The sequence below is a fragment of the Deinococcus phoenicis genome, assembly GCF_000599865.1.
Taxonomy (GTDB): domain Bacteria; phylum Deinococcota; class Deinococci; order Deinococcales; family Deinococcaceae; genus Deinococcus; species Deinococcus phoenicis.
In genome coordinates this window covers 56,070-112,285 of the sequence record NZ_JHAC01000017.1, presented here as the reverse complement: position 1 = coordinate 112,285, position 56,216 = coordinate 56,070, and the positions used below count along the sequence as shown (strand labels likewise).

General features: G+C 70.8%; 48 protein-coding genes and 2 tRNA genes (1 of these 50 only partly in view). 26 read left to right on the top strand and 24 right to left on the bottom strand.

Going from position 1 to position 56,216, the window contains the following annotated elements; genetic code table 11:
- The first annotated feature begins 85 nt into the window (after positions 1–85).
- Complete coding sequence (locus DEIPH_RS05635) at positions 86–9,883, top strand: translocation/assembly module TamB domain-containing protein (RefSeq protein WP_081790800.1); 9,798 nt, start codon at positions 86–88, stop codon at positions 9,881–9,883.
- A 91-nt stretch (positions 9,884–9,974) separates the two neighbouring features.
- On the opposite strand, the gene DEIPH_RS05630 is transcribed toward DEIPH_RS05635, so the two are convergent.
- Positions 9,975–10,433: a hypothetical protein gene (locus tag DEIPH_RS05630; protein WP_034355179.1), complete on the bottom strand. Its 459-nt coding sequence runs from the start codon at positions 10,431–10,433 to the stop codon at positions 9,975–9,977.
- A gap of 74 nt (positions 10,434–10,507) precedes the next feature.
- Positions 10,508–12,583: an ABC-F family ATP-binding cassette domain-containing protein gene (locus DEIPH_RS05625; RefSeq protein WP_034355176.1), complete on the bottom strand. Its 2,076-nt coding sequence runs from the start codon at positions 12,581–12,583 to the stop codon at positions 10,508–10,510.
- Between the two features lie 134 nt (positions 12,584–12,717).
- Here DEIPH_RS05625 and trhO point away from each other — a divergent pair, with 134 nt between their 5' ends.
- Positions 12,718–13,635 (top strand): oxygen-dependent tRNA uridine(34) hydroxylase TrhO, encoded by a 918-nt coding sequence (gene trhO, locus DEIPH_RS05620; protein WP_034355173.1) that lies wholly within the window; start codon positions 12,718–12,720, stop codon positions 13,633–13,635.
- Between the two features lie 68 nt (positions 13,636–13,703).
- On the opposite strand, the gene DEIPH_RS05615 is transcribed toward trhO, so the two are convergent.
- Positions 13,704–14,210 (bottom strand): Hsp20/alpha crystallin family protein, encoded by a 507-nt coding sequence (locus DEIPH_RS05615; protein WP_034355170.1) that lies wholly within the window; start codon positions 14,208–14,210, stop codon positions 13,704–13,706.
- A 359-nt stretch (positions 14,211–14,569) separates the two neighbouring features.
- On the opposite strand from DEIPH_RS05615, the gene pyrR reads away from it, so the two are divergent.
- From pyrR to DEIPH_RS05595, 4 genes are read left to right on the top strand one after another with little or no spacing between them, the layout of a single operon-like run.
- Positions 14,570–15,130: a bifunctional pyr operon transcriptional regulator/uracil phosphoribosyltransferase PyrR gene (gene pyrR, locus DEIPH_RS05610; protein ID WP_034355168.1), complete on the top strand. Its 561-nt coding sequence runs from the start codon at positions 14,570–14,572 to the stop codon at positions 15,128–15,130.
- The gene (locus DEIPH_RS05605) at positions 15,127–16,065 is read left to right on the top strand and encodes an aspartate carbamoyltransferase catalytic subunit (protein WP_034355164.1); all 939 of its coding nucleotides are present in this window, start codon (positions 15,127–15,129) and stop codon (positions 16,063–16,065) included. Before pyrR ends, DEIPH_RS05605 begins: the two co-directional genes overlap by 4 nt.
- A 5-nt stretch (positions 16,066–16,070) precedes the next feature.
- The gene (locus DEIPH_RS19700; RefSeq protein ID WP_152544819.1) at positions 16,071–16,724 is read left to right on the top strand and encodes a hypothetical protein; all 654 of its coding nucleotides are present in this window, start codon (positions 16,071–16,073) and stop codon (positions 16,722–16,724) included.
- Positions 16,725–16,737: 13 nt separating this feature from the next.
- Positions 16,738–17,988 carry a dihydroorotase gene (locus tag DEIPH_RS05595; RefSeq protein ID WP_034355159.1) on the top strand — a complete coding sequence of 417 codons (1,251 nt, stop codon included), beginning with the start codon at positions 16,738–16,740 and terminating at the stop codon, positions 17,986–17,988.
- Between the two features lie 105 nt (positions 17,989–18,093).
- On the opposite strand, the gene DEIPH_RS05590 is transcribed toward DEIPH_RS05595, so the two are convergent.
- Both DEIPH_RS05590 and DEIPH_RS05585 read right to left on the bottom strand, forming a co-directional pair.
- Complete coding sequence (locus tag DEIPH_RS05590) at positions 18,094–19,179, bottom strand: quinone-dependent dihydroorotate dehydrogenase (RefSeq protein WP_034355156.1); 1,086 nt, start codon at positions 19,177–19,179, stop codon at positions 18,094–18,096.
- 84 nt (positions 19,180–19,263) lie between these two features.
- On the bottom strand, positions 19,264–19,725 hold the full coding sequence (locus DEIPH_RS05585; protein WP_034355154.1) for an RrF2 family transcriptional regulator: 462 nt from the start codon (positions 19,723–19,725) through the stop codon (positions 19,264–19,266).
- 115 nt (positions 19,726–19,840) lie between these two features.
- On the opposite strand from DEIPH_RS05585, the gene DEIPH_RS05580 reads away from it, so the two are divergent.
- Complete coding sequence (locus DEIPH_RS05580) at positions 19,841–21,793, top strand: chorismate-binding protein (protein WP_081790799.1); 1,953 nt, start codon at positions 19,841–19,843, stop codon at positions 21,791–21,793.
- Entirely contained in the window at positions 21,790–22,494 is a 705-nt protein-coding gene (locus DEIPH_RS05575; protein ID WP_034355152.1) for an aminotransferase class IV, read from the top strand. The genes DEIPH_RS05580 and DEIPH_RS05575 overlap by 4 nt, the downstream gene beginning before the upstream one ends.
- 59 nt (positions 22,495–22,553) lie before the next feature.
- On the opposite strand, the gene DEIPH_RS05570 is transcribed toward DEIPH_RS05575, so the two are convergent.
- Positions 22,554–23,153 (bottom strand): hypothetical protein, encoded by a 600-nt coding sequence (locus DEIPH_RS05570; RefSeq protein WP_034355149.1) that lies wholly within the window; start codon positions 23,151–23,153, stop codon positions 22,554–22,556.
- Between the two features lie 175 nt (positions 23,154–23,328).
- Between DEIPH_RS05570 and DEIPH_RS05565 the strand changes: the two genes are divergently transcribed.
- The 3 genes from DEIPH_RS05565 to DEIPH_RS05555 all read left to right on the top strand — a co-directional run bounded on the left by DEIPH_RS05565 (position 23,329) and on the right by DEIPH_RS05555 (position 27,309).
- On the top strand, positions 23,329–24,303 hold the full coding sequence (locus DEIPH_RS05565) for a polyprenyl synthetase family protein (protein ID WP_034355146.1): 975 nt from the start codon (positions 23,329–23,331) through the stop codon (positions 24,301–24,303).
- Between the two features lie 321 nt (positions 24,304–24,624).
- Positions 24,625–25,869 (top strand): Glu/Leu/Phe/Val family dehydrogenase, encoded by a 1,245-nt coding sequence (locus tag DEIPH_RS05560; RefSeq protein WP_034355144.1) that lies wholly within the window; start codon positions 24,625–24,627, stop codon positions 25,867–25,869.
- 111 nt (positions 25,870–25,980) lie between these two features.
- A complete protein-coding gene (locus tag DEIPH_RS05555; protein ID WP_034355141.1) occupies positions 25,981–27,309 on the top strand; it encodes a Glu/Leu/Phe/Val family dehydrogenase in 1,329 nt (442 codons plus the stop codon).
- A gap of 109 nt (positions 27,310–27,418) precedes the next feature.
- Here the strand turns inward: DEIPH_RS05555 and DEIPH_RS05550 are convergent, their stop codons facing one another.
- On the bottom strand, positions 27,419–27,637 hold the full coding sequence (locus DEIPH_RS05550) for a hypothetical protein (RefSeq protein WP_034355138.1): 219 nt from the start codon (positions 27,635–27,637) through the stop codon (positions 27,419–27,421).
- Positions 27,638–27,745: 108 nt separating this feature from the next.
- On the opposite strand from DEIPH_RS05550, the gene DEIPH_RS05545 reads away from it, so the two are divergent.
- From DEIPH_RS05545 to DEIPH_RS05530, 4 genes are all read left to right on the top strand, one after another.
- Entirely contained in the window at positions 27,746–28,681 is a 936-nt protein-coding gene (locus DEIPH_RS05545; protein ID WP_034355135.1) for a hypothetical protein, read from the top strand.
- Between the two features lie 171 nt (positions 28,682–28,852).
- Positions 28,853–29,434 (top strand): xanthine phosphoribosyltransferase, encoded by a 582-nt coding sequence (gene xpt, locus DEIPH_RS05540; protein WP_034355131.1) that lies wholly within the window; start codon positions 28,853–28,855, stop codon positions 29,432–29,434.
- Positions 29,435–29,525: 91 nt separating this feature from the next.
- Positions 29,526–30,014, top strand: a complete 489-nt coding sequence (locus DEIPH_RS05535; protein ID WP_081790798.1) for a general stress protein — start codon at positions 29,526–29,528, stop codon at positions 30,012–30,014.
- A 72-nt stretch (positions 30,015–30,086) separates the two neighbouring features.
- A complete protein-coding gene (locus tag DEIPH_RS05530; RefSeq protein WP_034355127.1) occupies positions 30,087–31,649 on the top strand; it encodes an acyl-CoA carboxylase subunit beta in 1,563 nt (520 codons plus the stop codon).
- 76 nt (positions 31,650–31,725) lie between these two features.
- Here DEIPH_RS05530 and DEIPH_RS19175 read toward each other — a convergent pair whose 3' ends face one another.
- The 7 genes from DEIPH_RS19175 to DEIPH_RS05495 all read right to left on the bottom strand — a co-directional run bounded on the left by DEIPH_RS19175 (position 31,726) and on the right by DEIPH_RS05495 (position 35,716).
- Complete coding sequence (locus tag DEIPH_RS19175; RefSeq protein WP_161636037.1) at positions 31,726–32,556, bottom strand: CAP domain-containing protein; 831 nt, start codon at positions 32,554–32,556, stop codon at positions 31,726–31,728.
- Between the two features lie 154 nt (positions 32,557–32,710).
- Positions 32,711–33,391 (bottom strand): hypothetical protein, encoded by a 681-nt coding sequence (locus DEIPH_RS05520; protein WP_034355124.1) that lies wholly within the window; start codon positions 33,389–33,391, stop codon positions 32,711–32,713.
- A gap of 59 nt (positions 33,392–33,450) precedes the next feature.
- Positions 33,451–33,525: transfer RNA gene (locus DEIPH_RS05515), tRNA-Glu, on the bottom strand.
- A 79-nt stretch (positions 33,526–33,604) separates the two neighbouring features.
- A complete protein-coding gene (locus DEIPH_RS05510; RefSeq protein WP_034355121.1) occupies positions 33,605–34,117 on the bottom strand; it encodes an HD domain-containing protein in 513 nt (170 codons plus the stop codon).
- Positions 34,118–34,184: 67 nt separating this feature from the next.
- Positions 34,185–35,162, bottom strand: a complete 978-nt coding sequence (trxB, locus tag DEIPH_RS05505; protein WP_034355118.1) for a thioredoxin-disulfide reductase — start codon at positions 35,160–35,162, stop codon at positions 34,185–34,187.
- A gap of 63 nt (positions 35,163–35,225) precedes the next feature.
- Positions 35,226–35,582: a hypothetical protein gene (locus DEIPH_RS05500; protein ID WP_152544818.1), complete on the bottom strand. Its 357-nt coding sequence runs from the start codon at positions 35,580–35,582 to the stop codon at positions 35,226–35,228.
- A 60-nt stretch (positions 35,583–35,642) separates the two neighbouring features.
- Positions 35,643–35,716, bottom strand: a tRNA-Gln gene (locus DEIPH_RS05495).
- 257 nt (positions 35,717–35,973) lie between these two features.
- Between DEIPH_RS05495 and DEIPH_RS05490 the strand changes: the two genes are divergently transcribed.
- Complete coding sequence (locus DEIPH_RS05490) at positions 35,974–37,764, top strand: 30S ribosomal protein S1 (protein ID WP_034355113.1); 1,791 nt, start codon at positions 35,974–35,976, stop codon at positions 37,762–37,764.
- 80 nt (positions 37,765–37,844) lie between these two features.
- A complete protein-coding gene (locus DEIPH_RS05485) occupies positions 37,845–38,831 on the top strand; it encodes a Gfo/Idh/MocA family protein (protein WP_034355110.1) in 987 nt (328 codons plus the stop codon).
- Positions 38,832–38,836: 5 nt separating this feature from the next.
- On the opposite strand, the gene DEIPH_RS05480 is transcribed toward DEIPH_RS05485, so the two are convergent.
- Both DEIPH_RS05480 and DEIPH_RS05475 read right to left on the bottom strand, forming a co-directional pair.
- Positions 38,837–41,065, bottom strand: a complete 2,229-nt coding sequence (locus DEIPH_RS05480) for a DNA internalization-related competence protein ComEC/Rec2 (protein ID WP_034355107.1) — start codon at positions 41,063–41,065, stop codon at positions 38,837–38,839.
- Positions 41,065–41,442 (bottom strand): ComEA family DNA-binding protein, encoded by a 378-nt coding sequence (locus tag DEIPH_RS05475; protein ID WP_034355105.1) that lies wholly within the window; start codon positions 41,440–41,442, stop codon positions 41,065–41,067. Before DEIPH_RS05475 ends, DEIPH_RS05480 begins: the two co-directional genes overlap by 1 nt.
- A 41-nt stretch (positions 41,443–41,483) precedes the next feature.
- On the opposite strand from DEIPH_RS05475, the gene yedA reads away from it, so the two are divergent.
- On the top strand, positions 41,484–42,446 hold the full coding sequence (gene yedA, locus DEIPH_RS05470; protein WP_051517188.1) for a drug/metabolite exporter YedA: 963 nt from the start codon (positions 41,484–41,486) through the stop codon (positions 42,444–42,446).
- 69 nt (positions 42,447–42,515) lie between these two features.
- Here the strand turns inward: yedA and DEIPH_RS05465 are convergent, their stop codons facing one another.
- Positions 42,516–43,589, bottom strand: coding sequence for a methyltransferase domain-containing protein (locus DEIPH_RS05465; protein WP_034355102.1), 1,074 nt, complete (start codon positions 43,587–43,589; stop codon positions 42,516–42,518).
- 189 nt (positions 43,590–43,778) lie between these two features.
- Here DEIPH_RS05465 and DEIPH_RS05460 point away from each other — a divergent pair, with 189 nt between their 5' ends.
- Genes DEIPH_RS05460 through DEIPH_RS05450 form a run of 3 tightly spaced genes read left to right on the top strand, consistent with a single transcriptional unit; the run spans position 43,779 to position 47,308 of the window.
- A complete protein-coding gene (locus DEIPH_RS05460; RefSeq protein WP_034355099.1) occupies positions 43,779–45,194 on the top strand; it encodes a TrkH family potassium uptake protein in 1,416 nt (471 codons plus the stop codon).
- Positions 45,194–46,588, top strand: a complete 1,395-nt coding sequence (locus DEIPH_RS05455) for a TrkH family potassium uptake protein (RefSeq protein ID WP_034355097.1) — start codon at positions 45,194–45,196, stop codon at positions 46,586–46,588. Before DEIPH_RS05460 ends, DEIPH_RS05455 begins: the two co-directional genes overlap by 1 nt.
- A 9-nt stretch (positions 46,589–46,597) precedes the next feature.
- Positions 46,598–47,308 (top strand): potassium channel family protein, encoded by a 711-nt coding sequence (locus DEIPH_RS05450; protein WP_267134646.1) that lies wholly within the window; start codon positions 46,598–46,600, stop codon positions 47,306–47,308.
- Positions 47,309–47,491: 183 nt separating this feature from the next.
- On the opposite strand, the gene DEIPH_RS05445 is transcribed toward DEIPH_RS05450, so the two are convergent.
- Genes DEIPH_RS05445 through trpC form a run of 3 tightly spaced genes read right to left on the bottom strand, consistent with a single transcriptional unit; the run spans position 47,492 to position 49,620 of the window.
- Positions 47,492–47,956: a hypothetical protein gene (locus DEIPH_RS05445; protein WP_034355091.1), complete on the bottom strand. Its 465-nt coding sequence runs from the start codon at positions 47,954–47,956 to the stop codon at positions 47,492–47,494.
- Positions 47,957–47,989: 33 nt separating this feature from the next.
- On the bottom strand, positions 47,990–48,835 hold the full coding sequence (locus DEIPH_RS05440; RefSeq protein ID WP_235183181.1) for an MBL fold metallo-hydrolase: 846 nt from the start codon (positions 48,833–48,835) through the stop codon (positions 47,990–47,992).
- Complete coding sequence (gene trpC, locus DEIPH_RS05435; RefSeq protein ID WP_034355088.1) at positions 48,832–49,620, bottom strand: indole-3-glycerol phosphate synthase TrpC; 789 nt, start codon at positions 49,618–49,620, stop codon at positions 48,832–48,834. Before trpC ends, DEIPH_RS05440 begins: the two co-directional genes overlap by 4 nt.
- 61 nt (positions 49,621–49,681) lie before the next feature.
- On the opposite strand from trpC, the gene hpt reads away from it, so the two are divergent.
- Together hpt and DEIPH_RS05425 are read left to right on the top strand one after the other, a co-directional pair.
- A complete protein-coding gene (hpt, locus tag DEIPH_RS05430; RefSeq protein ID WP_034355085.1) occupies positions 49,682–50,209 on the top strand; it encodes a hypoxanthine phosphoribosyltransferase in 528 nt (175 codons plus the stop codon).
- Between the two features lie 189 nt (positions 50,210–50,398).
- The gene (locus DEIPH_RS05425) at positions 50,399–50,815 is read left to right on the top strand and encodes a hypothetical protein (protein ID WP_034355082.1); all 417 of its coding nucleotides are present in this window, start codon (positions 50,399–50,401) and stop codon (positions 50,813–50,815) included.
- Positions 50,816–50,834: 19 nt separating this feature from the next.
- On the opposite strand, the gene DEIPH_RS05420 is transcribed toward DEIPH_RS05425, so the two are convergent.
- Positions 50,835–51,068: a VF530 family protein gene (locus tag DEIPH_RS05420; RefSeq protein ID WP_034355079.1), complete on the bottom strand. Its 234-nt coding sequence runs from the start codon at positions 51,066–51,068 to the stop codon at positions 50,835–50,837.
- An 81-nt stretch (positions 51,069–51,149) separates the two neighbouring features.
- Between DEIPH_RS05420 and DEIPH_RS05415 the strand changes: the two genes are divergently transcribed.
- Genes DEIPH_RS05415 through DEIPH_RS05405 form a run of 3 tightly spaced genes read left to right on the top strand, consistent with a single transcriptional unit; the run spans position 51,150 to position 52,607 of the window.
- Positions 51,150–51,521: a hypothetical protein gene (locus DEIPH_RS05415; protein WP_034355076.1), complete on the top strand. Its 372-nt coding sequence runs from the start codon at positions 51,150–51,152 to the stop codon at positions 51,519–51,521.
- A 1-nt stretch (position 51,522) separates the two neighbouring features.
- Positions 51,523–52,245, top strand: a complete 723-nt coding sequence (locus DEIPH_RS05410) for a metallophosphoesterase family protein (RefSeq protein ID WP_034355073.1) — start codon at positions 51,523–51,525, stop codon at positions 52,243–52,245.
- The gene (locus tag DEIPH_RS05405; RefSeq protein ID WP_235183180.1) at positions 52,218–52,607 is read left to right on the top strand and encodes a low molecular weight protein tyrosine phosphatase family protein; all 390 of its coding nucleotides are present in this window, start codon (positions 52,218–52,220) and stop codon (positions 52,605–52,607) included. Before DEIPH_RS05410 ends, DEIPH_RS05405 begins: the two co-directional genes overlap by 28 nt.
- A 51-nt stretch (positions 52,608–52,658) precedes the next feature.
- Here DEIPH_RS05405 and DEIPH_RS18665 read toward each other — a convergent pair whose 3' ends face one another.
- The 3 genes from DEIPH_RS18665 to DEIPH_RS05390 form a co-directional block, all read right to left on the bottom strand.
- On the bottom strand, positions 52,659–54,062 hold the full coding sequence (locus DEIPH_RS18665) for an META and DUF4377 domain-containing protein (protein ID WP_081790796.1): 1,404 nt from the start codon (positions 54,060–54,062) through the stop codon (positions 52,659–52,661).
- A 107-nt stretch (positions 54,063–54,169) separates the two neighbouring features.
- The gene (locus tag DEIPH_RS05395) at positions 54,170–55,867 is read right to left on the bottom strand and encodes a VanW family protein (protein ID WP_034355071.1); all 1,698 of its coding nucleotides are present in this window, start codon (positions 55,865–55,867) and stop codon (positions 54,170–54,172) included.
- Positions 55,868–56,103: 236 nt separating this feature from the next.
- On the bottom strand, positions 56,104–56,216 hold the final stretch of the coding sequence (locus DEIPH_RS05390; protein ID WP_034355069.1) for a phosphohydrolase. Its footprint extends 943 nt past the window's final position; 113 of the gene's 1,056 nt are visible here — the last part of the coding sequence; its start codon lies beyond the right edge, outside the window — the gene reads right to left on this strand; it ends in the stop codon at positions 56,104–56,106.

The window sequence follows — 56,216 nt, the reverse complement described above, 5'->3', positions numbered from 1 at the left end:
GCGCTCACCCGCCGGGCTGTAGAGTGGGGAAGATGCCCGCCCGCCCCGTGTCCAGCGCCCTTTTTCCCCCTCCGCCGGTCCGCGCGTGACGGAGACGCCGCGCCCCGACCCGGCCCCGGCACTGCCCGCCCGCCCCGCGCGGCGGCGCTGGCCGTGGGTGCTGCTGGTGGTTGCCGTGCTGCTGGGGCTGGCCGCTTGGTTCGCCCCCGCGCTGCTGGGCCAGTGGGCCTTGAAACAGGTGAGCGGCGGGAACATCCAGGTCACGGCGCAGGGCGTCGGCGGGCCGCTGTGGTCCCCCAGTCTGCAAGGCGCGGAAGTGAAGCTGCCGGGTGTGGACGCCGTGGCGGGTCAGGCGAGCGTGAGCGTGGCGGGCGTGGACCTGCGGAACAAGACCGTGCGCCTGAACGTGGCCGCCCGCGACGCGACCGTGAACCTGAGGCTGAGGGAACTGCTGGCGGGTGAGAAAGGCCAGGGCGGCAAGGCGGGCGGAGGCTGGAAGGTCGTGCTGGGCGGGGTGGACGTGCAGCGCAGCCGGGTCAACGTGGACGGCTCGGGCGTGAACATCCCGGATGGCCGCTTCCGCGTGACGCGGGGTCAGAACGGGGCGCTGGCGGTGCGCGGCCAGACCCCCGACGGCGACCTGAACGCCGACGTGACCGTGAAACCGGGAAATGTCTTCGTGCTGGACCTGAACGCCGACGCACGGGTGCTGAACCACTACTGGCACGGCGTGACGGGCGGGCGCATCACGGGCCGTTACGTGCTGGGGGGCGGCGAGCCGGTGCGCGGCGACCTGAAGGTGACGGGCGCCAGCATCCGCGTGCCCGAAGCCCGCTTCGTGACGGTCCGCGACATTTCCGGCACGGCCCTGCACCGGGGCAACGACATCACCCTCAACCTCGCCGGGCGCGGCTGGGACGGCCCGCTGACCGCAAAGGGCGGCGTGGACCTGAAGGCGAAGCACTGGACGGTCACGGCGGACGCCGCGCCAACGGTTCGCGGCTTGGCACACGCCCTGGGCACCACCGGGGAAGGTGACCTCAGCCTGCGCGTCACGGCGGGCGGCTGGAGCACCGTGCGCGTGAAGGCCTACGGGAAGGGGGCGGGCCGCCTGGCGGGGGTGCCCTTCCGCGACCTGAACGCCGAATACACGTACCTCAACCGCGACGGGGCGGGCGGCTCGGCAGGGCAGACGAACGACCTGGCCTTCAGCGCGAAGACGGCGCTGGCAGGGCAGCAGACCCTGAGCGGGCGCTGGGCCTTTGGCCGCGCGGGCGAGGCGACCTGGGCCGGAACCTTCGCCGGGAAGCCGCTGGACGTGACGGCGGACATCGACGCCCACAACGAGCTGACGCTGGCGGGACAGGGACTAGGCGGGCCGCTGGCCGGCACCCTGAGCCTCAAGACCCAGAACCTGAGCGCCACCCTTCACCCCACCTACGGGGCGGCGCGGGCACAGGTGGCCCTCAGCGGCCAGCCGGGCGACCTGCGCGCCGTGGTGACGGACGGCGCGGCCGGCCCCTTCGCGCTGGGCGGCACCGCGCGGCTGAACAGGGAGGGCCTGAAGGCCGACCTGGGCAGCGTCACGCTGGACCTGGACCGCAACTTCCGGGGGGGCTGGACCGCGCGGAACCTGACCGGCGCGGGCGTCACGCTGAGCGGGCAGGGCCGCCTGGACCTGACGGGTGGGGACGTGGCCGGCACCCTCACGGCGAACGTGCCGGGCGTACCGGGGACACTGAGCGGGCCGCTGAACGTGAACTACCTGGAGCAGCGCGGCACCTTCACGCCGGGGGACCAGCGCCTGACCTGGCGCGGAGACGCCTTCACGCTGGAGGCGCGAAATCTCATGGTGGCGGGCGGCGTGCGCGTGAATGGCACGGCGACGGTGACCAACCGGCTGCGCGCCACGGGCACCCTGACCGCTGCCGGCAACGGCTTCAACCTCACCGCGACCGGGCTGGGCGAGACGGCGCGGCTGCGGGGCACGGCGGGCGGCGTGACCGTGCTGGCCGACACCCGGCTCGCGCAGGGCTTCCGAACGACCGCCCGCGTCCAGGGCGCGGACATCCAGGGCACGCTGAGCATGGAGGACGGCGTGCGCTTCACGCTGACCACGGCGGCCAGCACTGGACAGAGCCGCACGGCGCGCGGCGTCCTGAACGGCCAGGACTGGGACGTGACCGGACGGGTGAACCTCGCCGCGCTGCGTCCGCTGGTCGGCGTGAAGGACCTGGGCGGCACGCTGGACCTCGCGCTGGCCGGGCGAGGGGGGACCGCCCGCGTGGACGGAACAGCCGCAGGGGCGAAGGTGCGCGGCACCCTGACGCGGACAGGCGGGGCCGTCCAGGCCAACCTGAACGCGGCCTTTGCGGACGCCACGGCCCACCTCAGCGGGCAGGTGTATCCGAACGTACAGGCCAGCGGGACCGCCTCCTGGCAGGGGCAGACGCTGAACGCGGCCCTGAGCGGCGAATACGGCAACCTGAGGGCACGGCTGACGGGCCGCACCGGCGAACTCTCCTTCGCGGGCGTGACGATTCCGGGGCAGGCCGTGAACCTCTCGGGTACCCTCACCCCCGCCCTCACCGCCAGCGGCACCTGGGGCGACCTGCGCGCCACCTACGAGGCCCGGACCGGGCTGCTGGCCGTCTCGGGACAGCAGACGCTGACCGCCTTCGGACAGGTGGGGCGGGTGCGGGGGCAGGCAACCTGGGGGCCAGGCCCCAACAAACAGAACTTCCGGGGCACGGTCGACGCCAGTGGCGTGCTGGACCAGTACACCGTCGCCCTGCGCGGCCCCTGGCAGAACCTGAACGTGCTGCTGACCGACGGCGAGGGCCTGCGCGCGACGGGCACGGCGGCGCTTCCGGCGGGCCGCTACGACCTGAACGTGCGCGGCCCGGTCGCGGGCCTGTACGTGGACGGCCACGTCTCCGGGACGGGCACGGAACCGCGCGGCACGGTGGACGTCTTTGACGGCTCGGGCGGCAGCGCCCGCGTGACCCTGCGCGGCTTTTCGGACTTCGACGTGCGCTCGCGGGGCCTGACGCTGGCCGGGCAACGCGTGGGCGGCGACCTGACGGCCCGGAATGGCGTGCTGACGGGCAACCTGACCGCCGGACCGCTGCGCCTCACCGCTGGCAGCGGGCGCGTGAACGCGGCGGGCGAGATCGCGGGCCATACCGTGACCGCCACCGGGCGGCTGACCCTCCCCGCCACCCTGGAAGACCTGCGCGTGAATGTGACCGGCCCGTATGTCACGGCGCAGGCGACCGGCGGCGTGGCGAACCTGCGCGGCACCCTGCGGGTCAATCCCCAGACCTTCGGGGAGGGGGCCACGCGCGTCACCCTGCCCACGCAGACCCTCCCGCTGACCGCCTCGCTGACGGGGGGCCGGGCGACGGTCGGCGGCCTGACCTACCTGGCGGGCAACTGGAGTGGGGCGGCGGACCTCCGCTACGCGCTGGCCGGGCAGCCGGGCACCGTGCGGCTGCTGGGAGAAGGAACGCGGCTGACCGCCGTGCCCTCCGGTCCGGTCGCGGGCCGCGTGACGCTGCTGCCCGCGCTGGGCGGCACGCTGACGGCGAGCCTCTCCCCCCTCCTGCCGCTGCTGCCCACCGAGCTGCGGGCAGAGGTGGTGCCGGGGCAACTGGTGGCGACGCTGGACCGGCAAGGCGCGGCACTCACCACACGGGGCACGCGCTACCTGGGCGACCCGCTGGATCTCACGGCGCGGGTGGGCTGGGCGCGCGGGCTGACCGCCTCGGGCACGCTGACGCACCCCGGCAGCCGCATTCCGGTGCGCTACGACGGGCGGACCCTCAGCGTGAATGGCGCGGTGCTGGATGCGCGCGCCCTGCGCCCCTGGCTGGAGGCGACCGGCAGCGTCACGGCAAACCTGACCATCCCCAGCCTGGCCGCTCCCAGCCTGAACTTTGCGCGGGCCAGCGGGCGGGCGCGCGTGAATCTCGCGGCGGCGGGGCAGCGGGCCATCGGCAGCGTCACGCTGGCGCGGGGGCAACTCGCGGCCGACCTGACCAGCGACCTCGCGGGCCTGAGCGTGCGGGTGCGCGGTCCCCTCTATCCCCGCGCGAACGCCGTGCTGAACGTAGGCGATGTGCGCGGCACGTTGAGCGGGAACGCGGCAGATACGCTCACCCTGCGGGCTGCCGGGACGTATCAGGGCCGCGCCCTCGACCTCACCGCCACCGGGCAGGCCCTCACCGGGCCGGACGCCGCCGCCACGCTGAACGCGGTCGTCGCGGGCGCGAGCGTGAATCTGAAGCTGAACCGGGCGGATACCGACTGGCGGGTGGCGGGCAACTTTGACGCCCCGGACCTCCAGGCACTCGCGGGGACGGCGGGGCACGTCAGCGGCACCGTCACCGGCACGCTGCGCGACCTGCGCGTGAACGCCGACGGAACTGCGGCGGGTGCGGCCTTCCATGCCCCGGCCACCTACGCGGGCGGCGTGCTGCGGGTGCAGGGGGCGACGGCGACGCTGCCCTTCGGCACGCTGCGCGCGAGCGGCCCGGTTTTTCCCACCCTGAACCTCAGCGCGAAGGCGACCCTGACGGACTATATGCCCGGAACGTACACCGTGCAGGCGCGCGGCCCCCTGGGCAAACCCGACGTGCGGGCACAGGGAACCCTGACCGGCGCGGCGGGCGGCCTCCAGGCGAGCGGCACCGGGCTGACGGCGCGGCTGCTGGGCAAAGACTGGAAGGCGACCTTCAGCGGTGAGGCGCTGGCCGGGTTCGCCCGTGGGCAACTGGGGTCGGGGGCGCTGGGGGGCTTGCAGGACAGCCGCCTGAACGTCCACGCACCCTTCGTGAGCGGAGACACGCGCGTGCGGCTGGACGGCGTGACCGGCTGGAACGCCCGCAGTGGGTGGCTGGGGTCGTTGCGGGCCATCGGCAACGTGCCGGGCGGGGCGCTGGACGCGACCTTGAAAGGTGCGGGCACCCTCGCGCTGACCGGCAGCATCGGCCCGGCGAGCGTGGCCGGCACCTTCCCCGCCGACCTCCCGCTGAAGCCGGGGGGCACCGTGGACCTCACTGCGCTGGACGTGGGGGCGCTGTGGGGCCGCGCAGAGCAACTGCGCGCCACGGGCCGCGCGACCCTGGCGGGCGCGAGCTGGAACAGGTTCGAAGCCAGCTTCGCGGGCCGCCTGGCCGACGCGGGCGGCGACCTGACCGGCGACCTGGGCGCGACGTACCGCGCCGGGGACGTGACGGTACGCCTCGCGGGCGAGCGGCTGGCCGGCGGCGCGACCCTGAGCGGGGGGCGCTACGAGGCCACCCTCAAGGCCGAACCCGTCCGCCTCGCCCGGCTGTTGCCACCCGCCTGGGATGTGGATGCGCTGACTTTTGCCGGAACGGTCCACGCCTCGGGCACCCTGGCGGGCGGACCTTCACTGGTGCAGGCCCAGAACCTCGCCTTGCGCGGCGAGCAGGGCACGGCGGGGCCGTTCAGCCTGTATGGCCGCGCGAACTATCTGCGCCGGGCCGGGCAACCCGACGTGCTGGAGGCCGCGCTGGACGGCAGCCTGCGCGGCGGCGTGCTGAAGGCGGCGGGGGCGCTTCCCGCAGGCGTGCGCGTGACGGCGCGGAACGTGAACGCGAACGCCTGGGGCGCGGGCCTGGTCAACGCCGACCTGACCCTCAGCGGCCCACTGGAGGACCTGCTGGTGGCCGGAAATGCCTCCTCCGTCACCCCCAACTTCGACGCGCGGGTCGCCCTCTCCGGCCCGCTGCGGGACGCCCGTGCCAACGCCCGCGTGACCCTCAAGGGCAAAGGACAGGCAGGCATCCTGTACGCCGACGCCACTGACCTTGACCTCGCGGCGGGCACCGTGCAGGCGCGGGTGTACGGCACGGCGCGCCAGGGCGAGAACACCGTGCGGCTGGACCTGAACGGCCAGTGGCCCCGGCTGACGGGCACGGCGACCGCGACGCTGCCCGGTCTGCCCAGTCCCCTCACGTTGACCGGAGACGGCCAGGGCGGCTACGCGCTGAACGCCGGAACGCTCGGCACGGGCCGCCTCACCCTGACGCCCGGCCAGGGCTTCATTCCCGCGCTGGCCGGACAACTCAGCCTCACGCCGCTGGCGCTGGTGAACGGCACGGGCACGGCGGCGGCGGACGTGACGCTGACGGGCACGCTGGTCGCCCCACGCCTCGCCGGAACGCTGACCACGCGCGGGGCGGCCATGTCCGGCGTGCAGCTCGCCGACACCAGTGGGGCCTTCACCGGCACGCTGGACGGACTGCGCGGCACGTTGACGCAGGCCGGGACCACCGTCGCCACGCTGGAGGGGCAGACGCTCACGCTGAACGGGCTGACGGCGAATGCGGCGGGCAGCACCCTGCGGGCCAGCGGGACGGCGCGGCTGAACGGCACCGCCGACCTCACCCTGACCGCGAGCGGCGTGCTGGACGGCAACGTGCACGCCACCTATCAGGCCCGCGCCCTGAGCGTGGACGGCACCCTGGGCGGGCAGGGGCTGCGGGCCGCGCTGGACGTGAACGCCGACCCCTTCACCGGCTGGCACGGCACCGCGCGCGTGACCGGCGGCCCGGACGGGGTGCTGACCGACGCCGCAAACCTGAAGTTCTCCGGCCCCCTGGGTCATCCCCTGGTCACGGGCGAGGCCGGCGTGCTGGGCGCGGGTGCCCGGCTGGTGGCGAATGCCGACGGTGTGCAACTGCGGCTGGTGGACGGTTCGGGGGCCACCGCAAGCGGCGTGCTGGAGGTGCGCCCGGACGCAGGCGGCCAGTGGCGCTGGCGGGGCACGGCGGCCCTGACCCGACCGGAACTCAGCCTGAGCGTCACGCCGACCGGACCGCTGGCCGACCCGCAACTCACGCTGAGCGTGCGGCGGGGCGAGTGGCGCGCGGCGGGCACGGCCAGCCTGAAGGCGGCGGACCTGGACGTGACGGACGGCCTCACCTCGGGGCGCGTGACCTGGAACGGGGAGACGCTGCGGGCGGACCTGCCGGGCCTGGACCTCGCCCGCCTGGAGGTGCCGCGCGTGACTGGCAGGCTCACGGCGAACGGCGCGGTGGGCACCGCCACGCGGGACGGGCGCGTGGACCTGCGCGTCACCAACGTCACGACGGGCTATGAGGTGCCCTACCTGGGCCTCCCGCTGACCGGAGACCTGGCTGCCAGCGTGACCCTGACTGGCGGCCAACCGCGCGTGCAGGCGAGCGCCACCCTCCCCTCCGGCGTGGTGACGGTGAACGCCACCCAGGGCGAGGGAGGCTGGACGGGCAACCTGACGGGAACGCTGGGGCGGGAGAACGGCACCCTCACGGCGAACGTCACCTCCGGCCCGGCAGGGCTGACCGGTGCGGTCACGGCGGCGCAGTATCCCCTCAGCGCGCTGGGGCAGGACGTGCGGCTGGCGGGAACGGTGACGCTGGGCGGACAGACCTTCCAGGCCAACCTGACGGCGGGGAACGACATGGGCGAGGCGGAGCTGACCGGGAACGGCGGTCTGGCGGACCTGCTCCCGGCCCTGAGCGGCCTGACCACCGTGCGCCCCACCGGCGGGGGCTACCGTCTGCGCGCCCTCCTGAACGACGTGGAAGTCGGCAAGCTGAACATCGCGCCGGGCCTCGCGGGCCGCGTGAACGGCGAGGCGAACATTCAGGACGGCGGCGGCACGGTCGTGCTGAGCAGCCCCGCGCTGCAAATCGGGCAAAAGCAGCTCGGCGCGCGCGTGGAAGGCACGCTGGTCGGCGGCGACTGGCGCATTCGCGGCTTCCTGGGCGAGACGGACTTTTTCGCCAGTCTGACCGGCGGCACGCTGAACGGGCGCGCGACCCTACAGGCGCTCCCGCTGGGCGCGGTGGTCGCGGCCTTCACCGGTACCACGGTCGGTGAGGGAGTGGTGACGGGCGTGGCCCGCTTCTCGGTGCCGCTGGCCGACCCGCTCGCGGGCAACGCCACGGTCGTCGCGGAGCGCATCCGGGTCACGGCCACCAGCGGCACGGGCGCGGACGCCGTGACCGAGACGCTGACCGGCACCGGCACACTGGACTATGCGGCGCGCGAACTGCGGAACGTGAACATCCAGCTCGCGGGCGCGGGCACCTGGGACGTGCGCGGCGGGTACACGCGGTCTCGGGTGGACCTCAGCGCGCAGTTCACCGACACCACCTTCACGCCCGTGCTGCGGCTGATTCCGGGGCTGGCCGAACTCACGCCCAGCCTCAAGGGCAGCGTGACGCTCACGGCGGCGGGCACCTACGACCGCCCGCGCGGGCTGCTGCGCGCGCAGAACCTCGTCGGCAGCGTGGCCGGCCTGAGTCTCCAGATTCCCAGCTTCGCCGGTGACCTGCCGGATTCCGGGGCGTTCACGGCGGGTGGGCGCGTCCTGACGGGGGGCACGGTCGGCAGCGACGGCCGCGTGGACCTGGGGGGGCAACTCACGCTCGGGAAGCTTTCGGGGACGCGGGCCACCTTCACGGGCCTGCTGGCCCCGCAGGCGCTCGGCGCGCTGCCCAACACGACCGTCACGCTGGCACAGGGCGAGGGAATGCGCTGGACGCTGAACGCCCAGAGCCGCAGCGCCGCCACCGCGACCACCCCGGCCGGCACCCTCCGCGTGACGGGTACGGTCGCGCCCCGCCCCGACCTCACCCTGACGGCCCGCAACTACAACCTCCCGCTGGCTGCCGTCTACGCGCGCGAGAGCGTGCTGAACGCCGACTTGCGGGCAGCGGACGACGGCACGCTGATTCACGTGAGCGGGGCCGCCAACTTCCTGCGGCTCACGCTGGGGCGCACGAACGCTCCGGCGACCATTCCCGCGCCGGGCCAGAGCCAGCTGGGCGGGCCGGCTTCTGCCGGCGGGCGCACCACCGACAACTACCCCAGCCCGCTGCCCGAGGAATACACGACCTTCCCGAAGCCGCCCACGGACACCCCCGGGGCGCGGCCCGCGCGGCCCTTCCTGGAACGCATCGTCTTCGAGGACATCCCGGTTCAGGCTCCTAACGGCATCCGGGTGGACGAGGCGCTGGCCCGCGCCGAGTTCAGCGGGAACCTGGTGCTGTCGGGCACGGGCGCGCGGCCCCTGCTGCGGGGCGACATCCTGGCGCAGCGCGGCACCCTGTTCCTGCGCGAGAACGAGTTCACGCTCCGCAGTGGGCGGGTGGCCTTTTCCGGCGAGGGGATCTTGCCGACCTTCGCGGTCCTGGCCAGCGGCAGCGTGACCGACAGCAGCAGCGGGCAGCGGGTGCCCGTCACGCTGGACGTGCAGGGCGAGTTCAGGCCCGCGACCAACGGCCAGGACGTGCTGAACCTGCGGACCACCCTGAGCTGCGCGGCCACGGCGGGCACCGCCTGCACCGACCCGGCCACCGGCAATGCCTACACCGAAGCCCAGCTCTATGCGCTGGTCGCCACCGGTGTCCCGAACCTGGAGGCCCTGCCCCAGAACCTGGCCGCGCTCGGCACCAGCGCCCTGCAAACGGCCCTGAACGTGTTCGTGCTGGGCGAGCTGGAGCGCAACGTGGCCCGCGCCCTGGGTCTGGACGTGTTCCGCCTGACGCCCAATCTCGCCACAGCGGACGGCTCGCTGGGCGCAACCCTGACGCTCGGCTCGTACCTGACGCGCGACCTCTACTTGCAATATCAGGTGGACCTCAACGGCGAGGGCCTGCTGGACGCGACCTACAGCACGCCGGACGGCCGCGTGACCTTCAAGGTCAGCACGCCCCTGAGCGGCCTGAACCTCCAGTCGGTCCGCCCCAGTTTCAGTGCCGCCTACAACATCAACCGCCGCGCCAGCATCAGCCTGGGCGTGCAGAACGACGAGGACAGCACCAAGGTGCGCTTCGGGGTGACGTACCGGCTGTTGACCCGGTAGCGGCCCGCTTCCCGCCGCCAGCCAAGAAGAAGGCCCCGGCAAAAGCTGGGGCCTTCTCTTTTTGAACGTCGTAGCGGGAAGCGGGCCGCTCTTAGCGGCTGACGCTGGCGCTCGCGCGGGGTTCCAGGGCGTAGAAGGCGACCACGGCGACCAGCGCGCCGACCCAGCCGGGGGCCGTGCCCAGGGAGAGTTCGAAGGGGCGGCCCAGCACGGTGCTGCCGAGCTGGCCCTGGAGCTGCTCGCCCTGCTGCTGCGCGACGACGTTCCAGCCCACGATGGGTTCGCCCAGGAACCCGGTCACACGGTCCACCCCGCGCAGCACCAGTTTCTGGTTGCCCACGTTGCCGCGCAGCTCGCCCTCTTCCAGTTCCACCCGGACGCTCTCCGTGCCGACGGTGCCCTGCACGCCGCGCTCGGTGATTTCCAGTTCGATGTCCTTGCCGTGCAGCTTGCCGCCCGCGCGGCCCGAGATGCGGTCGCCGTCGATGGCGCAGCGGACGTTGTAACCGTCCGCGCCGCCGAGACGGCCCTTGATCAGGTCTTCACTCATGACGGGGAGTATAGCGGGGCGCCAGGGGTTGGAGGTTGTGGGGTATGGGTTGTGGGAAAGGCTCTTCCCACACCCTACAGCCTGTTCACCACCCCGGCCCGCTCGAAGTACGTCCGCCGCCGCAGCACCGGGCCGCCCTCGCCCAGCCGCACCCGGCCCACGTTCCAGCGTTCAAACAGGATGCGGAGTGCCCCGCCCAGCAAGGCCGCGCCGTACCAGCCGGGCGGCGGGGCGGAAAAGCGCAACGTCTCGCCGTCCCAGGCGAGGTGGGGGCAGGCCTCGTCGCGGGCGGCCCAGAACATGCCTCCCGCCTCCCCGAGTTTTTGCGCGCGGACCGTCAGGGGTGGCTCACGCACCTCGGCGTCGAACTGGGGGGCGGCAAATGCCTGCGCATACAGGTCGTAGAGGTGGGCCTGAAGCTGGTGCGCCTGCGCCCGCAACCGGGCTTCCTCGCGGCCGGTCAGGGTGCCGGGGGGGGCATCGAGTTCACGGCGCAAGTCCGCGAGTTGCGTCTCGACCGGACCGAGGCGCTGGCGGGGCGTGGGCGGCGGCGGCGGTGGAGGCGGGTCGCCCGTGAGGGTCCGGGCCGGGTCGGTAAAGGTGCGCGACCCCCACCCGGCCACCTCGCGCAGCGCTCCGTCCTCGATCACCCACAGGCGGTTGGCGACCTCGCGGGCAAAGCGGCGGTCGTGGGTAACGATCACGACCGCGCCGCCGTAGGCGTGGACGGCCCCTTCCAGCGCCAGCAGCGCTTCCACGTCGAGGTGGTTGGTGGGTTCGTCGAGCAGCAGCAGGTCGGCGCGCAGGGCGCTCACCAGCGCCAGGCCCGCCCGCGCACGCTCACCACCGGACAGGATGTCGGGCGTCTTGGCCCAGTCGGCTTCCACGAATCCGGCACGGCCCAGCAGGGCGTTCGCCCGCCCGCCGAACCTCCGCTCGAACTGCGCTTTCAGCCCCTCGCCGGGCGTCAGGCCGTGCCAGGTCTGGTCCAGGCTGGCGACGGTGACGCCGTTCGCCACACGCAAGACGGGTTCGGGTGGGCCGGGATCGGGGTGCAGTTCTCCGGCCAGCAGGCGCATCAGCGTGGTCTTGCCGGTGCCGTTCGCGCCCATCAGCGCCACGCGGTCGCCCTGCCGCAGCTTGAAGGCCACGCCCCGCAGCACCTCACGCCCCCCATAGGTTTTGGAAAGGTGTTCCCCCCAGGCCACCAGCCGCGCCCGCGCCGTCCCCGCCAGGAGCCGCATCCGGATCTGCCGCTCGGGGAGGGGCGCCTCGGTGACGGGCAGGCGGCCCGCACGGGTTTTGAGCGCTCGCGAGCGGCGGCCCCAGCGGTCCAGTTGCTCGGCACTTCCGGCGAGCCGGGCCACCTCGCGTTCGCCCAGGTGAGCGGCGCGCTCCCGCGTGCGGCGTTCGAGGTCCCGTTGCGCCCGCGCACGCGAATAGCCCCCGGGGTAGTCCGCCGCCTCGCCCGCCTCCAGCCACACGCTGCGGGTCGCCACGGCGTCCAGAAAATCGCGGTCGTGGCTGGTCAGCAGCACGCCCCCCCGGAAGTCCCGCAAATGGTCCTCCAGCCACTCGCGCATGCGGATGTCGAGGTGGTTGGTCGGCTCGTCCAGCAGCAGCAGGCCAGGTTCACGGGCCAGCGCCAGGGCCAGGGCCAGCCGGGTGCGCTCGCCACCGCTGAGGGTGGTGGCCTCGCGGTCCAGAAACCGTGTGAGGTCCAACATCCCCAGCACCCGCGCGGCGCGGGCGGGCCAGGTGTAGGCTTCCGCGTCTTCCAGGCGGGTATGCAGCGCGGTCCACGCCGCCAGCGTCTCCGGATCACCCAGGTTCGCCTCCAGCGTGAGCAGTTCGGTTTCCAGTTCGCGGTAGGGATGGGCGGCGTCCACCAGCTCGCGCACCGTCCGGCCCGGGGGATGGGCATGCTGCTGCGCCAGCACGGCCACCCGCAGCCCCGGCCTCTGCCAGACCGTCCCCTCTTCGGGCCGCAGTTCGCCGGTCAGCACACGCAGCAGGGTGGTCTTCCCCGCCCCGTTGCGCCCCAGCAGGGCGAGGCGCTCACCCGCCGCCACCGACAGCGACACCTCCCGCAATACGGGCCGCTCCCCGAAGGTCACGGAGAGGGACTCGGCGGCAAGGAGGGTCGGCATCAGGGGCGAGGGTAGCAGGCGGGGGCCGGGAGAAAGGAGAGGGGGTGTTTCATTCGCCCAGGCCCGGGGCCGCCGGCTATACTTCAGCCGCAACGGGGCCACCGCCCCTCCCCCTCCACCGGACCTCCCGCCCCATGCCTGAAGACGCCCTGCATCCCGCCGCTCCTGTACCCTCCGCCGAAGCCTGGGTCGTCGCCGCCCTCTATCAGTTTCGCCCGCTGGACGACCCGGCCCGTCTCCGCGAGGACCTGCGGACCCTGGGCCGGCGCCTCGGCCTGAGCGGCACGCTGATCGTCGCGCCGGAAGGCCTCAACGGCACGGTGGCCGGGTCACGGGAAGCGGTCCGCGAGCTGCACGACTTCCTGCGGGCGGCGGGCTTCGACCGGCTGGAATACAAGGAGTCGTTCAGCCGCGAGAACCCCTTCAAGCGCCTCAAGGTGCGCCTGAAACAGGAAATCGTGACGCTGGGCGTGCCGGTCGAACCGCTCGCGCAGGTGGGGCACTACCTGAATCCCCAGGAATGGAACGCCCTGCTCTCGGACCCCGACGTGCTGGTGATCGACACCCGCAACCGCTACGAGGTCAAGGCGGGCACCTTCGAGAACGCCCTCGATCCGCAACTGGACAGCTTCCGCGACTTTCCGGCCTGGGTGGAGCAGCATCTGGCAGACAGCCGGGGGCGCAAAATTGCCATGTTCTGCACGGGCGGCATCCGCTGTGAGAAGTCCACCAGCCTGCTGCTGGGGCTGGGCTTCCAGGACGTGTATCACCTGCGCGGCGGCATCCTGAAGTATCTGGAGAGCGTCCCCGCCGACCAGAGCCGCTGGAACGGCGAGTGCTTCGTGTTCGACGGGCGCGTGACGGTCGGACACGGCGTGCAACCGGGCACCTGCGAGATGTGCCACAGCTGCGGCTGGCCCCTGACGCCGGAGGAAACGCGGCACCCGCACTTCGAGCGCGGCGTGAGCTGCGAACATTGTTTCGCCCACACCACCGAGCGGCAGAAAGTGCAGTTCCGCGAGCGCCAGCGGCTGTACGAGGCGGCGGAATAACGCGGGACGCCCCGGCGTGCGTGTCCGGGGCGTCGTGGCGGAGGAAAGAGGAAAGGAGAGGGCGCGGCTCAGCCCGGCTGGTCCTGCGAACCGATCTGCGGCTGAGGCTCGCCCGGTTGGCCCTGCCCGGCGTCCACCGTCTTCGGCGCGTTCAGTTGCCCGCCGCTGCGGACATTCACGGTGCGCTTCTGGGCCGCCTCACTGCGGGGCACGCGGATGGTCAGGGTGCCATGGTCGAAATCGGCCTCGACCTTGGTGAGGTCGTACTTGGCGGGCACGCTGAAGGTGCGGCTGAAGGTCCCATAGGCCCGCTCGACGCGGTGGGCGGTGCGGCCCTCCTGGCGGTTGTACCGGCGCTGCGCCTGCACGGTCAGCGTCTGGTTCTCGGCCTCGATCTGGATGTCGTCCGGCTGCACGCCGGGCAGGTCGAGGGTCAGTTCCAGCCCCTGCTCATCCTCGTGAACGTCGACCGGGGGCGCGAGACGGGCCGTCTGGCTGTTCACCGCGCCGCCAAAGGCCCGGTCCATTCGCTGGGTCAGTTCTTCAATCTCACGGAAGGGATCAAATCGCATCATCTGGAAACCTCCTGAACGTGGAAGCGCCGCGCACCGAATCTGAGTGCCTCGCGCTCAACTGTCAGAAGTTTAAGACCTGCGTGTGGTCATGTCAAGTTTAGTGCGCGTTAAGGCAGCGGTTTCGGAGACGTGGCCGGCACGTGGGTGTCGGTCGGTCTCTTTCCCTCCGGACCCGGCCGGTGTACACTCCCCCAGGCGCCGGGCAAGCTGCCCCGCCCAAATCCGAGACACCCTCTCTCGGCGGTCCCGTGAGGCCGCGCCCGCCCCGTGAGGCAGGAGAAGGAGCAAACGATGCAACGGAACTTGACGAGCCGACAGCCTGTGCTGGACGGCGTTTTTTTTGGACCGCAGGTGCGTGCATGACGCCCAAGGCCACCATTCTCACCGCCGACGAGGTCCGCCGCGCCCTGACCCGCATCGCGCACGAGATCATCGAGCGCAACAAGGGCGCCGAGCAGCTCGCCCTGATCGGGATTCACACGCGCGGTATTCCGCTGGCGCGGCGGCTGGCCGAGAAACTCAGCGAGCTGGAAGGCGTGACGGTCCCCACCGGGATGCTCGACATCACCCTCTACCGCGACGACCTGTCGGAAGTCGCGCACCAGCCGATCATCCGCGAAACCCACGTGCCCTTTGACCTGGCCCGCCGCCGTGTGGTGCTGGTGGACGACGTGCTGTTCACGGGCCGCACGGTCCGCGCCGCGCTGGACGCCCTGATCGATCTCGGGCGGCCCGACAGCATCCAGCTCGCGGTGCTGGTGGACCGGGGGCACCGCGAGCTGCCCATCCGTGCGGACTATGTCGGCAAGAACCTGCCCACCGCCCGCAGCGAGATGGTGAAAGTGAAGCTCGCGGAGACGGACGGCGTGGACCTGGTGGAACTGCATGACCTGCCGGCCAGTGGGGAGGCGGTGAAATGACGGTCCCCACCCCGCCCCGCCCGCGCACCCTGCTGGACTTTCAGGGTTGGACGCAAGAGCGCCTGACCGCCCTGCTGGACAATGCCGACACCATGAATCAGGTGCTGGACCGCCCGGTGAAGAAGGTTCCGGCGCTGCAAGGGCTGACGGTCTGCACGGCCTTTTTCGAGAACAGCACCCGCACCCGCATCTCCTTCGAGCTGGCCGCCCGGCGCATGAGTGCCGACGTGGTTTCTTTCGCGGCGGGCGCGAGCAGCCTCAGCAAGGGCGAGAGCCTGCGCGACACGGTCGAAGTCCTGACCGCCTATAAGGTGGACGCCTACATCGTGCGGCACCCGGCCAGCGGCGCGGCCCACCTCGTCGCGCGCTACAGCGGCAAACCCGTCATCAACGCGGGCGATGGCCGGCGGGCGCACCCGACGCAGGCCCTGCTCGACGCCTACACCATCCGGCAGGAGTACGGCTCGCTGGAGGGCAAGAAAGTCGCCATCATCGGGGATATCCGCCACTCGCGCGTGGCGCGCAGCAACGCGGAACTCCTGCCGAAACTCGGCGCGCAGGTCGTGCTGTGCGGCCCGGCGACCCTGCTGCCCGCAGGCCTGGCGGGGCAGCCCGGCGTGACCGTCACGAGCGACCCGCGCGAGGCGGTGCGGGGTGCCCACGCCGTCATGGCGCTGCGGCTCCAGCAGGAGCGGATGAACGGCGGCTACCTCGCCAGCCTTCAGGAATACGCCGGGCGGTATCAGGTGAATGAGGCGCTGCTGCGGGAGGCCGAGAGCGGCGCGATCGTCCTGCATCCCGGCCCGATGAACCGCGACCTCGAAATCAGCAGCGAGGTGGCCGACGGCCCGCGCAGCCGCATCCTGAAGCAGGTGGAGAACGGGCAGGCGGTGCGGATGAGCGTGCTGTACCACCTGCTGGTGGGGCGGGCGTAGGCGAAATGCGGCGGGTGCTGCTGCTGGGGCTGCTGGGGCTAAATGCCTGGGCAGGGGCGTGCGACCCGGTCCCCGCTTCCCCGGCCTTCCTCCAGGCAGCGGGCCGACTCGGGCAGGCCACCCACGCAAATCAGGAAGCCTGTCAGGGGAAGCCGAAGCTAGGCTGCACGGCCTATGCTCTTCCCCCGGAGCAGGTCGCCCGACTCATCCTCAAGACGGCTCAGGAGTCGGGCACGTCTGGTGCGGTGGTCGGGGAGAAGGCCAGTATCCGCCTCACGCGCTCGGGCGGGGGCTGGAACGTCACCCAGTCCGTTCAGTTTGGGCGCACGACCCGTATCCGGGCCATTTCAGGCGGAAGCGTGGCCGAAACGGCGGACCTGGAAACCGCCTACGAGCAGCTCTCGGCCCGCCTGAACCGCGCCTCACGCTGGGCAGCCCTCTGGTGGAACTGCACCCTGGCCGGGCTGCGGGGGCCTTCCGCCTTTGCGGTCAAGAACTGCCGCTGGGTTCCGGCCACGGGGAAATGGCCGCGCACCTTCGACTTCACCGTGACCCGCGCGAACGATCGTAGCCTCCCACCCGGCCCCTACTCCTGGTACCCACCCGATGGGGGGAGCTGCCTGGGCGGCAGGCCTTTCAGGAAAACCGACCTGTATTGATTGGAGTCACCTTATGCTCACCATCACCAACATCAAACGCCCTGGCCGTGACCAGCTCGAATCCGTCACCACCGAAAACGGCGTCATCAAAGGCTGGAATCTGCCCGCTGAGGGCGAAGTGCTGGACGGCCAGGGCGGCACCGTCGCCCCCGCCTTGATCGAACTGCACGCCCATCTGCGCGAGCCGGGGCAGACGGAAAAGGAAGACCTGGCCTCGGGCCTGGCGGCGGCGGCGGCGGGCGGGTACGGCACCGTCGTCTCGATGCCGAACACGTCGCCGGTGGTGGATGAACCGGCCACCGTGCGCGCCCTGATCGAGCAGGCGGAGGGCCTGGGGCTGGCCCGCCTGCGCCCGGCGGCGGCCCTCACGAGGGGGCAGAAGGGCGAGCAACTGGCCGAACTCGCCTTCCTGAAGGACGCGGGCGCGGCCATGTTCACCGACGACGGACGCACCAACGAGAATGCGCGCGTGCTGCGGCTGGGGCTGGAGTATGCCCGCAGCCTCGGCATGGTCATCAGCGTCCACGCGGAGGACGCGGGCCTGCGGGCGGACGGCGTGATGAACGAGGGACCGGTCTCCGAGGAACTGGGCCTGCCCGGCAACCCCTGGGCGGCAGAGGCGGCCCGCGTGGCCCGCGACCTGGAACTGGTGGCCCTCACCGGCGCGCGGCTGCACGTCCAGCACCTCAGCACGGCCCGCGCCCTCGACCTGGTGCGGGAGGCGAAGGCCCGCGGCCTGCCCGTCACCTGCGAGGTCTGCCCCCACCACCTCACCCTGACCGAGGAGGCGCTGAGGAGCTTCGACGCCCTCTACAAGGTCGCGCCGCCCCTGCGCACCCAGGCCGACGCCGACCACCTGCTCGGGGGGCTGCTCGACGGCACGGTGGACTGCCTCGCCACCGACCACGCGCCGCATACCCGCGCCGAAAAGGAACGCGACCTGCTGGACGCGCCCTTCGGCATCGCCTACATCGAACTGGCCTTTCCGCTGATGTGGACGCGCTTCGGGGAGCGGCTGGGCCTGGAGAAACTGCTCGACCTGATGACGGCGGCCCCCGCCCGCGTAATGGGCTGGCCCGCGCCGTCGCTGGAGGCGGGCGCCCCCGCCGACCTGGTGGTGCTGGACCTCGGCACCGAGCGCGAGGTGAACCCGGCCGAGTTCAAAAGCAAGGCGAAGTTCTCTCCCTGGGCTGGCGAGCGGCTGAAGGGCTGGCCGCTGCTGACGGTGGTGGGCGGGAAGGTGGCCTTCAGGCGCGGGGATTGATACGAACTTAAGGTGAGTCGAAGACGAGGCGCACCCGGAACAGGGCCGGAGGCCGGGGCGGGGAAAGACTTTCCCCATCCTGGCCTCTCTCCTTACGGGCTACCCTCAGGCGTCCGCGCCCACAGCGTCCGTGACGTTGCGGAAGCCGTCCCGTTCCAGCAGCTTGCCCAGATCACGGTTCAACTGCATCGGCAGGCCCGGCCCCTCGTAGATCAGGGCGGTGTAGACCTCGGTGAGGGCGGCCCCGGCGCGAATCTTGGCGTAGGCGTCCTCGGCGCTGAAGATGCCGCCTACCCCCACAATCGGCACCCGACCGCGGGTGAGGCGGTAGGCGTCCCGCACCAGTTCGGTGCTGCGCCTGCGGAGGGGCCGTCCGCTCAGGCCCCCCGCCTCAGCCCGGTTCGCGTGGCCCAGGCCCTCCCGGCTGAGGGTGGTGTTGCTGACGATCAGGCCGTCCGCGCCCGCTTCCAGCACCGCGTTCACGCCCGCCTCGAAGTCGGCGGGGTGCAGGTCGGGGGCCAGCTTCACGAGGACGGGCGGCCGGTTGAGCGTGCGGACGCGGCCTGCCTCCACCTCCGCCAGCACGGCGCGCACCAGGGCCGCGAGGTCGCCGGCGGCTTGCAGGGCGCGCAGGCCGGGTGTGTTCGGGCTGCTCACGTTCACCACGAAGGCGTCGGCCACGTCCTGAAGCACTCGGACACACTTCAGGTAATCCCCCACGGCCTCCTCGTTGGGCGTGGCCTTGTTCTTGCCGATGTTCACCCAGACGGGCGCGGGGCGGGCGGGCTGCGCCGCGAGCCGCGCGTGCAGGGCCTCTGCTCCCGCGTTGTTGAAGCCCATGCGGTTGATCAGCGCCCCGTCGGGCGGGAGGCGAAAGAGGCGGGGACGCTCATTGCCGGGCTGCGCCAGCGGCGTCACCGTCCCGACCTCCACGAAGCCGAAGCCCAGCGCACTGAAGGCGGGCACGGCCTCGGCGTTCTTGTCCAGCCCGGCGGCCAACCCCAGCGGAGAGGCGAAGGGGCGGCCCCACAACGTCTGCGTGAGACGCGGGTCCGCCGGAGCCGTCAGGCGGCGGGCCAGGCTGGGCCAGGCGGGCAGGCGCGAGGCCAGCCCCAGGGCACGCAGGGTGAGGTGGTGGGCCTCCTCCGCGTCCAGGCGGAACAGGGCAGGCTTGAGCAAGCGGCGGTACATCGGGGAACAGGATACGGGGTCGGGGCCAGACAAACGCCGCCCGGGGAGACGGGCGGCGGGAGAGAGACCGGCAAGAGCGCAGGCTCAGGCGCCGGAACTGGGGAAGGCCGGTTCCAACTGCACCAGCCGCGCGTGGTCCTGCCGCTCGCTGTCCACGATCAGGTCGGCCAGGGTCGTGCCGCCCAACACGTCCCGCAGGGCCGCGTCCACCCGGTGCCACAGGTCCAGCGTGCCGCAGACGTTGCCCTTGTCGCACACGTGGTCGTCTTCCACGCAGGAGACGGGCGCGATGCTGCCTTCCATCGCCGTGACCACGTCGTAGGCGTTGATGGCGGCGGCGGGCCGGGCCAGCCGGTAGCCGCCGTGTGCGCCGCGCACGCTCTTGATGAAGCCCGCGCGGCGCAGGTTGCTGGCGATCTGCTCCAGGTAATGCTGGCTGATGCCCTGCCGCTCGGACACGTCCTTGAGCGGAACCGCGTCGCCGCCGCGCCGCCCGATCTCGATCAGGGCGCGCAGGCCGTACTGTGCTTTGGTCGAGACCCACATGCCCCCAGTCTACCCCCCAAACCCGGACGGGAAGTAGGGATTTGGCCGGGATTGAGGAACAGCCAGGCTGGAGGCAAAAGGGACGTGCCCCCGCCCCTCCTCTAGAATCTGGCGCGTGAAGGTTCCCGCCCCCTCTCCCCTGCCGCCCGCGCTGGCCCAGCTTTCTCCAGCGGACGTGCTGCTGCGGCTGCGGGCCGCGAACGCGCCGGGGGTGGTTTTGCTGGAATCGCTGGGGCCGGTCGTGGCCTACGGACGGTACAGCTTCCTGAGTGCGTGGCCGGTACGCGTGCAGGCAGAGGTGCCCGAAAGGCCGGAGGGCCAGGCCCTCTTTCCCGCCTGGCTCGGCGGCCTGAAGTACGAGGCGGCACGGACCCTGGATACCGGAACAGGCGGCCTGGACACGCACGCCCCCGACGGCCCGGCGGGCTGGTGGGGCCTCTATCCCAGCGGCCTGGTCTGGGACCGGGAGGCGGGGACGTTGACTGTCCTGGGCGAGGCCGGACACGTGGACTGGGCCGGGGTGCTGTCCGGCGCTCCGGCTCCCCTGCCCGCGCTGCACGTGGGCGAGTTCAGCACGGACGACGTGGATTACCCGGCGGGCGTCCGCGCCGTGCAGGAGCTGATCCGCGCGGGCGAGGTCTATCAGGTGAACCTCTCGCGCGGCGTGCGGGCGGCGGCGACGGGTGACCCCCTGGCGGCCTACCTGCGGCTGAGGGAGGTCAACCCCAGTCCTTTCATGGCCTTCCTCGATCTGGGGGACGAGGCCGTGGTGTCGTGCAGCCCCGAGCGGCTGGCGCTGTGGGCGGGCGAGACGCTCAGCGCGCGGCCCATCGCGGGCACGCGGCGGCGCGGGGACACGCCCGGGGAGGATGCCGAGCTGGAAGCCGAACTGCGCGCGAGTCCCAAGGAGGTCAGTGAGCACGTCATGCTGGTGGACCTGGTGCGGCACGATCTGGGGCGCGTCGCGGCGGCAGGCACGGTGACGGTGCCGGACCTGGGGCTGGTCGAGCGCTACAGCCACGTGATGCACCTCGTCTCGGAGGTCACGGCGCGGGCGGGGCCGGGCCTGAGCGTGCGGGGCCTGCTGGCCGCCACCTTTCCCGGCGGCACCATCACCGGTGCGCCCAAGGCCCGCGTGATGACCGCCATCCGCGACCTGGAACCGGGACCGCGCGGCTGGTATACGGGCGGCGCCGGCATCGTGAGCGGGGCGCGGGTGGACCTGAATATCCTGATCCGGACGGCGGGGTTCCGGCGCGCCGGGGAGGGCTGGACCGTGCAGGTCCGCGCCGGGGGCGGCACCGTCATCGACGCCGACCCGCTGCGGGAGGCGCAGGAGACGGCCCACAAGGCCCAGGCGCTGCTGGCGGTGCTGTCGGGGAAACCGGGCCGGCCCGCGCGCGCGCCCGCGTTCCCGGTGCCGGGCCGGGCCTGGTCCCCGCCGCCCGCCCCGTCCCGGACTGGTCTCGGTCTGCGGGTGCTGCTGCTGGACAACCGGGATTCGTTCACCCTGAACCTCGCCCACGATCTGCTGGCCCTCGGGGTGGCGGTGGACCTGCGCGCCCAGGACGAGGACGCCGGGGAGCTGCTGGCCTCCCGCCCGGACGCCGTACTGGTCGGTCCGGGACCGGGGACGCCGGGCACCAGCGGTTGCACCCTGGCCCTGACCCGCCTCTGCCTGGAGCGGGGCGTGCCGCTGCTGGGCGTGTGCCTGGGGCATCAGGCGCTCGGGGAGGTCCTGGGTGGCCGGGTGGAGCGCGCCGTGCCCGTTCACGGTCGCCCGGAGGCCATCCGCCATGACGGCACGGGGCTGTTCGCGGGCATCGCGGCGGGCGCGGCCTTCGGGCGCTATCACTCGCTGGTCGTGCGCGGCCTCCCGCCCGAGTGGCTGGCGCGGGGGGTGGTCACGGCCCGCAGCGCGGACGGCGAGGTGATGGCCCTCCAGGTGCCGGGCCGCCCCGCCTGGGGCGTGCAGTTCCACCCCGAAAGCGTGCTGAGTCCGGCGGGGCGGGCATTGCTGGGCAACTGGCTGGGGCTGGCCGCGACCAGCGGTCCGGGAAAGACGTGAGGCGACTGCCTGCCGGGGTGGACACATCCGCCTGGCTCCACGGCGCGACCGCCTTCACCACCCTCCGTACCCGCCGGGGTGTGCCGCTGCTCTGGAAAGCGCACCTCGCGCGGCTGGCGCACACCTGCGCGTTTCTGGGCCTGCCCGCGCCGGATGGAGCGCCGCCCACCCCTGACCCCCTCCCCTGGGGCCTGCTGCGCCTCACCGCCACCCCGGACGGTGTGTTCTGGTCGCACCGCCCCCTCCAGCCCGGCCCCCGCCCCCGGGACGGCGTAAGTGTGCGTGTGACTGATCTGGAAGTTCACCCGCAACTGGCGGCGCACAAGACCGGCAACCATCTGCCTTATCTGCTCGCCGGGCGGGAGGCGGCGCGGGCGGGCGCGTTCGAGGGCTGGCTGCGCGACCCCGCAGGCCGGGTCGTGGACGGGGGGCGCACCTCTCCGCTGCTGGACCTCGGGGGGCGACTGGTGGTGCCCGCAGGGGGCCTGCCGGGCCTCACCCGCGCCGCCTTCCTGACCGGGCAAGCGTTCGAGCAGCGGCCCGTGACCGTGAAGGACCTGCGGGAGGTGTCCCGCGCCTGGGTCTGTGGCAGCGGTGTGGGTGTCGTGCCGGTGCGGACCCTCCGGGGGGCCGGCTGGAGCGTGACGCTTCCCGCCGCATGGCCGGACCTCAGCGACCCGGCGCTGGTCTGGCCGGAATAGCTGCCAGAAAGGCGAGGGCGGCGAGGTCAACCCCGCCGCCCAGCGCACCTGCCCAGCCGCTAGTGGCCGCCCTGGCCGCTGCGCTCGCTCTGGAGCCGCCCACCGCCCGTCGCCTCGTCGAGCTTGAGGGCACCGTGACGCCGCATCAGGCTGAGGGCCTCGCTGGCCTTGCTGCCGTCCGGGTCGCGGGCGATCACCAGGATGTTGCCCGCCTTGATGCCGTCGTAGAAGCGTTCGGCCTGCCCGGCAGGAACGCCCATCCGGCGCAGCAGCTTCACGTAGTCGCCGTGGTCGCCCCCGGTTAGCGCCCCGAACAGCCCGCCCAGGCTCGCGCCGCCGATCACGCCGTACATGATCGCCAGCAGGCCGCCCTGCTGATAGATCCGGGTTTCGGGGATAATCAGCAGCAGCAGCCAGACCGGAACCGTGAGGGCCAGACCGGCCACCGTGCCCATCAGCACGCCGCGAATCACGTTCCCCGAGCCGCCGGGCGCACCCGCCTCGGGGCTGATGCCGGTCGCCTGGGCCAGGCCGTCCTCGGCCACCGCGTCGGCCAGGGCAAATCCGAGGTGGTCACGGTCAAAGCCGCGCGCCCGCAGGGCGTCCAGGGCACCCTGGGCCTGCTGCGGCTCACGAAAGAGGGCAACGACGCTTTCCATTGCCCCGGTTTTACCACGCGCGCGAACGGTGAGGCGAGGGACAAAGCGGGCAGACCACACAACTTCCACCTTTGCCTTAAAACGCCTTTCATCTCTGCCCCGTGTAGCCGGGTGGGGCGCGGCAGATCCGGGGTGCCGGTACGTTCCGCCCGTCCGTCTTTTCTATACTGGCGGCATGACTGGCGTGGCGGCCCTGACCCTTCCCGGCGCAGCTTTCGAGACGCGGCTGCGCGAGGTGCTGCGCTCCAGGGTGGAGTTCATCGAGTTGATCGGGGAGGACCTGGTGGCGGCGGGCGGCAAACGCGCGCGGCCCACCGTGACCTTTCTGGCCGCGCAGGCGCTGGGCCTGGACCCCCGTGACCCGCGCTGGAGTGCCGTGACCGACCTGGCGGTCTGTGTGGAGCTGCTGCATTCGGCCTCCCTGCTGCACGACGACCTGATCGACGACGCCGATACCCGGCGCGGCCAGGCGGCGGCCTTCCGGCGCTTCGGCAATGTGGTCAGCGTGATGAGCGGCGACTTCATGCTGTCCCGGCTGCTGATCCTGCTCTCGGGCATGCCCCAGGGTGCGGCGCTCACGCGGGCCTTCGGCGGCGCGGCCAGCGTGATCTGCGAGGGCGAGGTGTTGCAGTTCCAGGTGGCCGCCTACGCGGACTACGGCCTGCCGCAGTATCTGGAAGTGATTCACGGCAAGACGGCGGCGCTGGTGGAACTCGCCGCGAGTGCCCCGGCGCTCCTGCTGGACACGCCCGAAGCCCAGCGGGAAGCGCTGCTCACCTTCGGGCGGGAATACGGCCTGGCCTTTCAGATGCAAGACGACCTGCTGGACCTGATGGGCGACGAGGCGGCGCTCGGCAAACCCGTGGGCGGCGACCTGCGCGAGGGGAAGGCCACCCTCCCCGTGCTGGAGCTGCTGAACGGCCCCCACGGCGCGGAGGTCCGCGAGGTGCTGGAGCGCCGCGCCGCAGAGCCGGGCGACGTGACCCGGGTCCGCGAGCTGGCCCTGACCCAGGGCGCCGCCGACCGCACCCGTCAGGAGATTCGCCGCCGTGCCTGCCTCGCCGTGGACGCCCTGTCCGCCCTGCCGCCCTCCGGGGCGCGGGAGGCCCTGGCCGCGCTGCCCCGCCGGGAGATCGAGCGCACCCGCTGAAGCCTGCTGCCGGCGGGCCGGGCTGGCCCACCCCTTCCCCTCCGTCCTGCTCGGCTGGACAGGTCTTCTGCGTTCGCTTTCCCGGTCGACTGCCCCCGTCCTGCCCTCCGACAGCTACCGTTTGAAAGGCGGAAGGGGAAGGCGGCCCGCCCACAGGGGGGTGGAAGCGGTTCAGGTTTTGCGCGTGCCTGTCGGGTCCGGCGGGGGTTGACGCACGCCCACGCGGGCGGCGTATCCTGCGCCGGGCCATCTAGCTGTCTATGCGTGTATGCTCGGCAGAGCCGGCCACACCCCTACCCGTACCGCCCAAAGGAGACCGCGATGAGGGCATCAGGACTCAACTGGCAGGGCCTCATGGAGCAACTCCAGCAGGCGCTGCCTTACAGCGAGGTCAGTGACCAGTCGCTCGCTTACTTCAAATATCCCAAACGCACCCTGAGCGTGAACCTGCCTGTCCGGATGGACGACGGCACGGTGCGCGTCTTCAAGGGCTACCGCACGGTTCACTCGGCGGCCCGAGGCCCCAGCATGGGCGGCGTCCGCTTCAAGGCGGACCTGAACGCCCACGAATGTGAGGTGCTCGCCGCGATCATGACCCTCAAGGCCGCCGTCGCGGACCTGCCGCTGGGCGGCGCGAAGGGCGGCGTGGACGTGGACCCGCAGACCCTCAGCCCGCACGAGCTGGAGGGCCTGACCCGGCGCTACACCAGCGAACTGGTGGAACTGATCGGCCCCAGCGAGGACATCCTGGCGCCGGATGTCGGCTCGGACGCGCAGACCATGGCCTGGATGCTCGACGCCTACGGCGAGAACACCGGTTTGGCGGCGGGCGGCATGGTCGTCGGCAAGCCGCTGCAACTGGGCGGCAGCTACGGCAGCAAGGACGCCCGGGGCCGCAGCGCCGCGCTGGTGACGGCGCGCGTGCTGGAGGACCGTGGCGAGAGCCTGAACCGCGCCCGCGTGGCGGTGTACGGCTTCGGAGATGTGGGCCGCAAGGCCGCGCAGACCCTCGCCGCGCAGGGCGCGCTGGTGGTCGCCGTCTCGGATCAGGACGGCGCGACCTTCGCCAGCAGCGGTCTGGACCTGGAGGCACTCTCCGAGTGGCGCGAGGCGCGCGGCACGGTGCAGGGCTTTGCCACCGACATCACCCCCGACGAGGTGGTCGAACTCGACGTGGACGTGCTGATGCTCGCCTACGACTACGGCAGCGTGAATGCCGGCAACGCCCACGCCGTCCGCGCCCGCTACGTGGTGGAGGCCACCAACCGCGCCGTGCTGCCCGAGGCCGAACGCTTCCTGGTGGGCCAAGGCGTGACCATCCTGCCCGATCTGGTCGCCAGCATCGGCGGCCTGATCGTGAACTATCTGGAGTGGGTGCAGGACGCCAGCAACTTCTTCTGGACCGAAACCGAGATCGAGCGCGCGATCGACCTGCGGGTGGACGCCGCCGTGAACACCGTGACCGCCTTTATGCAGACGCGTGACGTGGACATGCGGACGGCCGCCTACGCCATTGCCCTGACGCGCCTGCACGGGGCCACCGTGATGCGCGGCATCTACCCCTGAGCAGCCCACCCGCAGCGGCACACCGCGCGGCGAAGCCGCAAACCCCGTCCCCTGTCCCGACGCCACTGCCCCAACTCCTCTGCCCAGACTCCCCTTCTACCGGAGGCCCCCATGACCGCCACACAGGACCCGCAAAACCAGACGCCGGAGCAGAAAAAGCTCGGGCAGCACACCATTCCCAGCTACCTCGATCCCAACAACATCGGCCCCTACGAGATCTTTCTGGAGCAGGTCGAGCGCGTCACGCCCTACCTGGGGAAGCTGGCGTACTGGGTCGAGACCCTCAAGCGGCCCAAGCGCATCCTGATCGTGGACGTGCCGATTCACCTCGATGACGGCACCGTCGCGCACTTCGAGGGCTACCGCGTCCAGCACAACACCTCGCGCGGCCCGGCCAAGGGGGGCGTGCGGTATCACCAGGACGTGACCCTCTCGGAAGTCATGGCGCTCTCGGCGTGGATGACCATCAAGAACGCCGCCGTGAACCTGCCCTACGGCGGCGGCAAGGGCGGCATCCGCATCGACCCGCGCAAGTACAGCACCGGTGAACTCGAACGCCTCACGCGGCGCTACACGACCGAGATCGGCCTGATCATCGGGCCGGAAAAGGACATCCCGGCCCCCGACGTGAACACCAACCCGCAGACGATGGCGTGGATGATGGACACCTACTCCATGAACGTGGGCCGCACCGCGACCGGCGTGGTGACCGGCAAGCCCGTCAGCCTGGGCGGCTCGCTGGGGCGCGGCGACGCCACCGGACGCGGCGTCTTCGTGACCGGCGCGGAGGCCCTGAAGAAACTGGGGCTGCCGCTCGAAGGTGCCCGCATCGCCGTGCAGGGCTTCGGCAACGTGGGCAACGCCGCCGCGCGCATCTTCCATGACCACGGCGCGAAGATCGTGGCCATTCAGGACGTGACGGGCACGGTCTACAGCGCCGCCGGGATCGACCCCTACGCCGCCGCCGACCACCTGGCCAAGACCGGCAAGATCATCGGCCTCCCCGGCAGCGAGGAACTGAAGCGCGAGGAGTTCTGGACGGTGGACTGCGACGTGCTGATTCCCGCCGCGCTGGAAAAGCAGATCACCGAAGCCAACGCCGGGCAGATCAAGGCCAGGCTGATCGTGGAGGGCGCCAACGGCCCGACCACCCCCGCCGCCGACGACCTGCTGGCCGAGCGCGGCGTGACCGTCGTGCCCGACGTGCTGGCGAACGCGGGCGGCGTGACCGTGAGCTACTTCGAGTGGGTGCAGGACTTCTCGTCCTTCTTCTGGACGGAAGACGAGATCAACAACCGCCTCGACCGCATCATGAGCGAGGCGTTCCTGAGCCTCTGGGACGTGAAGGAACGCCACGGCGTGACCCTGCGCACCGCCGCCTACATCGTCGCCTGCACCCGCGTGCTCGAAGCGCGGGCTTTGCGCGGCCTGTACCCCTGAACCCGGGCCAGAACAACGGCGGGAGTGCTCCTCGGAGCCTCCCGCGTTGTTCTGCTTCCGGTTGTTCTCGCCCCCGCAGACGGTTTCCGCGACAGACCTGCCGCGCAGGCTACCGGTCGCCCCCGGAGTCCTGCGCGGTGTCCTCATACAGGGCCGGGTCGTTGGCCCCGTAGTGCGAGGCGCTGGTGCCGTCCACAGCGGCGTCGAGCAGGTCGCTTTCCTCGGCGTTCGCGGGGGGCTGGTACACCGGGTCGTCGTGGGGCACGCCGTCACTTTTCGTCTCGGTGTAGGGGCGGTCGGGGACGGCTGGGGTCTTGTCGTCGCTCATGCTTCAGGGTCGCATGGGGCGCGGCGCCGCAGACCGCCTCCAGCTTAACGGCGCTTTAGCCTTGCGCGTTGCCGGACCTCGGTCAGCCTCCGCCTTACAATGCCCCCCATGACCGACCTTCTGAGCGGCTGGCAGCCCGCCCCCGCAGGTTTCAAACACGTCGTGAGTGTGTCGCTGGGGGGCAGCAAGCGCAATGCCCGCGAGGAAATCAACGTGCTGGGCCAGCCCTTCGTGCTGGAGCGCATCGGCACCGACGGCGACGCGAAAAAGGCGGCGGCGCTCTTTCAGGCGCTCGACGGCCGGGTGGACGCCTTCGGGCTGGGCGGCGCGGACCTGTACGTGATCGCGGCGGGGCGGCGCTACACCTTCGGCAATGTCCGCAAGCTGGTGGCGAACGCCAAGCTGACGCCCGTGCTGGACGGCAGCGGCCTGAAAAATACCCTGGAGCGTGACGCCGTGGCCCAGCTCGATCCCCTGCTGAACTGGCGCACGCAGAAGGTGCTGATGGTCAGCGCCGTGGACCGCTTCGGCATGGCGGAGGCCCTGGCGCAGGCCGGAGCCGACGTGGTGTACGGCGACCTCGTGTTCGGCCTGAACGTGGACGTGCCGCTGCGGAGCCTCGCGGCGCTGCGCCGGGTCGCGCACCTCGCGCTGCCCGCGATCACCAAGCTGCCCCAGGACTGGTTCTATCCGACCGGCGACAAGCAGAACAGCAGCGTGCAGGGCAAGGGGACCCGCTACTACGCCTGGGCGGACGTGATCGCCGGGGACACCCATTACGCCAAACGCTACGCGCCGCATGACCTCGCCGGCAAGACGATCCTCACCCAGACCATCACCGAGGCCGACCGCGTCTGGATGAAGGACCACGGGGTGGCCCGGCTGATCACCACCACGCCGCGCATCGGGAGCCGCAACTTTGCGACCAACGTGCTGGAAGCCTTTTTCGTGGCCCTCAGCGGCAAGCGGGAAGCGCTGAGCGAGCAAGAATACCTGCGCTACATCCGCGAGGTGGGGTTCAGGCCCGAGGTGAACGAGCTGTAGGCACCGCACGCCGGAAGTGCAAAGGGGGCCGTGGGGAGTGGGAGCAAGGGCGAAAGCCGGCAGCCCAACTCCTCCTGGTCCACCTTGTCCACCCGCCCAGTTCCCCTGTCCCCATTCCTGGACCCTTCCGCTGGCCCCTCACTGCGCGGGGCGCCCGCTACACTCGCTTTCATGCAGGCACTTGTCGATGCGGTCCGGGAGCAGGGCGTGATTTTGCCCGGCGGGATTCTCAAGGTGGACGGGCTGGTCAACCACCAGCTTCTCCCCCACCTCACGCGGGAGATGGGCGAACGGTTCGCGGCGGGGTTCGGCCCCCTGAAGCCGAACAAGATCGTGACCATCGAGGTCAGCGGCATCGCGCCCGCCCTCGCCACGGCCCTGGTGCTGAATGTGCCGCTGGTGTACGCCCGCAAGAAAAAGCCCATCACCATGCAGGAACCCACCTTCACGGCGCAGTCCCTGAGCCGCACCAAGGGCGGCGTGGTGGACCTGTTCGTCAGCAGCGAATACCTGGGGCCGGAGGACCGCGTGGTCGTGATCGACGACTTTCTGGCCTCGGGCGGCACGCTGCGGTCGCTGGCCGGGATCATCGCGCTCAGTGGGGCCGAGCTGCTGGGGCTGGGCTGCGTGATCGAGAAAGGCTTCGAGGAGGGCCGCGCCAAACTGGCCGACCTGGGCGTGCCGATCCTGACCCTGGCGAACATCGTCCGCATGAGTGAGGCGGAGGGCCTCGTGGTGGAGGCGGGCCGCTGAGGGGGCGACTGGAGCGTGAGGGAACCTGAAGCCGCCATTCAGATGAGGGAGAGGCCCAGTGCCTAGGCTGGAAGCGGAAGGACGTGAAGCCGTGACCCAGCCTGATCCCCGTGCCGCCCTTATCCCCGACCAGAGCGCCCGCGTGGGCGTGGCAACCTACGCCAGCTACCCCGAAGCGCAGCGTGCGGTGGACTATCTCAGCGACCAGCGCTTTCCGGTGGAGCGCACCGCCATCGTGGGCGAGGGCCTCAAGACCATCGAGCAGGTGACGGGCCGCCTCGACTGGGGGCGGGCAGCGGGCCTGGGCTTCGGGCAGGGCCTCTTCATCGGGCTGTTTATCGGGCTGCTGTTCGGGCTGCTGGGCCTGGGTGGGGGCAACCTGCTGTTTGCCGCCGCCTACGGCATGGTGATGGGCGCGGTGACCGGTCTGGTCTGGGGCCTGATCGGCTACGCGATGAGCGGTGGCCGGCGCGACTTTACCTCCATCGGCGGCATGCGGGCCGACCGTTACGTGATCCTGGCCGACGCGGAAGTGGCCGAACAGGCCCGGGCACTGCTGTCCGGCCTGCCCCCCCGCTGAACTCTTCCGCCCGCAGTGTTCCCGCGCCGGGAACGGAGGCCGCGCGAACGAGTGCCCAGGTAGCATGGCCCCATGACGCAACCGGGAGTGGAACTTCAGGAACTGATCGCCGCGATGGAGCAGCGCCGCGCCAGAGTCGAGGCGGGGGGCGGCCCGGCGCGGCAGCAGAAGCAGCGCGAGGGCGGCAAGCTCACGGCCCGCGAACGCATCGAGCGCCTGCTCGACCCCGGCTCCTTTCTGGAGCTGTCGACCTTTGTCGAACACGGCCACAACCGCCTGATGGCGGGCGTCGAGGCCCCCGGCGAGGGCGTGGTGACCGGGCGCGGGACGGTGGACGGGCGGCAGGTCTTCGTCTTCAGCCAGGACTTCACGGTGCTGGGCGGCAGTCTGGGCAAGATGAACGCGTCCAAGATCACCAAGGTGATGGACCTGGCTGCCAAGACGGGTTGCCCGGTGATCGGCCTGAACGACAGCGCGGGGGCACGCATTCAGGAGGGCGTGGACTCGCTGAGCGGCTACGGCGAGATTTTCTACCGCAACGCGATCTACTCCGGAACGGTGCCGCAGATCAGCGCGATCCTGGGGCCGTGCGCGGGCGGCGCGGTGTACTCGCCCGCCCTGACCGACTTCATTTTGATGAGCCGGGGCAGTTCGTACATGTTCATCACCGGGCCGGAAGTCATCAAGTCGGTGACGCGCGAGGACGTGACCTTCGACCAGCTCGGCGGCGCGGACGTGCATACCCGCAAGTCCGGCGTGGCCCACCTGGAATACGACGGCGACGAGGCGGTGATTGACGGCATTCGCGAACTGCTCGCCTACCTGCCGCAGAACGCCCGCGAGCAGCCGCCCGTGCGCGAATGCACGGACCCGGCGGACCGCCCCAACACCCCGCTCCTCGACCTCGTCACGCCCGACCAGCGGAGGCCCTACGCGATGCACGACGTGATCCACGAACTGGTGGACGACGGGACCTTCCTCGAAATCCAGCCGGGCTGGGCCAGGAACATCCTGTGCGGCTTCGCGCGGCTGAACGGGCAGAGCGTGGGTATCGTGGCGAACAACCCCAAGGTGATGGCGGGGACGCTGAACATCGACGCCTCGGACAAGGCTGCCCGCTTTATCCGCACCTGCGACTGCTACAACATCCCGATCCTGACGCTGGTGGACGTGACGGGCTTTTTGCCGGGCGTGGCGCAGGAACACGCCGGGATCATCCGCCACGGCGCGAAGATGCTCTATGCCTACGCCGAGGCGACCGTCCCCAAGATCACGCTGATCACCCGCAAGAGTTACGGCGGCGCGTATCTCGCCATGAACAGCCGCGACATGGGCGCGGACGTGGTGTATGCCTGGCCCACCGCCGCCGTCGCCGTGATGGGTGCGGAGGGCGCAGCCAACATCGTCTACCGCCGCGACATCCAGAACTCGGACAACCCGGAAGCCACCCGCGCCGAGAAGATCGCGCAGTACAAGGAAACCTTCGATAACCCCTATGTGGCCGCCGCCAAGGGCTACATCGACGACGTGATCCCGATGGAGGACACCCGCCGCCGCCTGATCCAGACGTTCGGGATGCTGCGGGACAAGGAGGAGACGCGGCCCTTCAAGAAGCACGGGAATATCCCGCTGTAACGGCAGCGCGCACCCCACAACCAGGAAGGCCACCCAGAGATTCCGGGTGGCCTTCTCAGGTCAGAGGATCTGGGCTTCAGCGCGCGCCGAAGTCCTGCACCCAGTACGAGCCGTAGGCGCCGCCCTGGGCGTAGCCGACCCCGAGTTCCTTGAAGCTGGGGTTCATGATGTTGCGGCAGTGGCCCTCGCTCGCCAACCACCCGGCCACGACACTTTCCGGCGTCGGCTGCCCGGCGGCGATGTTCTCCCCGATGGTGCGCCAGCTGTAGCCGGTGGCCGTGATGCGCTGCGCCATCGTGCGGCCATCCTGGCTGGTGTGGCTGAAGTAGTTTTTCGCGGCCATGTCCGCCGCGTGTCCCTGCGCGGCCTGCTCCAGCTGGGCGCTAGAGGTGAGGGGCGTGGTGGCCGCAAAGCTGGTCGCGCCGCAGCTCCGGGCCTGGGCGCGGGCCTGGTTCGTCAGGGTCAGCACCTGCTGGGCAAAGGCGCTGGAAGACGGACTGGGCGCGGGGGTGGGTGTCGGGGCGGGGGTGCCCGTGGCCGCCGTGACCGACAGTGTGAAGTCCAGGAACGCGCTCCGGTTGTTCGTCAACGCGGCGCGGATCGTCGCGTTGCCCGCTCCCCGCGCCGTCACCAGGCCGCTCTGACTTACGGTGGCGACGCCCGCATTGCTGGTCGTCCAGGTCAGCTCGCCGGGCAGCGGTGCCCGTCCGCCGACCAGCACGTTCAGTTGCCGGGTCTGCCCCACGGTCAGGGTGCCCGCACTGGCCTGGCCAGTCAGGCCGGGGGCCAGCGTCAGCGTGGAGGTGCTGCTGGCAGGAGCCGTGGCCGAGGGGGCCTCAGGAGCAGAACCGCAGGCCGCGAGGGTCAGCAGGCCGCCGACCAGAACCAGTTGCTGGAAAGGACGCATGACCGTCAGTAGACCCGAGGAGTCTGAGGCTGGGCGTGAGGAGAGCATTCTCATGTCTCACAAATGCCAGACGTCGTCTGAGGTGAGGGAAAGCCGTCATATGGTCGTTCCCTTACATTTAGAAAACTGTATCTTTCTCATCTGAAACCACAGCTCAGGATTCCTGCGCGGCGCTGCCGGAAGCGTCCAGCAGGCTGAACCGGACGTGGGCCTCGTTCATGACTTCCAGCGGACTGGTGTCGGGCAGAGAGACGCAGAGCCGCCCGCCCAGAGCGTGCGCGGCATTCAGCAGGGGCGCGTCGGCAGCGGCGTCCAGTGCGCCCCAGAGGTGGGCGGCCCCCCCACCCGCCGCACCGGCCCGCCACAGCAGCGCCCCGATGGCCTCGCCTCCCGCGTAGGCGGTCAGCAGCGTGAAGGCGGAGTCACCTTCCAGCCGGGCCGCGAGGTGACGGGCCAGCGGCCCGGCCCACTCCGGCGTCCCGTGCGCCTCGGTCAGGACAGCGGCCCAGGCGGGCAACGAGAGGCGCGACACCTGTTCCACCGCGATCACACCCGCCTCCGGCTGCGGGTGGTAGGTGCCGACCCGCAGTGCCCCGACCTCTTCCCCGGGCAGGGGCACCGTCGCCGCCACCAGGCCGGGCATCTCCTGCGCGTGGTGCCAAGCGGTGACAAGGGGCAGCCGGTCGGGGTCGGCATCGGGGAGGAACGTCGCGTTCAGGGCCAGCACGTTCACCCCCGGCGTATGTAGCGTCACCGCGCCCCGGAAGTCACGGCGCACGGTCGAGAGCGGCTCGAAGTAGGTGACCAGCTCGGTCAGGGCCGGGGGGAGGGACATGGGGGCAGCTTAGCCCGGCAGCAAAACGCCGCCCCCGGTGCAAAGGAGGCGGCGCGCAGTGGTGACCCCAACGGGACTTGAACCCGTGTCTGCGCCTTGAGAGGGCGCTGTCCTGACCGCTAGACGATGGGGCCGTCCGGGATTGGGTCCGCCCCTGGGAGCGGCGTCAGGCAAGGGGAGATTGTAGGCGGGCGGGCCCAGGAAAGTCAAGCCTCACTCCAGATCGTCGTAGTGGTGGAGCAGGGCCGCGTCCGGGTCGCCGCCCGCGTGGTGGTGCCGGGCGACCAGCCGCGCGACCCGGAGCCGCGCACCGGCACGGGCCAACAATTCCGCCCCCAGTTCCGGGTGATAGGCGCGCACCGAGAGCGGGCCGAGCGGAAGCAGCCGCGACAGGCGGTTCGGGACCAGACCGACCAGCACACGCTCGGTCACGCGGTACGGGCGCAGGCTCTTGCCGCAGTCGTGCAGCAGGGCCGCCGCCACCACCTCCGGCGCGACGTGGGGATGTTCGCGCAGCAGGTGACGGGTGACCCGGCAGGCGTGTTCACGGTCACGGGGGTCCATGCCCAGATAGACGCGGGCTTCGGCAGGCGTGAGCTGCGCGGCCGCCCAGGTGTCGTCCGGGTGGGCGTAGGTGGCCCTCAGGCTGCGCGCGAGTCGCCGCATCTTGCCCACATAGCCGCGCGCCTTGCGGATCAGCCGGGCCGAGGGGGTCAGAGGACGCATACGCCAAGGATACGGGAAGGGCGGCCCGTCTCCCCTTCCCGTATTCTCCTGCGCTCGCCGGGCCAGTTCAGTCCGCCGCCGTCTCGGTTTCCAGTTCCAGCGCCGCCAGGGCACGTTCGGCACTCATCGCGGCGCGGGTGCCCGCCCCGACACTGGTGGCAAGCTGGCGATACACGTAGTCCGAGACGTCGCCCGCCGCGAACAGCAGCGGCACGCTGGTATAGATCTCGTCCGTCACTTCCACGTAGCCGTCGGCGCGCAGGCCCACGGTGCCCTGTACAAACTCGGTGTTCGGCACGTGTCCGATGAAGATGAACACCCCGTCGGTGGGCATATCCCGCGTCTCGCCGGTCTTGAGGTTCTTCAGCCGGACCCCCGTCACGTGCTCCTCGCCCTGAATCTCCTCGACCGCCGTGTCCCAGATGAACTTCATCTTGGGGCTGGCAAAGGCGCGGGCCTGGGCCACCTTGTTGGCGCGCAAGGTGTCACGGCGGTGAATCAACGTGACCTCTTCCGCGAACTTGGTCAGAAACAGCCCTTCCTCGACTGCCGCGTCGCCGCCGCCGATCACCACGACCTTCTTGCCCCGGTAGAAGAAACCGTCGCAGGTGGCGCAGGTGCTGACGCCCTTGCCCCAGAAGTGTTCCTCGCCGGGCACGTTCAGCCGCTTGGGGTTCGCGCCCGTCGCCAGAATCACGCTTCTCGCGCGGTAGGTACCGCCGTAGCCGCGAACGGTGAACACATAGGGATGGCTCTCCGGCGTGGCCTCGATGGCCTGCACCTCTTCCATCTCGATCCGTGCGCCGAACTTCTCGGCTTGCTGCACCATGCGCTGCGCGAGTTCCATGCCGGGAATCGGGTCGGGAAAACCGGGGTAGTTCTCGACCTCCTCGGTCTGGGCGATCTGACCGCCGGGCAGGCCCTTTTCGAGCACTAGGGTGCTGAGGCTGGCGCGGCCCGTATAGATGGCGGCCGTGAGTCCGGCGGGGCCGCCGCCGACGATCACCACGTCAAAGTCCTGAGGGGTGTGAGGGACGCTGGTCATGCAGGAAGCGTACCACCGGGCACATTCGGGGATGGTCAGGCAGGCACTTTGTTTTTTAAAGTATCAGGGCGAAGAGAAGCGGTGGCCCGCGTTCAGGCAGAAGTGCTTGCGGTCACGCGCCCGCACCTCGGTAGGCTGGCCCTGGATAGAAGCGGGAACCACCGTCTCGACCTTGCCAGACTTCCGGGTCACGGCTGGCGGCTCGACAAGTTGCCCATTCACGCGGTAAGGGACACCCGAGAATTGCAGGCAGGCCAGTTGGGCCACATCCGGGGCAAAACCAACCGGAACGAATCGCCCCGAAAAGACAGTCACTGCGCCGCACGCCAACCCCACCACCAGCCAGAACGCCAGAAAGACCTTCAGCCAGGCGGGCGAGTCTTCCCGACTCTCTTTCTTTCCCCGGAGCCAGCCGCGCATCACGGCCAGCATAGGGCGGCGGGCAATAAAAAAACCTCCGCCTTACACGGAGGTTTGATTTGGCTGGGGCACAAGGACTCGAACCTTGATTAACGGTGTCAGAGACCGTCGTCCTGCCATTAGACGATGCCCCAATGCCTTCCTCTGACGGCCCACCTGGGGGGTGAGCGTGAGGGAGTATAGCCGCCTCTCCCGGCCCCGTCAACTGCCGCGCTGGCCGGCGCGCCTGCCCCCCTTCCTGCCACGCCTTGCTGAACGCCGAATGGACCGCGTTCAAACCCCGCTTGCCCCCCCTCAACAGGCGGTGCTACACTGAGGCGTTGCCGCGTTAGAGCGCAGGTTACGTGGTGCCCGCACGACAAGTGCGGCGCATCCAGGAGGACAGGAGTTCATGGAAGACCAGACCCAGACCCCCGCCGCAGAGGGCGGGACCACTCAGCCCATGCCGGGCACCGAGCAGGCCAGCGCCGGGCAGACCCCTGCCCCGCAGCAGGACACCCAGCAGGCCCAGACTGCTCCCGTTGCCGCGAGCAGCGCGGACGAGCGCGATTACCCCGCCATGACCATGGAGGACGTCCTCGCCAGCGAGGCGACCGAGCACCAGTCGGTCAGCCGGGGCGACATCGTGGACGGCACCGTCGTGTTTATCGGCAACGAGGGCATTGCGGTGGACGTCGGCGCGAAGGTGGAGGGCACCATTCCCCTCAACCAGATCGGCGACGAACCCGTCACGCTGGAGCAGGCCCAGGAGATGTACAAGCCCGGTGACAAGATCGAGGCGTATGTCGTGCGGGTGGACCTCGCCAACAGCCAGATCGTTCTTTCCAAGAAGCGCGCCGATCAGGACAAGGGCTGGCGCGTGCTGGAAAAGATGCAGGAGAACGACGAGGCCTTTGAGGTCGAGGTGCTCGAGAAGGTGCGCGGCGGTCTCGTGGCGCAGGTCGAGGGCATCCGGGCGTTCCTGCCCGCTTCGCAGGTCGACACCCGCCGGGTGAACGATCTGGACCCCTACGTGGGCAAGCCCTTGATGGTCAAGCTGATCGAGCTGAACCGCAAGCGCAACCGCGTGATCATCAGCCACCGCGCGATCATGGAAGCCCAGAAGGCCCAGGCGCGCGAGGCGACCGTCGGCAAGCTGGTGCCCGGCGCGCAGTTCGAGGGTGAAGTCGTCGAGATCACCGATTTCGGGGTGTTCGTGAACCTGGGCGGGATCGACGGCCTCGTTCACCGCAGCGAGCTGACCTATGGCCGCTTCAACCACCCCCGCGACGTGGTCAAGGTGGGCGAGAAGGTGCAGGTCCAGGTCATTGACGTGGACGAGGGCCGCGAGCGCATCAACCTCTCCATGAAGTCGCTGACCGAAGATCCCTGGGAAGGTGCGGTCGAGAAGTACCACATCGGCCAGCGGGTCAAGGGCAAGGTCACGAACCTCACCAACTTCGGCGCCTTCGTGGAGCTGGAAAGCGGCCTGGAAGGGCTGGTCCACGTCAGCGAGATGAGCTGGACCAAGCGCGTGCGTCACCCCAACGAGGTGCTCAAGGAAGGCGACGAGGTCGAGGCCGTCATCCTGCGGATCGACCCCAAGGAGCGCCGCATCAGCCTGGGTATTCGTCAGACCACGGACGATCCCTGGAGCGCGCTGCCTGACCGTTACCCGCCCGGCACGCCCGTCAAGGGCAAGATCACCGGCATGACCGACTTCGGCGTCTTTATGGAGATCGAGGAGGGCATCGAGGGCCTGATTCACATCAGCGAACTCGACACGCAGCGCGTGAACAACCCCGCCGACCTCTTCAAGAAGGGCGACGAGATCGAGGCCGTGATCCTGAACATCGACCCCGTGGAGCAGCGCGCGAGCCTCTCGCGTCGCCGTGCCCTCGGCGGCGGCGGCCCGGTGCGCGACTACGTCAGCCAGGGCGGCGGCGCGCGCAGCGACCGTTACAGCGGCGGCCAGGGTGGCGGCAATCGGGGCGGCGGACGTGGTGGACGTGGCGGCGGTGCCGACTACAACTACAACGCCAAGGATGCCAGCCAGGGCGGCAAGATCAGCACCAAGCTGGGCGACGTGTACGCCGACCTGTTTGCGCAGTTCGGCCTGGGCGGCGACAAGAAGGACGACGTGAAGGCCGAAGGCACCGAGAACACGGCAGCCGACGCCGGTACGGAGAAGCAGGGCGAGTAATCCCCCGCTGTCCGGAGGCCCACTGGGAGGAGTCCCAGTGGGCCTCCTCTCTTTTGCCCGCTCCGGGGTACGCTGCGCCCATGACAGCCTTCACCTGGGGGATTCTCGGCGCGGCCCGCATCGCGCGGGCACTCATTCCGGCCATTCGCGCCGCAGGGGGTGAGGTGACGATGGTCGGGGTGCGCGACCCGCATTCGGCCCGGGCGCGCGCCTTTGCCCAGGAATGGGACATTCCGCGCCTAGGCACCTACGACGCCGTCATCGCCTCGGAGGTGCAGGCCGTCTACAACCCGCTGCCCAACGACGCGCACCGGCCCTGGACGCTGGCGGCGTTGCGTGCCGGCAAGCACGCACTGACGGAAAAACCGCTCAGCCTGAATGCGGACGAGGCGCAGGTGCTGGCCGACACGGCGGCAGAGACAGGACGGGTGCTGCTGGAAGCCTTCGCCTACCGTTTTCAGCCCCACGTCGCGCGGCTGCGCGAGATCGTGACGGGCGGCGAACTGGGCGAGGTGCGGGCTTACCGGGGTGCCTTCGGCTTCGAGCTGACCCGTCCGGACGATTTCCGCTGGGACGCGAGTAAGGGGGGCGGCGCGCTGTACGACGTGGGCTGCTATGCGGTGAACCTCGCGCGGCTGCTGCTGGGCGAGCCGGACAGCGTGAGCGCGCAGGCCCGCTGGTCGGCGGAAGGCGTGGACGTGGGCTTGAGCGGCACGCTGCACTATGGACAGGCTCTCGGCAGCCTCGACTGTGCCTTCGACTGGGGGGGGACACCCACCCAGCGCCTCACAGTGGTCGGGACGGCGGGCAGCCTCGACATGGACGGGGTCTTCGGCAGCAAGGCGGACGCTGAGTTATCCTTCCGGGTTCAGACGGCGGGCGGCGGGCGCACCGAAACGTTTCCCCCACACGACGGGTACGCCGCGATGGTCGCGCACTTTCAGCGGGCCGCGCGGGGCGAGGAGGCGGTGCTCTATCCCCCGCAGGACGCGGTGCGGCAGGCGCGAGTGCTGGACGCACTGTTCACGGCGGCGCGGGAAGGGCAGCAGGTCAGGGTCAAGGTCTGAGGACTTCAGGGCAGCGGCCAGCGCATTGTCCCCAGCTCATCGGTGCGCCAGACCTTCGCACCCGCCTCAGCGATCCGCGCCAGAACGTCGGGATGCGGGTGGCCATAGGTGTTGCGCCCGACACTGATCAGCACATCGGCGGGCGTGCTTTCTTTCAGGATCGCCTCGCCCGTGCTGTGGCGGCTGCCGTGGTGGGCGGCCTTGAGCAGATCGAGGTCACCCACCCCGATCAGCGCCTCGGCGGGGTCGGGCAGGTCGCCCAGCAGCGCCGTGCGGAAGCCGCGCGTTTCGACGGTGAGGGCGAGACTGTTGTTGTTGTCCTCCGTGGACCAGACGCGGCCCTGCGGCCACAGCACGGTGAGGGTGACGCCGTCGGCCTGGATGCGGTCGCCGCGCCGGATCTCGCGGACGGGCACGCCTTCCTCGCGGGCGACATCGAGCAGGGCCGTCAGCACCGGATCATCCGTCTTGCGCTGCCCGATCCAGAGTTCCCCGACCGGCAGGGCACGCAGCACACCCGACAGCCCTTCGATATGGTCGGTGTCGGCGTGGGTCGCCACGACCACGTTCAGGGAGCGGACACCCAGGGCGCGCAGGGCCGGGACGACGGTGCGGGTACCCACGTCATAGTCCGAGCCGACCGAGCCGCCGCCATCTACCAGCACGTTCAGATGCCCGGTGCGGATCAGGGTGCTGTCGCCCTGACCCACGTCCAGAAAAACGATCTCGCGGGCCGGGCGCAGCAGGCCGGGGAGCAGGGTCAGGACCGCGCAGGCGAGGAGCGTGCCCAGCGCGACCGGCGCACGCACGCGGCCCAGCAGCCACAGCACCCCGGCGAGCGCCGCCACACCGTAAGCGGCGAAGCCCGCCGCGCCCACAGTGCCCCAGGTCAGCACAGGGGCCTGTCCGAACACTTCCACCACGCCCAGCAGGAGCGAGGCCAGCAGGCCGGTCAGCCAGTTGACGGCCACCGCGAACGGTCCCAGCAATCCCGCCAGAAAGCCCAGCGGCACCAGCGCCACCATCAGCGCCCCCGCGATCAGGTTGGCGGGCAGCCCCACCAGCGGAAGCTGCCCGAAGGTCCCGGCGATGACCGGCAGGGTGGCGAGTTCGGCCAGCACGGTCGCCACCAGCGCCAGCCGCAGCCCCAGGGGCCAGCGGGCCGGCAGGCGTCCGGCCAGTTTCCCCGACAGCGTGAGGCCCAGCACTGCCAGGAACGAGAGCTGAAAGCCCACGTCCAGCAGCCACAGCGGAAAGGGCAGCAGGCAGAGAACGGCGGCCAGGGCAATGACGGCATAAGGGTCCAGCCGCCCGCGCCCGAGGGCGTACCCGGCCAGCACCGCCCCACCCATCAGGACGGCGCGGGTAATGCTGGGCGACACGCCGACCAGCAGCAGGTACGGCGCGAGAAAGAGCAGCGCGCCGCCGTAACGCCACCCCAGCGGCACGCGCAGCCACATCAACAGCCAGATCACCGCGCCCGTGAGCAGGGCGACATTCTGCCCGCTCAGCGCCATCAAGTGCGAGAGGCCCGAACGCGCGAAGGCGTCGCGGACGCTGTAGCCTTCGCCGAAGTCCTCGCGGCCGATGTCGTTCCGGTCCCCGAGTTCGGTGGCCTGCATCAGCGCGGCCTGACGCGGTCCCAGCCCCGCCGTCAGCCCCCGGCGGAACCAGCCGCGCACGCCGCCCTCGGGAGTGTGGTGGCGCACGCGGGCCGCGACCAGGACGGTGGTCGGCGTCGGCACCCACAGGCCGCCCTGCCCCCGCAACCACGCCGCCTGATCGAAGCCGCCCGGCACCCGCCGACCTTCCGGGCGCACCAGCCGCCCGCTGAGGACGACCTGGCCCGGCCCGACGCGCGGTTTAGGCGCAACAGCCACCCGCGCCGGTGGGTCGGAGAGACGCAGAAACTGGCCGTCCCACTCGCCCTTCAGCGTGACCTGAGCGCCCACCCAGGGGGCCATCCGGTCGGGTTTCGCGGCATTCAGGCGCTCTGAGCCGAACCCCAGGCCCGCGCCGACGAGGGCCAGCAACGCGAGGGCGGCGCGACCATCCAGCACGGCGAACACCGCACTGGCCAGCAGCACCAGCGCGCCCCACCACACGCCCAGCCCCAGCAGGATGCCGCCCATTACCCCGAAGGCGAGCGGCACCGGCCAGGCGAGGTGACCGGAGGGCGCGCGCGTCGGGCTGGCCGTGGAGAGAGAAGGCGCCAGGCCGTGTCGCCCGCTCATCAAAAGGTCACGAGGGGGGTGAGGGCCGCCAGGGTCGAGGCCCCGATGCCCTTCACCCGGTCGAGGTCCGCGAGGCTGCGATAGGGCCGACCCGCCACGATGCGTGCGGCGAGCGCCGGACCGACTTTGGGCAGGGCCTCCAGCTGTTCGAGACTGGCCGAGTTCAGATCGACCCGGCCCGAGATCAGGGGCCGGACGCTCGCGGTGGTGGGGTACTCCGGGGCGGCGGCCTGCACCTGTGCGGGCGGGGGCAGGGCCACGCGCGTGACGGTGGGCGTGTGGGCCGTGGGACGAAAAGCCGGGCCGAGGGCCAGGACCGCCACGACCAGCAACCCACCCGCGAGAATCAGCGTCCAGTGGCGTTCGGAGGGGAACACGCGGGCAGTGTACGGTGGGCCGGGACGCGCGGACGCCGCAGATGCGGCATGCCCCGCGAGGAGGCGCGTATGCTCTCCCGGTGACCCCTGCTGCCCGGACCGCCCGCCTGACCCCCGCCGTGCTGCTGGCCCTCGCCCTGGTGTACGTGGTGTGGGGCAGCACGTATTTCGGGATCAAGGTGGCGATCGGGAGCCTGCCGCCCCTGGGGATGCTCGGGGTGCGCTTTCTGCTGGCGGGCGCGCTGCTGTACGGCTTTCTGCGCTGGCGGGGGGCACCGGCACCTTCACCGCGCGAGTGGCGGGCGAGCGCCGTGGTGGGCCTGCTGCTGCTGGGCGGGGGCACCGGTCTGGTCACCCTGGCCGAGCGCGACGCCAGCAGCAGCGTCGCGGCGATGATGATCGCAGTGTCGCCCCTCTTCGCGGCGCTGTTCGCCCGGCTGTGGGGCGAGCGCACGGGCGGGCGCGAGTGGCTGGGGATCGGGGTAGGCCTGGTCGGCATCCTGCTGCTGAATCTGGGGGAGCTGCACGCCACACCGCTGGCCGCCTTCCTGCTGATCCTGGCCCCGCTGTGCTGGACCTTCGGCAGCATGTGGTCCAGGCACCTCCCCCTCCCCGGCGGGCTGATGGGCAGCGCCGCCGAGATGCTGGCGGGCGGGGGCCTGCTGCTGCTGCTGAGCCTGGGGCTGCGCGAACACTGGGCCGCCCCGACCGCCGCGAGCCTGTGGGCGCTCGCGTACCTGACCGTGTTCGGGAGTCTGGTCGCCTACAGCGCCTACATGTACCTGGTGGCGCACACCCGCCCGGCGCTGGCGACCAGCTACGCCTACGTGAACCCGGTGGTGGCCGTGCTGCTCGGCGTCGGTCTGGGGGGCGAGAGCCTGTCGGGGCTGGGGTGGACGGCCCTCGGGGTGATTCTGGCGGGCGTGGTGCTGGTGGCCTGGCCGCGCCCGGTCCCCACCTCCGGCGGACAGGTCGGCGCAGAAGCGGCGCGCTCCGAGGGCTGAGGGCGGGGGTGCGGTTAGCCCCCAGGAAGACTGAACCGACCTGCTGAAACGGGTGTAAGAACCTCCGCCTTATCTCTTGCCCAACAGGTACGCCTTGGGATGGTGGCCGCCGCTGTAGACCTGAAACAGCTCGCGCGCGTGCCAGCGGCTCTGCTCGTTCAGGAGGCGCTCGAACAGCCGGATCTCGTGGGTCAGGACCACCAGGCGGCCCTGGCGGCTGCACAGGCGGTGCATCTCGGTCAGGAAGGCGGGGTACAGCGCCGCGTTGCCGCCGTGCGTGCCGACAGCGTCGCCCCAGGGCAGGTCACTGACGATCAGGTCGAAGGAGCGGTCGGGGAGGCCGGTGTGCAGGGCGTCCACCCGGGCGACCTCCACCTCGCGCTTTGCGGCGCTCACGTTGCGGCGCGCGCACTCGACGGCCTCGGGATTGATATCCACGCCCACCATGGCGTCATACGGCCCCAGTAGGGCGCGTTCGACCAGCAGGGTGCCGCTGCCGCTCATGGGATTGAAGATGCGGTCCTCGTCGCGCTGGCCGGCGAGCTTGTGCACCGCATAGGCGATGGTGGCGTTCAGGCCGCCGCCCATGTTGCACACCCGCCACGCCCGCGCGCTGAGGGGCCGGGGCGTGATGCGGGCCAGCACCTCCCAGCCGAGACCGTCCTCCTGGGGGCGCAGGCGGATCAGGAGTTCGCCCTCCTCGGGGTCGAAGGGGAGGTCCAGGGCCACCTGGAGTTCTTCCGCCAGACGCTGCATCACGCTGGATTCACGGCCCGCCGCCGCCAGCCGGAAGGAGCGGTGCCCGCCGAGGCGCACCACCTCGGCCAGAAACGCCGCGAGTTCACCGAGTTGCTGGTGCCCCAGCAGGCCGCGTGGGCGGGGCACGTCCCAGGCGCGGACGCGGTAGGCGGCCACGGGCGCGCGCAGCCGGGTCAGGCGCTCGGGGTCGCCGGGGTACCAGAAGCGCAGGCCCCGGATGTCGCGGGCCAGCGGCACCGCCCGCAGTTCCGTCTCTGCGACGTCTTCCAGGCCGGGCAGGGCTTCGAGCACGTACTCGTGGGCGGGCTGGCGGGTGCGGTAGTCGCCCTGGGGTTTTTTGGGCCGGGAGAACTGCGGATTTTTCTGGCGGTCGGGGCGCGGCATAGGGACCTCCACGTTTATCACCCGATAAACGGCGAGCAGGGCGGGCGGGAAAGTGTACGTCCGGGGGGCGGGAGCCAGCGGGAACCTCACGCTCCGCGGCCCGGAAAACCGGAAGCCTGAACGTACTTGGCAGAGCAGTATAGCCGGAGGCCGGGGCGGAGGGGGCGGTGGTAGAATCGCGCGTTTCCTATGACGCGCCCCCCCACTCCCCCAGCGTCCGGCAGGCAAGGGCCGGATGCTCCCGTTCCCCGCGTCCGCAAACCCCTCTTCTCGCGCGTCAGCCCGCCGCAACTGATCGCGCTGTCGTTCGCGCTGGCGATTCTGGTGGGCGGCGTGCTGCTGTCGCTGCCGATCACCCACGGGGCGGGGCGGCAGGTGAGCTTTTTGCAGGCCCTGTTCACCGCCACCAGCGCCCTGTGCGTGACGGGCCTGAATGTCGTGGACCCCAGCCGTGACTTCAACCGGCTGGGGCAGGTCATCATCATGCTGCTGATTCAGGTGGGGGGGCTGGGCATCATCACCTTCGGGACGGTGTTCGCGCTGATCACGCGGCGGCGGGTGAACTACAGCGAACGCATCCGGCTGGCGCAGCAGGTCAGCGCCTTCCGGGCGGGCGACGTGGTGCCGCTGATCCGCAACATCTTTCTGTATACCTTCGTGCTGGAACTCGCCGGGGCCGCGTTGCTCGCGTTCCGCTTTGTGCCGCTGGAAGGCTGGGGGCGGGGGCTGTTCTACGCCGTGTTCCATTCGGTCAGCGCCTTCAACAATTCGGGCTTCGCGCTCTACAGCGACAACCTGATGGGCTTCGTGGGTGATCCCCTCGTCAGTCTGGTGATCGCCTTTCTGATCATTCTGGGCGGCATGGGCTTTCTGGTGCAGCTCAATGTGGTGGCGCACCTGCTCAATCCCCGGCGCAACCGCCTGCTGGTCCACTCCAAGCTGGTGCTGACCATGATGGCCGCGCTGCTGCTGATCGGCACCCTCACGTATCTGGGCCTGGAATGGCAGAACCCCAGGACCCTGGCCCCCCTGAACTTCGGGGACAAGCTGCTCGCCAGTTTCTTCCAGAGCGTGACCACCCGCACGGCGGGCTTCAACACGCTGGACTACGGCGCGATGGGCCTGGGGACGCTCTTTATCACGATCATCCTGATGTTCATCGGCGCGAACCCCGGCAGTACCGGCGGCGGCATCAAGACCAGCACCTTCTACGTGATGATGGCCTCGGCCTGGAGCATGGTGCGCGGCCACCGCGACGTCACCCTGTTCGAGCGGCGGATCGACCGGGACACGGTTCTGCGGGCGATGACGGTCGGCCTGCTGAGTATCGGTCTGGTGAACACCATGTTCATTCTGCTGCTGCTGACCAACACCAACCCGCAGGTGCTGTTCGTGCAACTGTTCTTCGAGGCGGTCAGCGCCTTCGGGACGGTCGGCCTGAGCATGAACACCACCCCGCTGCTGAATGCCGATCAGCAACTGGTGATCATCCTGCTGATGTACCTGGGGCGCATCGGGCCGCTGACCTTTGCGGTGGCCTTCGGCAGCCGCGAGCCGAGCGACCCCGTGCGCTATCCCGCCGAAAAGGACATCCTGATCGGGTGATGCGGCGGCCCCTTCCTCCCCGACTCCCCCCTTCCCCGGGCCGGCCCCGGCGAACCCTGTTTGCCCGCTTCACGCCGCCGCAGCTGATCGCCGTGGTGTACCTGATCGGCATCGCCCTGGGGACGGCGCTGCTGCACCTGCCCGGCGTGACCACCCCCGGCGCGGCCCTGGGCAGCATCGACCGCCTGTTTACGGCCACCAGCGCGATCTGCATCACCGGGCTGGTGGTGGCGGACACGGGCGAGGCCTTTACGCGCTTCGGGCAGACGCTGATTATCGGGCTGGCGCAGGTGGGGGGCCTGGGCATCCTGACCTTCGGCACGCTGTTCGCCTTCCTGACGGGCCGCCGGGTGAACTTCAGCGAACGCCAGCACCTCGCGCAGCAGATCAATGCGCTGGACGTGGGGGGCGTGTTGCCTTTGATCCGCATCATCTTTCTGTACACCCTGGCCGCGGAGGTGGCCGGAACGCTGCTGCTCGCGCTGCGCTTCGTGCCGCAGTTCGGCCCCGGCGAGGGGCTGTACCAGGCGGCCTTTCACGCGGTCAGCGCCTACAACAACGCGGGGTTCGTGGTGGTGCCGGGCGGCATGGGGCAGTATGCCCACGATCCGCTGGTCAACCTGACCCTGGGCGGCCTGATTATCCTGGGCGGGCTGGGCTTTCTGGTGCAGCTCAATGTCCTGACGCACCTGCTGTGGCCCCGGCGCAACCGGCTGCTGATCTACTCCAGGCTCACGCTGCTGACCACCGGACTGCTGCTGCTGCTCGGCACGGGGCTGATTCTGGCGCTGGAATGGGGCAACGCGGGCACGCTGGGGCCGCTGGACGCGCCGGGCAAGCTGCTGGCCGCTTTCTTCCAGAGCGTCACGCCGCGCTCGGCGGGCTTTTCGACGGTGGACATCAGCAGCATGTCGAGCGCCAGCCTCTTTCTGCTGATCGCCCTGATGTTCATCGGCGCGAACAGCGGCAGCACCGGCGGCGGCATCAAGACCAGCACGCTGGCGATCCTGGTCGGCAGCGCGTGGAACATGGTGCGCGGGCGCGGCGAACTGATCGCCTTCGGGCGGCGGGTGGAGCCGGAGAACGTGGTGCGGGCCGGAACCGTCACCACCCTCTATGCTCTGCTGGTCGCCAGCGCCTTTTTCGCGCTGCTCGCCACCAACCCCAAACTCGGCTTCACGCACCTGCTGTTCGAGACGGTGAGTGCGGCGGCCACCGTCGGCCTGAGCATGAACACCACCCCCCTGATCAACGACCCCGGCCTGCTGATCCTGACCGTGCTGATGTACCTGGGACGCATCGGCCCAGTCACCTTCGCCGTCGCCTTCAGCCTGCGCAGCCAGCAGAGCCGCGCCGTCAAGTACCCGCCGGAACGCGACATCCTGGTGGGCTGAGGGGTTCCCCTGACTGCGGTTCCCCGTTTCCCCGACCGTGTTTCCCCGAAAGGACATTCCATGAAGACCAAACAATGCCTGGTGATCGGCCTGGGCCGCTTCGGTACCGCCGTCGCCACCACCCTCTACGAGATGGGCCACGAGGTCGTCGCCATCGACCAGAACGAGGAAAATGTCGAGCGGGTGATGAATCTGGTCACCCACGCCGCCATCGTGGACGCCAGCGACGAACGGGCGCTGCGGGCCATCGGGGTCGGGGATTTCGACGTGGTGGTGGTCGCCATCGGCACCGACGTGCAGGCGAACATCCTGGCGACCATGAACGCCAAGAGCCTGGGCGCCCCCTACGTGGTCACCAAGGCGATTGACGAGATGGCCCGCCGGGTGCTGGAACGGATCGGGGCCGACCTGGTGATCCGGCCCGAACACGACATGGGCGTGCGGCTCGCGCGGCAGATCGCCACGCCGAACATCGTGGACACGCTGGACCTGGGCGGCGACTACGCCATCGTGGAGATCGAGGCGAACGAGCGGCTGCGCGGCACCCTGCGCGACCTGAACCTGACCGGGCGATTCGGCGTGCAGGTGATTGCCGTCAGCCGTTCCGGCAAGGTCGAGGTGACGCCGCGCGCCGAGGATGGGCTGCGGCCCCACGACAAGCTGGTGGTGATCGGCACGGGGCACAGCATCGACGAATTGCGGCGGTATCTGGGGGAGTAGCGGGCAGCGTTCTCACGGCGCCCGCCTGAGCGCATCTGGCCCGGATTCCAGAACAGCCCGGCACCCCACCGGCTGTTCTCCAGTGGCCGGAGGCTCCGGGGCGGCCCCGCCCAGGGGCCATTCGCTCTGCCACGCCGCTTGACCGGGCCGCGCCCCCCCATCTTCAGCTCACCTGAAGTCCGGCTATTCCCGTGTCGCGGAGTCCGGATCGTCCGGCAGGGCACGCAGGTTGGGGCAGGTCAGGGTGCCGCGAATGCCCAGCGCCTCCACGACGCTCTGCGGGGGCAGCGCGCCCACGATGTGCGTGTCTTGGCTCAGGGGAACGGGATTCCGGGCGGTCAGGAGTTCGCTGCGGCTGTGCAGGCGCACGGCCCGCTCGACACAGGCGGCGTCACGGGGACTCAGCGTGAGGGTCTGGCGGCCCGCCCCATTGACGATGGTGACCGTGACCGGCTGCGGCGCGTAGGCGGCCAGGGTCCGGGTCGCCCGCACCTGTCCAGTGAGTGCCCCCGCAACCGCCGCCAGCAGGGGCAGCAGCGCCGCCAGGCCCCAGATGACCATAGCCCGTGCCGCGCCAGGCCGCCACAGCAGCGCGAGCAGCGCCCCGGCGAACGCGAGCGTGAACAGCAGGTACAGGGCGGGCCACATGGCGGGCAGTGTACCCCCGGCCTCCCTCCGCCGTCACAACCCCACCTCTTTCCCGTCCTGCGCGCAGGTCCAGCCTGCCGGGAGAGCCAGGCCCCGCACGTCCACCGCGTGCGAGAGGTGGGTGAGCACCACCCGCCGGGCCGCCCGTGCCCAGGGCAGGGCCAGGGCCTCGCGCACGTCGTACACGCTGCGGCCCGCGTGGGGCACGCCGGACTCGTCGGCAAAGGACGTGCCGAGAATCAGCAGGTCGAGGGCGGTGAGCCACGCCCCTGCCACGACCCCGGGGATGTCGATGGCGTCGGTGACATACGCCGCCGCGAATCCGGGGCGGTCCAGGCGAAAGGCGTGGCTGTGCCCGTTCGCCCCATGGGGCACTGGAAAGGCCCGGACGCGCAGGCCCGCGACCGCCAGCCCATCCTCCGGCAAGGGGTGGACGGGGGCACCCTGCCGGAAGGCGTACCGGAAGCGGTCCTGAATGTCCGGGATCACCCCGGAGGGGGCAAACACGCGCAGCCGCCCCCCCGCGTAGCTCACGTAGTCCAGCAGGTCGCCCAGGCCCAACAGGTGATCGTTGTGCGCGTGCGAGATCAGCACCGCGTCCGGCACCAGCGGCCCCGGCAGACGCGCGAGCTGGGCGTGCAGGTCGGGGCCGCAGTCGAGCAGCAGCGTCTCGGCTTTTCCGCCGTGGCCTGCTCCCCGAATCAGCGCGGCGCTGCGGGTGCGGCGGTTCACGCCCCCCGCGCGGGCGTCCGTGCAGACCGGGCAGGCGCACCAGAAGCGCGGCACGCCCTTGCTGTCGGCGGTGCCCAGAAAGGTGAGGGTGGCACCAGCCGGGGGGGAGCCAGTCAGAGGAGAGCCGGTCAGGAGAGAGCCGGTCAAGGGGCCATCAGCTCACGGGCGGCGCGGGTCAGGTCGCCGCTTCCAGCGAGGCTGGTGCCAACCAGCACAGCGTCGGCCAGACCACGCACGCTGCCCAGATCGGCGGAGGTCCGGTAGCCGCTCTCGGCCACCAGCACGCCGGTAAAGCCCGCCCCCCGCGCCCGGCGGATCAGGCGCGGGCTGACATTCAGGTCGGTGGCGAGGGTGGTGAGGTCGCGGTTGTTCACGCCGATGATCTCTGCACCTGTGGCCAGCGCCAGGTCCAGCTCGCGTTCGTCGTGGACTTCCACCAGCGCGTCGAGGCCGAGGTGGTGGGCCGTTTCCAGGTAAGTCCCCACCGCCTCTCCCAGCACGCTGACCATCAGCAGGGCGGCGGAAGCGCCCCACTCGGCGGCCTCACGCAGCATCGCGGGATGCACCACGAAATCTTTCCGCAAAACGGGAAGCTCTACCGCCGCCACCACGGCACGCAGCGCCTCCGGGTCGCCGCCGAAGTGGCGCGGTTCGGTCAGGACGCTGAGGGCCGCCGCGCCCCCTGCCCGGTAGGCGCGGGCCGCCTGGGCCGGGTCCAGGGCGGCGATCGCGCCCTCACTGGGGCTGGCCCGCTTGACCTCGGCGATCAGGGCGAGGGCGGGGCCACAGAGGGCGGTGCGGAACCTCCCGGCACGGGGGCGCGCGGCTCCGGGGCGGGGGTCCGCCTCCGCGTAATCTCCGGCACGCTCACGCACGATGCGGCCCAGTACGCCTGGCACGCGGTCAAAATCGGTCACGGGCAGCCCGGTCATGCGCCGGAGTATACGGGCGGACAGGTCAGGAGCGCTGGAGGCGTGTTAGCCTGGAGCCTATATGAGCCTCGCCCCCGGCAACGGCCCTGTGCAGATCACGCAGGAGCAACTCCAGGCCCGCATCTCCGAACTCGGACACAAGATCCGGGCCGACTACGCGGGCAAGGAACCGCACCTGATCTGTGTGCTGAACGGCGCTTTCCTGTTTCACGCGGACCTCGTGCGGACCCTGCACATGCCCTGCACCATCGACTTTCTCCAGGCCAGCAGTTACGGCGACGCCAAGCAGTCCAGCGGCGAGGTCAAGCTGGTCAAGGACCTGCAATTCCCCATCAGCGACCGGCACGTGATCCTGGTGGAAGACATCGTGGACACCGGCATCACCATGAATTACCTGCTGCACTACCTCCAGGGGCGCGGCCCGGCCAGCCTCAAGGTCGCCGCGCTGCTCAGCAAACCCAGCCGCCGCAAGGTCGAGGTGCCCGTCGAGTACCTGGGCTTTACCATCCCCGACGCTTTCGTGTACGGCTACGGCCTGGACCGCGCGCAGTTCGACCGCAACCTGCCCTTCATCACCAGCCAGGAATAAGGAAAGGGGCCGGGGCCGCCACCCCGAAGCCGCGCTGACGCCGGTCGGCCTGACCGTGCTGGGCCTGCCGTTGGCCGCAGCGTGGGCCTGTTCCGCTGGGCGGCGCGGCTCACGCTCTCCCGCCCGTGCTGCTGGTGGGGGTCTGCTGACCCTGTGGGCCGTGCTGTCGGCGCGCTAGGGTAGGCAGGCATGCGCCGCTTTCCCCTCCTTGTGCTGCCTGTCCTCCTTCTGCTCGCGCTGCTGGCGTGGGGCGTCCGGGAGGCCCGCTGGCGGGGACCGCTGTACTGCATCGGGCAGGCCGGGCAGGTGTGGGGCCTCGCTCCCCTGCCCGCGACGGCCACACCCGGCTGCCCCGAGAGCCGCAGCTACCGCCAGGAGGTGCGGGAGGGCTTCGCGCGGGTCGAGCAGTACACGCTGGACGGCTGGCAGCCCCGCGCGCTGCTCCCGGCCTTCCAGGCGGCGGGCTTCGTGCCGGAGGGCCACGTGGAGGACGACGGGGACGAATACGCCGTCTTCCTCGCGCGGGCAGGCGAGCGGGTGCAGTACGTGGCGGACCTCCAGCCGGGGGGCCGGACGCTGATTACCCTCAGCGGCAAGCCCAGGTAGCGCAGGACACGGGAGCCACTCAGGTTTCGCGTTCGTCGCGCACCAGCGCCAGGTACAGCCCCTCCACCTTCGCCCGCGCCCAGGGCGTCTTGCGCAGAAACTTGAGGCTGGAAGACACGCTGGGATCAAGCTGGAAGCAGCGGACGGGCACCCGCCGCGCCAGGCCGTCCCAGCCGTAATGCTCGGCCAGGCGCACCACGATCTGTTCGAGGGTGACGCCGTGCAGCGGGTCTCTGGAGGGGGCAGCGGTCATCCGCCCATGATGCGGCCCGGGGCGCGGGGTTCACAAGCCAGGGCCGCCGCACCCGGACCCGGCCTGTGCCAACATGCCGGGATGAATGCGCCGCTCCTCCGCTCCCTCCTTCTGACCGGCCTGCTGATTGCCGCCGTGAATGTGATCTTCGCGGGCGTGGAATACGGCTTCGGGAACCTGCCCGCCTGGTTCTGGCTGGCGCAACTGCTGCTGCTCCCGGCCATGCTGGGTCCCCTCCGGCTGTTCCCGCATGTCCTGGCCGTCCGCCCCTACCTGGCCCGGGCGGGGCGGTTCGCGCTGGGCTTCGCGGCCCCCTACGCGGTCATGCAGTTCACCGAGCGCGCCCTGCGCCCGGACTTCAGCGCGGGCCTCACCCTCTTCAACGTGGTGTTTTTCTGCCTGCTGATGGGGCTGTTCTGCGCCGCCATCTACAAGCCGAGAGGAGGCAGCTGACATGCGGCTCGCCCTTCTGGGCGATGTCCACGGCAACCGCTTCGCATTGGAGGCGGTGCTGGCCGACATCCGGGACACTGCCCCGGATCAGGTGCTGAACCTGGGCGACAGTGTGTGGGGCGCGGCGGACCCGGCGGGCGCGTGGGCGCTTCAGGCCGAGCACGCCCCCGTCACCGTGCGCGGGAACACCGACGAGCGGGTGGCGGGGCTGCGGGACGGCAGGGCGGCGATGCGGGGCTGGCTGCTGGCCCAGCTTCCGGCGGACGTGCCCGGCATTCTGGCGACGCGGCCCACCTGCGCCGATGTGGCGGGCGGCGAGGTACGTGTGTGCCACGGCAGCCCACGCAGCCCCTGGGAAGACCTGCTGCTGACGGAGGACGGCGAACACACCCGGCCGGCCCACTTCCACGAGGTGCGCGAGCGGCTGGGGGACTTCACCTACGAGGCAGGCGGGCGCGTCTGCGTCGTGGGACATACCCACCACGAGATGCTGGCGGTGGTGGACGGCGTGACGGTGGTGAACGCGGGGCCAGTCAGCCGCCAGAAAGACGGCCTGCCGCTGGCGCGCTGGGTGCTGCTGACGCGGCGAAACGGGAACTGGGCCGCCGAGTTCCGCCGCACCGTCTACGACACGCAGGCTGCTGCCGCCTGGGCCAGAGCGCACGCACCTGCCAGACAGGGCGACTTCGAAGCGGAGTGGCTGACCCGGGGGCGGGAACCCTGAGCGGCCCGGCTCGGCCCCTGCGGGTCCTGTTCGTGTGCACCCAGAACAAGCTCCGCAGCCCGACGGCGGAAGTCCTCTTCCGGCAGCATCCGGGCTGGCAGGTGGCCTCGTCAGGCACAGCGCGTGACGCGGAAGTCCCCTTGACCCGCGACCTGCTGGAGTGGGCAGATGTGGCCGTGTGCATGGAAAAGCGGCACCGCGACTGGATTCGCTCCAGGCTGCGCGGCGCACTTCCTGGCGCCCGCCTGCTGACCCCGGGCCTCCCCGACGAGTCCGGCTTCATGGACCCGGAATTGATGGCCCTGCTCGAACGGCTGGTGCCCCCACGCCTGGCCGGGACCTCACGCCGGGACAACACATAAGAAGCCGCCCGGACAAAAAACACGGGGCGGCTTCCTGCGGCGGCCTGGGGATCAGCGGCGCTCGACCACCTCGACCAGCACATACCGTTTGCTGCTGGCATCGGCGGGAACGGGACCGGGGCGGTCTTCCTCGCGCACCCGGATGACCTGGGTGACGCCCGGCTGGAAGGTGAAACCCTCGATCTCACCGTAAAAGAGTTCCCAGGGACCGCCGTCCCGCTGAATCCGCAGGCAGGACATCGGGCCGACCCCCATGCAGGGGACGCGCTGGGCGGCCACCGTCCAGGTCTGCACCCGGCCCTGGGCTGGCGCCGCCTGCCGGGAGAAGGCGAGCGTGGTGCCCCCGGCGGTGAGCGTCAGACCGCTGGGCGTGACCGTCAGAGCAGGTCCGGCCCCCAGTACCCGGTGGATGTCCACTTCCTGCGTCTGGTCCGGGCAGGCCATCAGGGTGGAGGCGAGGGGGCCGGTCAGAAGCAGGCGCGTGCCCTCCAGACGGTACTCGCCGCCGAAGCTGTTGCACCCGTCATTCCCGCCGATACGGTTCCCGGTCAGGCTCAGGGTGACGGGCCGGGGCGTTTGTGGCGCAGGCTGGCCGTTCACGGTGGCGAGGGTATACGTCCCGTCCTGCACCGGTCCTGCGGCCTGGGTCCCACCGCCGCCCTGTGACGCGCCCGCACGCCGGAAGACCAGCGTCTGCCCGTTCGCGCCGGTCAGCGTGAGCACCTGCCCCTGCACGCTGGCCCTCAGCGCGGGGCGAGCGAGAAAGGCCAGGAACGTCCCTTCCTGGGCATTCACGGCGGGTGCACAGGCCATCCGGGTGGTGGCGAGCGCCCCGAACGTCAGCGTGTCCCCGCCCGCCTGCACGGTGCCCATCAGGCGGTTGCAGCCACCCGTGCCACTCACCCGTCCGCCGGCAAAGGTCAGGGCGGGCACGCTGCCAGGAACGGGGCGCAGGGCGGTCCCGCCCGTCAGCGTCCAGGTGCCGTCAAGATTCACGTTCGTCTCCGGGCGAGCAGGGGGACGGCTGGGAAGGCTGGCCGCCGCGCCCCCTGAGGTGAAGACCAGGCGGTCCCGGCTGCCGGCAAAAAGCGTCAGCGTGTTGCCGCTGAGCCGGTAGCGGTTGACCTGCCCCATCAGATTCACGAAGCGGGCTTCCAGGCCGTCCATGCGGTCGGGGCAGGCCCGGCGCGTGGCCGCGAGCGTCATGAAGCGCAGAATGTCGCCGCGTGCGGCGTACCCCGCACGGTACACGTTGCAGCCGGTGTTGCCGGAAGCGGTCCGCGCGTCCAGGCGCAGGGTCGGGCGCTGGGCGTTCCGTCCCGGCATGACCAGCCGCCCGCCGTCGGACAACTGGGTGAGGGTCCAGGTGGTGCCGGTCAGGGCCGGGGTCTGGGCGCCCGCGGTCCCCAGCAGGGCCAGGGCGGTCAACGTGAACAGGGAAGGCAAGTGTCGCATTCCTCCCGTTGTACCCGGCGAGCCTGACGGTCAGGTGAGCAAAGCTGACGGAAAGGGGGCTGCGGCGCCAATGCCGCAGCCCCCCGCTCATTTCTCCGTGTTGCGGCTCAGCCGCGCGGCCCCGTCTCGTACACGGCCTGCCAGGGCTTGTAGACGGTGCTGACCTTGTCGGTGCGGGTGCCCTGCGCGTCCTTGATGGTGCGGGTGATGTAGAGGTTATACCCGTCCTGCGCCCAGTCCACCTGCCGCATTGCCCCGGCGGGCAGGTTGGGATTGACCACGTACTGGGCGGGGGGATGCGCCGTGCGGGAAAGGATGGTGGCCGGGCTGACCGTCACGCTGCGCTTGGGCTTCACGCCCCACACCTGCACCTCGAGGGTACTTTTCGCGTCGTTGTTGACGGTGCGGATATAGATCGGCGCGCTGGTATCGTTTTTCATCTTGAGGTCGAGGCCGGGGTCGTACACGGCGGCCTCGAAGCCCACCTGCGGCTCGTAGTACTTCACGCGGTAGGAGTGCTGGTTGCGCTCGACCACCGGCAGCCCCGCCAGGTACAGCGCGCGGAAGGCGGTGGTGGACACCTGGCAGACGCCGCCGCCCAGGCCGTCCACCGTGCGCCCGCCGCTGATGATCAGGCCGCCCACGAAGCCGTTGTCGGGCGTGATGCCGCCCAGCGCGGTCAGGAAGCTGAAGTTCTCGCCAGCGGGCACCACCATGCCGTGAATCTTGGCCGCCGCGTTGGCGACATTGACGCGCCGCTCGCGGCTGCTGCCGTAATAGGTGCTGGTCCCGGTGGCGATCAGCTCCATCTTTGCCGGGTCGGGCAGCCCCGCAGCCGTCAGGGTCGGCTGGCTGACCTTGCCGGGAAACACCACCGTCTGGACGGCGGGGTCCAGCACCGCCTTGCGGAACGCGGCCAGGGCGGCCTGCCGGTCGGTCACGCGTCCGGCGCTCCCGGCCACCTTGACCAGCTTGCCGTCCTGAAGAACATAGCGGGCATTCTGGGCGGGCCGGTCCACGGCCTCGGTCATCCGCCCGAAGGCCGTCAGGATGGTCTTGTCGTCCGGGACGATGCCCGCCTCGCGCACCCAGTACAGGTCGGCCACCTGGAGGGCCGTCAGGGTGCCGGTGCGCCCCGTGCCCTGGAGCTGCACGGTCAGCGGGCGGATCAGGCGGTTGCCCAGCGTCACCTGCGACCGGAATGCCTCCGCCGTGTACTGCGCCTTCCACTCGGTGACGGGCACCGTCAGGGTGGTCAGGGCGGGGTTGGCGGCGTAGGCGTTGGCGGCGGCGGCGGCGTTCGCGCGGCGACCGGGGGTATCGGGGGTCACCACATACTTGCGGGTGGCCCGGTCGAAGGTGATGGCCGCGTTTCTGGGCTGGCTGTTCAGGCCACCGGCCAGGGACTTCAGGGTAGCCAGGGCCGTGCCCACATCCACCCGCGTGACCAGCGGAAAGTCCTGCTCGCTGGGCTGGCCCACCAGCCCCTGCATCCGTTCGAGCAGGCTGCGCCCTGCACTGGCGCGTGCGGCGGCCTCCACGCTGGCCTGCGGATCGGCCTGCCAGCCCAGCCGGTCGGCCCCCACCGTCCACGCGCGGGTGCCCACGTTGACGGTCACCTGGGGCGGCGGCGCCGTGCGGCTGGACAGGGCCGCCAGCGCCTCCTCGCGCGACAGGCCGCCCACGTCCACCCCGGCCACGCGCAGGCCGGGCGCGAGCTTGCCGTCATCCTGCGCCGCGACCCCCATCGCAAGTGCGCCGCCGAGCAGCGCGGCGGCAGACAGAACAGTAACCCAGACCTTCATCAACCGGCAGTGTATGGAAGTTCACCGCCGGGGGAGTGAAGACTGAACACAGTTCAGCCTCATCCACTGCTCATACAGCAATTGTCGAAAAGGGACCTGCTTTTCGAGCGGGCGGACAGGCCCCATACGGCTGCCGTTCTGCCCAAGACAGCGCATGGACGAGGGAGAGCATTTGGAGAATGGAGCCGGAGAAGGCGCTTTTCCTCCTCCGGTGTCCTTCGGACAACGGCTTCAGGTCAGCGCCGCTCGGCTCCCACGCCCAGGTTCTCCACGGCGGCCTCGGCGAGCTGCTTTTGCGAGTCCTGCACCTCCACCTTGACGCGCTCGCCGTCTTCGAGGTCCATCACGA

What these genes read in the sequence shown, in the direction of transcription:
- DEIPH_RS05630 (WP_034355179.1), bottom strand. Translation starts at nt 10,433, where the DNA reads ATGAGTGAAGACCTGATCAAGGGCCGTCTCGGCGGCGCGGACGGTTAC.
- DEIPH_RS05625 (WP_034355176.1), bottom strand. Translation starts at nt 12,583, where the DNA reads ATGCCGACCCTCCTTGCCGCCGAGTCCCTCTCCGTGACCTTCGGGGAG.
- trhO (WP_034355173.1), top strand. Translation starts at nt 12,718, where the DNA reads ATGCCTGAAGACGCCCTGCATCCCGCCGCTCCTGTACCCTCCGCCGAA.
- DEIPH_RS05615 (WP_034355170.1), bottom strand. Translation starts at nt 14,210, where the DNA reads ATGATGCGATTTGATCCCTTCCGTGAGATTGAAGAACTGACCCAGCGA.
- pyrR (WP_034355168.1), top strand. Translation starts at nt 14,570, where the DNA reads ATGACGCCCAAGGCCACCATTCTCACCGCCGACGAGGTCCGCCGCGCC.
- DEIPH_RS05605 (WP_034355164.1), top strand. Translation starts at nt 15,127, where the DNA reads ATGACGGTCCCCACCCCGCCCCGCCCGCGCACCCTGCTGGACTTTCAG.
- DEIPH_RS19700 (WP_152544819.1), top strand. Translation starts at nt 16,071, where the DNA reads ATGCGGCGGGTGCTGCTGCTGGGGCTGCTGGGGCTAAATGCCTGGGCA.
- DEIPH_RS05595 (WP_034355159.1), top strand. Translation starts at nt 16,738, where the DNA reads ATGCTCACCATCACCAACATCAAACGCCCTGGCCGTGACCAGCTCGAA.
- DEIPH_RS05590 (WP_034355156.1), bottom strand. Translation starts at nt 19,179, where the DNA reads ATGTACCGCCGCTTGCTCAAGCCTGCCCTGTTCCGCCTGGACGCGGAG.
- DEIPH_RS05585 (WP_034355154.1), bottom strand. Translation starts at nt 19,725, where the DNA reads ATGTGGGTCTCGACCAAAGCACAGTACGGCCTGCGCGCCCTGATCGAG.
- DEIPH_RS05570 (WP_034355149.1), bottom strand. Translation starts at nt 23,153, where the DNA reads ATGGAAAGCGTCGTTGCCCTCTTTCGTGAGCCGCAGCAGGCCCAGGGT.
- DEIPH_RS05565 (WP_034355146.1), top strand. Translation starts at nt 23,329, where the DNA reads ATGACTGGCGTGGCGGCCCTGACCCTTCCCGGCGCAGCTTTCGAGACG.
- DEIPH_RS05560 (WP_034355144.1), top strand. Translation starts at nt 24,625, where the DNA reads ATGAGGGCATCAGGACTCAACTGGCAGGGCCTCATGGAGCAACTCCAG.
- DEIPH_RS05555 (WP_034355141.1), top strand. Translation starts at nt 25,981, where the DNA reads ATGACCGCCACACAGGACCCGCAAAACCAGACGCCGGAGCAGAAAAAG.
- DEIPH_RS05550 (WP_034355138.1), bottom strand. Translation starts at nt 27,637, where the DNA reads ATGAGCGACGACAAGACCCCAGCCGTCCCCGACCGCCCCTACACCGAG.
- DEIPH_RS05545 (WP_034355135.1), top strand. Translation starts at nt 27,746, where the DNA reads ATGACCGACCTTCTGAGCGGCTGGCAGCCCGCCCCCGCAGGTTTCAAA.
- xpt (WP_034355131.1), top strand. Translation starts at nt 28,853, where the DNA reads ATGCAGGCACTTGTCGATGCGGTCCGGGAGCAGGGCGTGATTTTGCCC.
- DEIPH_RS05530 (WP_034355127.1), top strand. Translation starts at nt 30,087, where the DNA reads ATGACGCAACCGGGAGTGGAACTTCAGGAACTGATCGCCGCGATGGAG.
- DEIPH_RS19175 (WP_161636037.1), bottom strand. Translation starts at nt 32,556, where the DNA reads ATGCGTCCTTTCCAGCAACTGGTTCTGGTCGGCGGCCTGCTGACCCTC.
- DEIPH_RS05520 (WP_034355124.1), bottom strand. Translation starts at nt 33,391, where the DNA reads ATGTCCCTCCCCCCGGCCCTGACCGAGCTGGTCACCTACTTCGAGCCG.
- DEIPH_RS05510 (WP_034355121.1), bottom strand. Translation starts at nt 34,117, where the DNA reads ATGCGTCCTCTGACCCCCTCGGCCCGGCTGATCCGCAAGGCGCGCGGC.
- trxB (WP_034355118.1), bottom strand. Translation starts at nt 35,162, where the DNA reads ATGACCAGCGTCCCTCACACCCCTCAGGACTTTGACGTGGTGATCGTC.
- DEIPH_RS05500 (WP_152544818.1), bottom strand. Translation starts at nt 35,582, where the DNA reads ATGCGCGGCTGGCTCCGGGGAAAGAAAGAGAGTCGGGAAGACTCGCCC.
- DEIPH_RS05490 (WP_034355113.1), top strand. Translation starts at nt 35,974, where the DNA reads ATGGAAGACCAGACCCAGACCCCCGCCGCAGAGGGCGGGACCACTCAG.
- DEIPH_RS05485 (WP_034355110.1), top strand. Translation starts at nt 37,845, where the DNA reads ATGACAGCCTTCACCTGGGGGATTCTCGGCGCGGCCCGCATCGCGCGG.
- DEIPH_RS05480 (WP_034355107.1), bottom strand. Translation starts at nt 41,065, where the DNA reads ATGAGCGGGCGACACGGCCTGGCGCCTTCTCTCTCCACGGCCAGCCCG.
- yedA (WP_051517188.1), top strand. Translation starts at nt 41,484, where the DNA reads ATGCGGCATGCCCCGCGAGGAGGCGCGTATGCTCTCCCGGTGACCCCT.
- DEIPH_RS05465 (WP_034355102.1), bottom strand. Translation starts at nt 43,589, where the DNA reads ATGCCGCGCCCCGACCGCCAGAAAAATCCGCAGTTCTCCCGGCCCAAA.
- DEIPH_RS05460 (WP_034355099.1), top strand. Translation starts at nt 43,779, where the DNA reads ATGACGCGCCCCCCCACTCCCCCAGCGTCCGGCAGGCAAGGGCCGGAT.
- DEIPH_RS05455 (WP_034355097.1), top strand. Translation starts at nt 45,194, where the DNA reads ATGCGGCGGCCCCTTCCTCCCCGACTCCCCCCTTCCCCGGGCCGGCCC.
- DEIPH_RS05445 (WP_034355091.1), bottom strand. Translation starts at nt 47,956, where the DNA reads ATGTGGCCCGCCCTGTACCTGCTGTTCACGCTCGCGTTCGCCGGGGCG.
- trpC (WP_034355088.1), bottom strand. Translation starts at nt 49,620, where the DNA reads ATGACCGGGCTGCCCGTGACCGATTTTGACCGCGTGCCAGGCGTACTG.
- hpt (WP_034355085.1), top strand. Translation starts at nt 49,682, where the DNA reads ATGAGCCTCGCCCCCGGCAACGGCCCTGTGCAGATCACGCAGGAGCAA.
- DEIPH_RS05425 (WP_034355082.1), top strand. Translation starts at nt 50,399, where the DNA reads ATGCGCCGCTTTCCCCTCCTTGTGCTGCCTGTCCTCCTTCTGCTCGCG.
- DEIPH_RS05420 (WP_034355079.1), bottom strand. Translation starts at nt 51,068, where the DNA reads ATGACCGCTGCCCCCTCCAGAGACCCGCTGCACGGCGTCACCCTCGAA.
- DEIPH_RS05415 (WP_034355076.1), top strand. Translation starts at nt 51,150, where the DNA reads ATGAATGCGCCGCTCCTCCGCTCCCTCCTTCTGACCGGCCTGCTGATT.
- DEIPH_RS05410 (WP_034355073.1), top strand. Translation starts at nt 51,523, where the DNA reads ATGCGGCTCGCCCTTCTGGGCGATGTCCACGGCAACCGCTTCGCATTG.
- DEIPH_RS18665 (WP_081790796.1), bottom strand. Translation starts at nt 54,062, where the DNA reads ATGCGACACTTGCCTTCCCTGTTCACGTTGACCGCCCTGGCCCTGCTG.
- DEIPH_RS05395 (WP_034355071.1), bottom strand. Translation starts at nt 55,867, where the DNA reads ATGAAGGTCTGGGTTACTGTTCTGTCTGCCGCCGCGCTGCTCGGCGGC.